Genomic DNA, 57,671 nt, shown 5'->3' with positions numbered 1-57,671 from the left:
GGTCAACTCGCAGAACCGCTGGCCGTCGCTGTCCTTCGACGTCGGCGCGGTGAACGACATTGCCTCGCCGATGTTCTCTGCCGGCTTCTACTACAAGACCTTCATGTGGCCGAAGGCGGCCTGGAAGAGCTTTTACGAGCCGCAGATCCGCTCGGCTGCCGGTCTGGGCGTAGCGCCCGACCAGCCCGACTCCGACCACTATTCCGCCCGCTACGAGCACTGCGACGTGCTGGTGCTGGGCGGCGGTGCTTCTGGTATCGCTGCCGCACTTGCTGCGGCCGAGACGGGCGCACGCGTGATCCTGGCCGACGAGCAGGCTGAATTCGGTGGTGCGCTCCGCTTCGAAGCCGGTGCAGTGATCGACGGTTCCGATGGCTGGAGCTGGGCCCAGGCGACGGTGGCAAAGCTTGCGGCCATGGACAATGTGCGCCTGCTGTCGCGCACGACTGCCTTCGGCTACTACGCGCAGAACTTCGTCGGTCTCGTCGAGCGCGTGACCGACCATGTGGCAACTCCCGACCGCGACGTGCCGCGCGAGCGCCTCTGGCAGGTGCGCGCCAAGCGCGTGGTGCTGGCCTCTGGCGCCATCGAGCGCCACATGGTGTTTGCCGACAACGACCGTCCGGGCGTGATGCTGGCGTCTGCCGCGCGCACCTATCTCAACCACTATGGCGTGGCCGTCGGCAAGAATGTCGGCGTGTACACGGCCAATGACAGCGCCTATGCGGCGGCGATCGATCTCAAGAAGGCCGGCGTGAATATCGCGGCCATCGTCGACCTGCGCGACAACCCGTCGGGCGAACTGGTCGAGCAGGCGCGTGCGCTCGGTATCGAGATCAACCACGGCCGCGCGGTTGTTCGTACGGCCGGCCGCCTGCGCGTGTCGTCCATGACCATCCAGCCGAAGAATGGCGGCGGCGAGCGCACCATTCCGGTAGACGCGCTCTTGATGTCGGCAGGCTGGACGCCTTCGGTGCATCTGTTCTCGCAGTCGCGCGGCAAGGTCGCCTTCGACGACGAGACCAAGCGCTTCCTGCCCGGTACCTATGCACAGGACTGCGTATCGGTCGGCGCCTGCAACGGCACCGACGGTCTCGCGGCCAGCGTCGAGGAAGCCTATGCGGCCGGCGCGAAGGCGGCCAAGGAAGCTGGTGCCAAGGCCGGCAAAGGCGCAAAGCCCAAGGTCGAGGCGAGCGAAAGCTGGTCGCGCGGCATGCTGGGCGCTGGTCCCGGCGCCGGACCGGACACGACCGTCAAGGCTTTTGTCGACTTCCAGAACGACGTGACCGCCAAGGACATTCGCCTCGCCGTGCGCGAAGGCATGCGCTCCATCGAGCACGTCAAGCGCTTCACCACCAACGGCATGGCGACCGACCAGGGCAAGACGTCCAACATGCACGGCCTGGCGATTGCCGCCGAGACGCTGGACAAGCCGATCCCGCAGGTGGGCCTCACCACCTTCCGTGCGCCCTATACCCCGGTAACCTTCGGCTCGATCGTCAACCACGGCCGCGGCGCGCTGTTCGACCCGACTCGCAAGACGTCGATGCACGGCTGGGCCGAGGCGCAGGGCGCTGTGTTCGAGGATGTCGGCCAGTGGAAGCGCGCCTGGTACTTCCCGAGAGCCGGCGAAGACATGCATGCGGCCGTCAACCGAGAATGCGTGACGGTGCGCAAGTCGGCCGGCCTGTTCGATGCCTCCACCCTCGGCAAGATCGAGGTGGTGGGACCGGATGCGGCCAAGTTCATGGAGCTGCTCTACACCAATCCGTGGGAGAAGCTGGAGCCCGGCCGTTGCCGCTATGGCATCATGCTGCGCGAAGACGGTTTTATCTATGACGACGGCGTGGTGGGCCGATTGGCGGCTGACCGCTTCCATGTGACGACGACGACGGGCGGCGCCGCCCGCGTCATGAACCACATGGAAGACTATCTGCAGACCGAGTTCCCGCATCTCAATGTCTGGCTGTCCTCGGTGTCCGAGCAGTGGGCGGTGATTGCCGTCCAGGGCCCGAACTCGCGCAAGATCATCGAGCCGCTGGTCGAGGGCATCGACCTGTCGGACGAAGCGATGCCGCATATGTCGGTGCGCGAAGGCAAGATCTGCGGCGTGCCGACCCGGCTCTTCCGCATGTCCTTCACCGGCGATCGCGGCTTCGAAGTCAACGTCCCGGCCGATTACGGCCAGGCGGTGTGGGAAGCGCTGTGGGCCGAGGGCCAGAAGCATGGCGCCTGCGCCTACGGCACCGAGGCGATGCACATTCTGCGTGCCGAGAAGGGCTACATCATCGTCGGCCAGGACACTGACGGCACCGTCACCTGCAACGACGCCGGGCTCGACTGGGCGGTGGGCAAGAAGAAGACCGACTTCGTCGGCATTCGCGGCATGGCCCGTCCGGACCTGATCGCCCAGGGCCGCAAGCAGCTCGTCGGCCTCAAGACCAAGGACCCCAAGGAGGTGCTGGAGGAGGGCGCGCAGGTCGTCGCCGATCCGAAGCAGCCGATCCCGATGAAGATGATCGGTCACGTCACCTCCAGCTATTGGTCGGAGAACTGCGGTCGCTCGATTGCGATGGGGCTGGTGGCCGGCGGTCGCGACCGCGTGGGCCAGACGCTGTATGTGCCGATGCCCGACCGAGTGATCGAAGTGGAAGTGACCGGCACCGTGTTCTTCGACGAGAAGGGAGAGCGCCTCAATGGCTAAGGCTGCAACCATCACCGTGGCGCGCGCGCCGGCCCAGGCTGGACGCGACTTTTCAGCGAAGGGCGTGAAGCTTGCCGTGCTCGCGCCGGCCGAGCGGATTTCGCTGCGTGCGCCGGAAGCCTCCGTCGCGGCGCTTTCCAAGGCGCTCGGCGTGACGCTGCCGCAGAAGGCGAAGACCTCCGCCAGCAAGGATGGCCGCACCGCGCTGTGGCTCGGCCCGGACGAATGGCTGGTCATTGACGAGAAGGGCAACGACCCGCTGGCCGATTGCGCCGGCGTCAACCAGTTGCATTCGGCAGTCGGCATCTCGCACCGCAACGTCGCCATCTCGGTGACCGGGCCCGCTGCTGCCGCCTGCATCAATGCCGGCTGCCCGCAGGACCTGTCGCTGGCGGGGTTCCCGGTCGGCGCCTGCTCGCGCACCATTTTGGGGAAGTCCGAGATCCTGCTGCTGCGCACGGCCGAGGATGCCTTCCGGGTCGAGTGCTGGCGCTCGTTCTCGGACTACGTCTTCACCTTCCTGGCGCAGGCTGCGACCGACGCGGCCGCATAAACGGCAAAGACATCTGCGAGGCAACACAGCCCGCTCTGCTCTTCGAGGCAGGGCGGGCTTTTTGTTGCGGAACCTTCGATGGAACGGGGGCGTTTGGCTTCGGGATATCGAGGTAGAACCTATGCCCAGATCACCAGTTCAGCATCGGAGCCACGGCACGAAGAAATCACCCGCCGTGCGCTCGCTCGAGCGTGAGCAGCGCATGCGGGCGAGAAAAAGCAAGGAAGAGCAACTCGAAGAAGGTCTCGAGGACACTTTTCCGGCGAGCGATCCGATTTCGGTGACCTCGACCACCATTCCAGGCGGGCCGAAGAAGCGCACGCATTAGACAAGACGGGTTGGCTTTTCGCATCCGAAAAGAAAAACCCCGGCAGACAGAGCTGCGGGGGTTTTCATTTTCAATGCGCTCGAGGCGGCTTACTTGATCGCGTTGAGGTCGACGCCCTTGGTGTCCCGGATGAAGATCATGCCGATGATCAGCGACATCGCCGCGATCGAGATCGGGTACCAGAGGCCGTAGTAGATATCGCCCTTGAAGGCGCTCATCGCGAACACGGTTGCCGGCAGCAGGCCGCCGAACCAGCCGTTGCCGATGTGATAGGGCAGCGACATGCCGGTGTAGCGGATGCGGGTGGGGAACATTTCCACCAGGATCGCCGCGATCGGCCCGTAGACCATCGTGACGTAGAGCACGAGGATGAACAGGATGAGGATCGTCAGCGGCCAGTTCACCGCCGAGGGATCGGCGATCATCTTGAAGGCACCGCTGGCGGCGATGGTATAGACCGGCATTTCGGTAGCACTGCCCGCTTCTTCCGCGGTGATCGCCTTGCTGGCAATGAGGTCGGCCACCGGAACCATCGTCTTTTCGCCGCCGCGGATCGCGGTGGCGTCGAGCTTCAGTTCGGGATTGGCGGCGACGAAGGTATCGAGCTTGACGTCGGGAACCTTCGAGGCCTCGCGCACCAGCGGGTAGCCGGCGTCGTGCAACGCAATGTTGACCCCCTTGGCGAAGGCCGCCTGCTTGGCCTTGGCCTGATCGCCGGCGGCGATCGCATCGAAGGATTCGATCGTCTCGTCGCCGATCTTCACTGATGCCGGAGTGCCGGGCGCGGCAGTAGCCACCACGTCATATGGCACCGAATTGTTGGTGAGGAACGCAGTCGCGATATCGCAGGATGTGGTGAATTTCGCCGTTCCGGTCGGGTTGAACTGGAACCTGCAGTCGCCCGGCGCGGCAGTCACCGTTGCGCGGACGTTCTGCTGGGCGGTGGCCAGCGCTGGATTGGCGGCCCAGGTCAGCGCCTTGAACAGCGGGAAGTAGGTCACGACGGCGAGCGCAAGGCCCAGCATGATGATCGGCTTGCGGCCGATCTTGTCGGACAGCCAGCCGAAGAAAACGAAGAAGACGGTGCCAAGCGCGAGCGCGGTCGCGATCATGATGTTGACCGAATAGGCGTCGACCTTCAGCACGTTCTGCAGGAAGAACAGCGCGTAGAACTGGCCCGCATACCACACCACGGCCTGGCCCGCGGTGAGGCCGAGCAGCGCCAGAAGCGCGATCCTTGCGTTCTTCCACTGGCCGAAGGCTTCCTTCAGCGGCGCCTTGGAACCCTTGCCCTCTTCCTTCATCTTCTTGAAGGCCGGCGACTCGTTCAAGGTCAGTCGAATCCAGACCGAGATGCCAAGCAGCACCACCGAGATCAGGAAGGGCACGCGCCAGCCCCAAGCCTTGAAGGCGTCGGCACCGAGCCAGCTCTGGACGAGCAGAATGAGGATCAGCGACAGGAAGAGGCCGAGCGTGGCCGTGGTCTGGATCCACGAGGTGTAGAAGCCGCGGCGGTCGTTGGGCGCATGTTCGGCCACATAGGTGGCGGCACCGCCATATTCGCCGCCCAGCGCAAGGCCTTGCAGCATGCGCAGCGCGATCAGGATGATCGGGGCGGCGATGCCGATGGACGCCGAGCCGGGCAGTAGGCCGACCAGGAATGTCGATGAACCCATGATGAGGATGGTGATCAGGAAGGTGTATTTGCGGCCGACGAGGTCGCCGATGCGGCCGAACACCAACGCGCCGAAGGGGCGCACCAGGAAGCCGGCGGCAAACGCCAGCAGCACGAAGATGTTGCGCGTGGCTTCCGGATATTCGCTGAAGAACGCCGCGCCGATGAAGGCTGCCAGCGAACCGTAGAGATAGAAGTCATACCATTCGAAGACCGTGCCCAGCGAGGAGGCGAAGATGACCTTCTTTTCCTCCCGGGTCATGCCGCGTGGCGATGTGCCAGCGCTTGCTGCCATTGTCATTTGCTTGTCCTCCCAGACGTTTCACCGCAGCCGCCGCCGGCACGCAAAAGGACTGCGCTCCTATCGGCCCATTTCGGTAGGTTAATTTACGCTTACGTAGGGGGAGGGACCATCAATCCTTTGGTTCTATAACCTTAGTATAAGGCTGGCATCGCGGCCCAGGCCTCAGACGGCCTCGTCGATCAGCCCTGCGGCGAGCTGCGACAGCAGCGTCACCGCTTCGCCATACATCCTCGCCTTTTCCGGATTGGAGGCGTTGCCGTCGAGTGCGCGCCTGTAGACGCCCTGGCAGATGGCGGCGAGGCGGAAGAAGGAGAAGGCGAGGCAGAAGGTCCAGCCCGGAATGCCGGTAAGCCCGCGCCGGCGGCAATAGGCGGCGACATAGGCTTCCTCGCTCGGCAAGCCGAGTGCGGCGCGGTCGATGCCGCCCAGCCCGCGGAAGCCCGAAGCGTGCGGCAGGCGCCATTGCATGCACTGGTAGGCAATGTCGGCGAAGGGATGACCGAGGGTCGAGAGCTCCCAGTCGAGCACGGCCACGACTTTGGGCGTGTCGTGCGCGAAGATCATGTTGTCGAGCCGGTAGTCGCCATGCACCAGCGCATGGACGCCGTCGTCGGCCGGCATGTTCTGCTCCAGCCAGCCGATCAGCCTGTCCATCTCCAAAATGGTTTCGGTTTCTGAAGCCCGATATTGGCTGGTCCAGCGTGCGAGCTGGCGTTCGAAATAGCTGCCGGGCCTTCCGAAATCGGTGAGCCCCACGGCTTCGACATCGATGTCGTGCAAGGCTGCGAGCGTCGTGTTCATCGCATCGTAGATCGCGGCGCGTTCGGCGCTGGAAGTGACGTCAGGGAGTGCCGGGTCCCAGAAGATGCGGCCTTCGACGAACTCCATGACGTAGAACATGCGGCCGATGGGCGAGGCCTCGTCCGACAGATGCAGTACCTTCGGCACCGGCACGGCGCTGCCTGCGAGCGCCCGCATGACGCGATATTCGCGATCCACCTGATGCGCCGACTTGAGCAGCTGGCCCGACGGCTTGGCGCGCAGAACGTAGCGGCCGCTTTGCGCCTTCAGCAGGTAGGTGGGATTGGACTGGCCGGCGCAAAACTTCTCGATTGCCTGGAGGCCGTGAAATCCGGGGACTCCGGCTTCCAGATAAGGCGCAAGCGCCTCGGTATCGAGAAGATTTGGATCGCTCATTCAGTGCCCATCTTGGAGGGATCGACGAACATCAGCGTCAGCCAGCGCGCCGTCAGTGCCGGCTTGACCGAGTTCTCGATCTCGATCGTCACATCATGGGTGATCTGGATCCAGCCGGACGGGCGCACCTTCACATCGGCCAGGAAGAAGCGGGTGCGGATCCGCGAGCCCGTCTTCACCGGCGCTACGAACTTGATGTTCTCGAAGCCGTGGTTGATGCCCATGTCGCCGCCTTCCAGCGGCGGGACGGTTTCGTAAGCCATAGTCGACAGCAGCGACAGCGTCAGGAAGCCGTGCGCGATGGTGCCGCCGAAGGGCGTTTCGGCTGCCGCGCGCTCGGGGTCGCAATGGATGAACTGATGATCGTCGGTCGCATCGCCGAACTGGTCGATCATCTTCTGGGTGACGACGCGCCAGGGCGAAACGCCGACCTCGGTGCCGACGCCGGACTGGAGCTGGTCAATGGTAATCGGTTTCAAGCAAGTCGCCTTTTCAAATCATTCCGTGAAGGGCGGCAAGCCGTGCTGGACCGACTGGCCGCCATCAATGGGGAGGATGGCACCGGTGACATAGGCGCCCGCCCGGCTGCACAGATACAGGGTTGCGCCGGCAATGTCATCGGGCGCGCCGATCCTGCCCAGAGGAATGCGCGCACCCATGCGCTCGGCCTTTTCCTCCGTGCCGACGGCGAACGCCATCATGCGGCTGGGGAAGGGGCCGGGAGCGAACGCATTGACCGTGATGCGCCGGCTCGCGAACTCGATCGCCAGCATCCGGGTGAGGTGGTGCACGGCGGCCTTGGACGCGGCGTAGGAATAGGCGCGGTCGGCGAAGGGCTGGGTGCCCATGATCGAGCCGAGATTGATGACGCGCGCAGGGTCGGCGTCGCTCGCGGCGGCTTCCATGAGTGGCAAGAGTTCGCGCGTGAGATGAAAGATGCCGGTGACGTTGACGTTCATCACTTTGGACCAGGCGGCGTATGGGAAGGTCTCGTAAGCCTCGCCCCAGGAAATGCCGGCATTGTTGATCAGAATGTTCAAGACCCCGGTACGACTCTTCACTTCCTCGGCAAGCGCCAGAAGGCCGTTCTCCGTGCTTACGTCGGCGGCGAAGCCTTCGGCATGGCCGGGCGCGTCGAGCGCATTCAACTCGGCCGCGACGCGCTCGCAATCGGCGCCCTTGCGCGAGGCGATCAGCACGCGCGCGCCTGCCCGCACCAGCGCGGTGGCGGCCATGCGCCCGATGCCGGTGGCCGCACCCGTGACCAGCGCCGTCTTGCCTTCGACCGAAAAGAGTTCCTCCAGATAGGACATGCCGCCTTCCCCCGGTTTGGCGCGCAGGCGCCTCGCGTTGACAACCCGCCGGGTAGAATGTTCAGCTTTCGGGCGCCCGTAAAGGCCCGGCGGGATCACGGTCGGTGTGACGCTGCTCGCTCGGGTTCGGCTCAAGGGGAGGAAACGCGATGTCGGAGATGGCCCTTGGCATGACGGAGCGGCTGAAGCCGATCCATGAGCGCGTGGCGCGCATGGTGCGAGAGGAGATCATGCCGCTCGACGAGGAATTTCTGGCCGAGGTCGGCCGGGGCGACGACCGCTGGGGCTACACGCCGCGCCAGACCGAAATCCTCGAAGGCCTGAAGGCCAAGGCGCGCGAACGCGGCCTGTGGAATTTCTGGCTGACCGACTCGACGCGCGGCTATGGGCTGACGACCGTCGAATATGCCTATCTCGCCGAAGAGATGGGGAAGGCGCATCTGGGCGCCGAGACCTTCAACTGCTCGGCGCCCGACACCGGCAACATGGAGGTGCTGGAGCGCTATGGCAGCGCCGAGCAGAAGCAGCGCTGGCTGCCGCCGCTGCTGGAAGGCAAGATCCGCTCGGCCTATCTGATGACCGAGCCTGACGTCGCCTCGTCGGACGCCACCAACATCGCCATGCGCTGCGAGCGCGACGGCGACGACTTTGTACTGAACGGCGAAAAGTGGTGGGCGTCGGGTGCCGGCGACCCGCGCTGCAAGATCTATATCGTCATGGTCAGGACCGGCGGCGACGATGCGCCCAAGCATCTGCGGCATTCGATGGTGCTGGTGCCGGCCGACACGCCGGGCATCACCAAGCTTCGCGCCATGCGGGTCTATGGCGACGACGACGCACCGCACGGCCACATGCATCTGAGCTTCCAAGACGTACGTGTCCCGGTATCCAACCTGGTCCTCGGCGAGGGCAGGGGATTCGAGATCGCGCAGGGTCGGCTCGGGCCGGGACGCATCCACCACTGCATGCGCGCCATCGGCCAGGCCGAGCGGGCGCTGGAGCTGATGTGCACGCGCTCGCTGTGGCGCGAGGCGTTCGGCCGGAAGCTGGCGGAGCTGGGCGCGAATTTCGACATCATTGCCGAGTGCCGAATGGAGATCGAGATGGCGCGGCTGCTGTGCCTCAAGGCGGCATGGATGATCGACCAGGGCGACGCGCGCGCTGCCGCCCCGTGGATCAGCCAGATCAAGGTCGTTGCCCCGCGCATGGCGCTGAAGGTGACCGACGAGGCAGTGCAGATGTTCGGCGCGCAGGGTATCAGCCAGGACACGCCGCTGGCGCGTGCCTGGACGCATCTGCGGACGCTGCGGCTGGCCGACGGACCCGACGCCGTGCACCGCCGTCAGATCGCGCGGGCGGAACTCAGAAAATACACGCAGGAAAAGCTCTGAGCTTTTGCCTGCGGCCTTTTCGGGCGCACCGCGTTGTAGGGGAAGGCGGACACAGTCAGACAGGGAGTTCTGCCATGACCATTCCTTCGGAAATGAACGCGCTGCTCCTGACCGGCGACGGCTTTACGGACAAGCCCTCGGGCACGGTGCTGGAGGCGATGGAGCCCTATGTCGTGCCGGGGCGCGTCAGTGTTCCGACGCCCAAACCGACCCAGGTTCTGATCAAGGTGGGCCTCGCCTCGATCAATCCGTCCGACGTGATGTTCATCAAGGGGATGTATGGCCAGCCGCGCGTGAAAGGCCAGCCGGCGGGCTTCGAGGGCGTCGGCATGGTGGTAGTGGCCGGCGACGATCCTGCGGCGCAGAGGCTGGCTGGCAAGCGGGTCGCCTTCGCCACCGGCACCAGCAACTGGGGTGCGTGGGCGGAACATGCCGTTGCCGAGGCCGCAGCTTGCATCCCGCTGATCGATGGCGTGCGCGACGAGGATGGAGCGGCGATGATCGTCAATCCGATCACAGCACTTGCCATGTTCGACATCGTGCGCGAGGCGGGCGAAAAGGCGTTTGTCCTAACAGCCGGCGCAAGCCAGCTATCGAAGCTGATCACGGGTGTGGCACACGACGAGGGGTTCAGCCCCATCGCCATCGTGCGCCGCGACGATCAGATCCCGCTACTCAAGAAGGCCGGAGCCGCCCATGTGCTGAATGCCGAGGCGGCGGATTTCGGCAAATCGCTCAAGGAGGTGATGCAGGCCGAGAAGCCGCGCATCTTCCTCGATGCCCTCACCGGGCCGGTGGCAGGTGCGATCTTCGATGCCATGCCCAAGCATGCGCGCTGGATCGTCTATGGCAGGATGGACCCGTCGACCACGCCCATTCCGCAGCCCGGCCAGCTCATCTTCATGTCCAAGCACATCGAAGGTTTTTGGCTGGTGGAATGGATGCGGAGTACGCCGCCCGAACGCAAGTTGCAGGCGGTCATGGAAGCGCAGAAGCGCTTTGCCGATGGCCGCTGGGCAACCGACGTCACCGCCGTCGTGCCGCTTTCGGAGGCGATGAAGCGCGTGCCGGAGGAACTCGCCAAGCCAAACGGCAAGGTGTTCATACGGCCGTAGACCCTCCCTCTCGAGAGGGAGGGAAGGGCGCTACTCCGCCGGCTCCGCGTTGATATAGGCGGCTTCCTGAAGCTCCCGCTTCAGCCGGGCCTCTTCCTCCATCTTCGGCGTGATGAAGCGGCCCAGCAGCAGGTAGGCGACGGGCGTGAGGAACAGCGTCGAGAGCGTTGCCATGCCGAGACCGCCGACGATCACCCAGCCCAGCGCAACGCGCGCTTCAGCACCGGCGCCGGAGGCGAGCACCAGCGGCAGGCCGCCCAGCACCGTACAGATCATGGTCATCATCACCGGGCGCAGGCGAATGTTGGCGGCCTCTTCGATGGCTTCGCGCACGCCCATGCCGCGGTCGCGCAGCTGGTTGGCGAACTCGACGATGAGGATGCCGTTCTTGGCCATGATGCCGACCAGCATGACAAGGCCGATCTGGCTGTAGGCGTTGAGGCTGGTGCCGGTCAGGAGCAGGGCGAACACCGCGCAGGCAAGGCCGAGCGGCACCGTGGCCATGATGATGGCAGCACTGACGAAGCTCTCGAACTGCGCGGCCAGCACCAGCACGATGATGATGAGCGCAAAGCCGAAAACCATCAGCATGGCGCTGTTGCTTTCGTTGAGGGTCGCTGCCTCTGCCAGCGGGATGATGCGGTTGCCGGGCTTCAGCAGCGGCGCTGCGATCTCCTGCGCGCGCTTGAGCGCATCGCCCAGCGCCAAATCGGGGCGCAGGTTGGAGGTGATCGCCACCGAGCGCATCTGCTGCTCGCGCGACAGCGAAGGTGGCACGGCGCGTTCGGTCAGCTTGGCGATGGTCGACATCGGCACGTAGCGGCCGTCGCCGGTGCGCATGAAGATGTTTTCGAGATCGGTGGGGTCGTTGATCGGATTGGTGGTCGACACCAGCTTCACGTCGTAGCTGCGGTCGTCGATGAACACCTTGCCGACCTTGTTGCCGTCCAGCACCGCCTGGATGGCTTGCGCAAGGCCGGTGATGTCGATGCCGAGGTCGGAGGCGCGCTCGCGGTCGATCTCGACCGAAAGCTGCGGCTGGGTGGCATCGTTGCTGAGCCGCGGCTGCTGGAAGCGCGGGTCCTTCTCCATCTCAGCGATGATCTTATTGGCCGTCTCGCCGAGCTGGGAGTAGTTGTTACCGATGATAGCGAACTGCAGGCCGCTGCCGGCGCCGCGAATGCCGAGGCTGTTGGGCGCGACCGGGAAGACGCGCACGCCGGGCACATTGGTCATCAGGCCGGTGATCTGGGTCATGATCTGCTGCTGGCTGCGGTGGCGCTTTTCCCACGGCGCCAGCGACATGACGATGAAGCCGGTGTTGAAGGAGCCGTTTTGGCCGGCGCTGGCGAAGGTGCTTTCGATCTCGCCCGAATCGCGCAGCGGCTGGATCAGTTTTTCGATCTTGCTGATCTGGGCTGTGGTGTAGTCGAGGCTGACGCCCTGCGGCGCCGAAAGGCGCAGCATCACCGTCGAGCGGTCTTCGAGCGGCGTCAGTTCCTGCCTGATCAGGCCGAAGGCGCCGTAAGCTGCGGCGGCAAAGAGCACCGAGACGATGACGACCAGCGCCGGCGCGTTGAGGCAGGCGCGCAGGCAGCGCCGGTAGAGGCCGGAAAGCATGCCGCCCACGCGGCCCATGACGCCGGTGTGCTCATGCTCGCCCGAATGGCCGGCAAGCATGCGCGAGGCGAGCATCGGACACAGTGACAGCGCAACGACGGCCGACAGCGAGACCGAAATCGCAAGCACGAAGCCGAACTCGCGGAACAGGCCGCCGGTCTGGCCGGGCAGGAAGGACAGCGGAATGAACACGGCGGCAAGCGTTGCGGTCGTGGCGATGACGGCAAAGAACACTTCCTGCGTGCCGAGCACTGCAGCCGCGCGCGGGCCCATGCCCTCGTTGCGGCGGCGCACGATGTTCTCCAGCACCACGATGCCGTCGTCCACCACGAGACCCGTTGCCAGCACCAGCGCCAGCAGGGTGAGGATGTTGATGGAGAAGCCCGCGAGATAGATCGCCGCGATGGTGCCGATCAGCGCCACCGGCATTGCCAGGCCCGGGATGAGCGTGGCGCGCCAGTCGAGCAGGAACAGGTAGATGATCAAGAGCACGATCGACACCGACAGGATCAGTGCGATCTCCACCTCATGCACGGCGCCCTTGACGAAGTTGGCGTCGTCGCTGGTGACGCGGATGTTCATGCCGGGCGGCAGCGTCTTCTGGATGGTGGCGGCAGCGGCGCGTACGCCTTCCGAGATGTCGAGCGTGTTGGACTGGGCGGCACGTATGATGCCGAGACCGATGCCGGTCTTGCCATCGGAGCGCAGGGAGGATGCGCCGATGTCCGGACCCATTGTCACGCTCGCAACGTCGCCGAGGCGGGTGTTGCTGCCAATCACGATGCTTTCAAAGGCCTGCGGCGTCGTCACCTGCGCGGTGGTGCGCACGATGATGCTCTGCGCGTTCGTGCTCATGGCGCCCGAGGGCGTGTCGAGCGCGATGGAGGCCAGCGCATTGCGGATGTCGGCGATGGAAAGGCCAACGGTGGCGAGCTTGGTCTGGTCGACGTCGATGCGGAAGATCTTCTGCCGATCGCCATAGGCCTGCACGTCGGCCACGCCCGGCACGGCCGAAAGCACGTCGACGATCTGGTCCTGGACCAGCACAGTCATATCCTCGACGGACATGCTGTCGGAGGTCACGGCCAGGCGCATCACGGCGTCGGAATTGGCGTCGGCCTTGACGATGGTTGGCGGGTCGGCGTCCTCGGGCAGCTGGTTGGTCACGCGGCCGACTGCGTCGCGCATGTCGGAGGCGGCGACGTCGAGATCGACGCCGTCGTTGAATTCGACCGTGACGCGGCTGCGCCCGTAGGAGGAGCTGGAGGAGATCGACTTGACGCCGGTGACGCGGGAGACGGCGCCTTCGAGCGTGGCGGTGAGCTCGCGGTCGATCGTCTCGGCCGCGGCGCCCGTGTAGTTGGTGGTGATGGTGATGACCGGACGGTCGACGTCCGGAAGCTCACGCACTTCGACGCCGAAGAAGGCGGCAAGGCCGGCGACGGCGATCAGCGTGTTGATGACGAAGGCGAGAACGGGACGGCGCACGAAGAGCGCGGTGCTGCCCTTCTCTTCGCCCCCCTTGTTGATGTCGCTCATGCGGCTGCCCTCGCTCACGAGCCGCTGCCGGCAGGCGCGGCTGGTGCCGTGGCGCTGCTGAGAAGAACGTCGCCGCCTTCGCGCACGACGTGGATGCCTTCGGTGACGACGAGGTCGCCTTCTGCAAGCTGGGCATCGACCAGAACGGCTTCCGAGTTGCGCTGGACGATCTGGACGGGCGTGCGCTTGGCCTTGCCGTCGCGGATGGCCCATACGAACGGACCCTCCGTGCCCCACTGGACCGACAGCGGGTCGACCGAGGGATAGGTGTCGCCCGGGAAGCCCATCACGACCTGGAAGGACATGCCGGCGCGCAGCGTGTCGCCCGGATTGTCGATGCGGGCCTGAACCCGCAGCGTGCGGCTCTTTTCATCGAGGCGGTTGTCCACGGCGCTGACCTCGCCCTTGAAACTCTGGCCCGGCCGGGCGACCAGCGCGGCGGTCAGCGGCGCGCCGACCTTGACCGCACCGGCGAAGCGTTCCGATACCCAGAAATCGACGATGATGGACGCGCGGTCGTCTATGGTGGCGACGGTCGTCTGCGTGGTCACGTAGTTGCCGGCCTGGATCGGAAGGATGCCGATGACGCCGGAGATCGGCGCCAGGATGGAGCGGCGCTCGAGCTGCAGTTCGGCGTCGCGCTGGGCGAGCCGGGCATTGTTGAGCGCAACCTCCGTGTCGGCCAGTTGCACGGACGTTGCCGCGTTCGACTGGCGCAGGGTCTTGGTGCGTTCGTATTTGCCTTCGGCGTCCGAAACGGCAAGCTTGGCGCGCTCGACCGCGATCTCTTCGGTCTGCGAATCGAGCTTTGCGATCACCTGGCCGGCTTTCACTAGCGTTCCGGACGCGACCGTCAATTCGGTCATGCGGCCGGCCTCGTAGGGCGTGACGGCAACGGTCGCATTGGCGCGGCCGGTGCCGATCGCCTGCATGCGGTCATTGATCGTCGCGGCCTTGACGGTCGCCGTCACCACGGCGGTCTGCGGAGTGGAGCTGCTGCTGGCGGGCTTGCCGCCCTGGGAAGCTGCGTCTCGCGGCGTCGCCGCATCGGCCCATTCTATGCCCCAGCGGGCGAGGATTTCGGGTGCGCCGGGGAAAAACCGCACCCAGGCTGCTGCTGCCACGGCAAGAAGAACAATGGCAAAAACAATTTGTTTCCAGGCAGCCATAGGCACTCCGGGTCTTTCAAAACGTCAATGTTCGTTTGCCCCGCTTTCCGCGTCCCGAGGAAGCTGAGGCTCATCGTCGGTGTGAGGGCACCGTAAGGGCAGTACAGCGCCTTTATGACGATTTGCCGGCACTCGCGCACCTTAAATATCTGTAACGATTCCCGGCGGGCGAGCTTAACGCTTTGTAAACGAATGATTTTGCTGAGAAGCGCGAGCGGTTAGCGCAATTCTTCCATCTCGCGGATGCGCCGCGCGCTCTCGGCTTCGAGTGCACGGGTCAGCTCGCCGATCAGCGTCTCGGCAACCACGAAAAGGGCCGCGGAGGAGTCCCAGGAGGAGGGAACGGCGGTGCGCCCCGCGATGACATGGCGAGCAAAGCGCGCGATCGGCGACAGCCACTGATCTGTGAACAGGACGATCTCGACCCCGCGCGTATGCGCCTTCTCGGCCAGGCGGATCAGGCTGTCCTGATAGCGGCGGATGTCGAAGATCAGCAGCACGTCGCGCTTGCCCATGTCGATCAGCCGGTCGCGCCAGGTGCTTTCCTGGCCGGTCAGGTGGAAGACGTTGGAGCGCACGATGGTGAGGTGCGCGGCCATGTAATGGGCGATCGGATCGGTGAAGCGGCCGCCGATCAGGAAGATCTTTCCGCGAGGATTGGCGAGACGCGCGACGATTTCGGCGATCTGCTTTTCCGAGACATGGCGAAAGGTCTCATGAATGTTGTTGAGCGTGGCTTCAAGCACCGGCGAGGTCTTGCCGCTGTCGGGCGAGGGGGCGGTGACGGTGCGCGTCAACGGCGACTGCAGCTGGGCGGCCAGCTCATCCTGTAGTGCTGCCTGGAACTCCGGATAGTTGTGGAAGCCGAGGCGCGCCACGAAGCGCAATATGGTCGGCGAGCTGACGCCGGCCTGCTGGGAAAAGTCCGCGACCGTCTTGAGGCCGATCAGGGGATAGTTGGCAACAAGCGTCTGCGCAGCACGCCGCTCGCCGGCGGGCATTGCGTCGATACGTTCCGCAATCAGCTCGGCGATGCTCGATGCCATGGTGCCTCCTCATTTTCCGTCGTGCCGGCGCACAAACTCATTTGACAAAGTTTCGGAATGTGTATGAAATCATCCACAGAGACGCAAAGAAATAAAATTCGTAACATACGATACGGCGTCTTGGAGGGGGATTTCGAGCAATGGGAACTGCTCAACCCGCACTTGAGGAGGCATTAGCGCCCGTCCGCGTCAGCCGGCGGAGCGGAACCAGCCCCTATGTGCTTGTCTGCGACCATGCGTCGAATTTCATACCCGATCGGTTCGGCACGCTTGGCCTCGACTGCTCCGAGCTGACGCGCCACATCGCCTGGGATCCCGGCGCCCTGCCGGTGGCAAGCCGCATGGCCGAGGCACTCGATGCGACGCTGATCGAGTCCTGCGTTTCGCGCCTCGTCATCGACTGCAACCGGCCGCTCGACGCGCCCGACCTGATCTCGCCGGTCAGCGAGACGACCGCGGTGCCTGGCAATGCCGACCTTTCCGAGGCTGCCCGGCAGGAGCGCGTATCCGCTTCCTGGCAGCCGTTCCATGACGCCATCGCCGACGTCGTCGCCCAGAGGCTGGCCGAGGGGCGCGAGACACGGCTGGTTTCCGTCCATTCCTTCACGCCCGTCTACAAGGGTGTGGATCGGCCCTGGCACATCGGCATCATCCATGACGAGGACGACAGCCTCGCCGGGCCGATGATCGCGGCGCTGAATGGGGTGATCGGCCTGGAGGTCGGTGTCAACGAACCCTATTCGCCGGCCGACCGCGTCTACTACACGCTCGAACGGCATGGCCGCGCGCGAGACCTCGCCTGCGCCATGATCGAAATCCGCAACAACGAAATCGCCGACGAGGCCGGCCAGCGCAAATGGGCTGACCTGCTGTCTGCAATTCTGGCCGGCGCGAAACCGGCCGATCGCCGCCAAGCCGGCTCATGAAAACCGCAACCGGAAGGCCTTGAGGGGAAAACGACAGTGCCTGAAGCGTTGAAATCCTACGTTCGATATGTCGATGCGCTCAACCATCGGGTTGGACGCATCGCCATGTATCTGATCTTTCCGATGGCAGGGATCCTGCTCTACGCGACCATCTCGCGCGCAGTATTCGGCATCCCGGTCAACTGGGTTCTGGAAACGTCCCAGTTCATCCTCTCCGCCTACTATCTGCTTGGCGGAGCCTATTCGATGCAGCTCGATTCGCATGTGCGCATGGACTTGTTCTATGGCCGCCTGTCGCCGTGCAACAAGGCGGTGACGGATGCCTTCACCATCCTGTTCGTGCTGTTCTATCTCGGCGTGCTGCTGCTCGGCGGCATTTCCAGCACCAACTACGCCATTGCCTTCGGCCAGAAGAACTACTCGGCCTGGGCGCCGCCTCTATGGCCCATCAAGGTCTTCATGACCGCCGGCATCTTCCTGATGCTGCTGCAGAGCATATCCAGCCTGATCAAGGACATCGCCATCGTTCGCGGAAAGCCGATCGCATGAGCTCGGAATTCATCACACTCTTCATGTTCGGCACCATGATGGTGCTGCTCTTCACCGGTCAGCGCGTGTTCGGTGTCATCGGCTTCGTGGGTGCCGCGGCCGCATTGTGGCTGTGGGGCAACGGCTCGTTCGAAATGCCCTTCAACGCCAGCTTCCAGGTGCTCAACTGGTATCCGCTGATCACGGTGCCGTTCTTCATCTTCATGGGCTACATGCTGTCGGAATCCGGCATCGCCGGCGAGCTCTACCGGCTGTTCCATGTCTGGTTCGGACCAATTCGCGGCGGCCTGGCGCTCGGCACCATCGGCCTGATGGTGCTGATCGCGGCGTTGAACGGCCTATCGGTTGCCGGCATGGCGATCGGTGCCACGATCGCGCTGCCGCAGCTGCTCAAGCACAACTACGACAAGGTCATGGTCACCGGCGTGATTCAGGCCGGCTCCTCGCTCGGCATCCTGATCCCGCCGTCCGTCGTGCTGGTTCTCTACGCCATGATCGCCCGCCAGCCGGTGCTGCAGCTCTGGCTCGCCGGCGTCGGCCCCGGCCTGATGATGGCGGCCATCTTCGCCATCTACATCTACATCCGCTGCCTCATCAATCCGGAGATCGGTCCGGCCTTGCCGGCCGAGGAGCGTGCGAGCATCACCTGGGCGGAGAAGTTCTCTCTGCTGCGCAAGGGCATTATCCCGCTCGCCATCTTCGGCATCATGATGGGCCTGTTCCTGACGGGCACCACCAGCCTGGTGGAAAGCTCCGTGGTGGGCGCTGTGCTCGCCACGCTTGCCGCATGGGTCACGGGTAATCTCGATCGCAATGTGATGGAACTGTGCACGCGCAATACCTTGACCATCAGCTGCATGTTCATGTGGATCATCCTGGCCGCGCTGTGCTTCAGCTCGGTCTATGACGGGCTGGGCGCGGTCAAGGCGGTGAAGACGCTGCTGCTGGACACCTGGGATCTCACCCCGTGGGAAATCCTCATCATGATGCTGGTGTCGTTCCTGATCATGGGAACGTTCCTGGACGACACCGCCATGCTGGTGATCGTGGCGCCGCTCTACATCCCGCTCATCATCAGCCTGGGCTTCAACCCGATCTGGTTCGGCGTGCTCTACACCATCACCTGCCAGATCGCCTACATCACCCCGCCCTTCGGCTACAACCTGTTCCTGATGCGCGCCATGGCGCCGCCCGAGATCACGCTGATCGACATCTATCGCTCCATCGTGCCGTTCTTCTTTCTGATGGTGCTGTCGCTGGTGTTGATCATGCTCTTCCCGCAGATCGCGCTGTGGCTGCCTGAATACTACACGGCGCACTGACCGGACGGGACATGGGAGGGGACACAGACAAGAAGCAGTTAGCAGGAGAGGAAAGGCCGTCGGAGGGTTCGGCGCTCCGGCCAACAGGGTGAACAATCAAGCCGAAAGCACAATGGGAGATTGTGAGATGAACGACCGCATAAAGATCAGCAAACGTGACTTCTTCAAGAAGGCGGGTGCCGTGACGGCCGGCGCGGTGGGCGCGTCAACGCTCGCCATGCCGTATGTGCGGGCGCAGAGCCCGATCAAATGGCGGCTCCAGACCTACGCGGGTCCGGCGCTGGCCGAGCATGTGTGCAAGCCAGCCGTCGACGCCTTCAACAAGGCGGCCAATGGCGAGATGGTCATCGAGATGTACACGGCGGACCAGCTGGTGCCGCAGGGCGAACTGTTCCGCGCCGTGCAGGCGGGCACGCTGGACGCCGCCCAGAGCGACGACGACTCGGCGGCAGCACCCGTCGACGTTGCCGTGTTCGGCGCCTACTTCCCCTTTGCCTCGCGCTACAGCCTCGACATCCCCACGCTCTGGGAATGGTACGGCCTGAAGGAGATCTGGCAGGAGGCCTATAGCGAAGTGAAGGGCGTGACCTGGCTGAGCGCCGGTTCGTGGGATCCCTGCAACTTCGCCACGACCAAGCCGATCCGCTCGGTCGAAGACCTCAAGGGCCTGCGCGTCTACATGTTCCCGACCGGCGGTCGCTTCATGCAGCGCTTCGGCGTGGTTCCGGTCTCGCTGCCTTACGAAGACGTGCAGGTGGCGATCCAGACGGGCGAGCTCGACGGCATCTGCTGGTGCGGCATCACCGAGTGCTACACGGTGGGCTGGGCGGATGTGACCAAGTACTACCTCACCAACAACATCTCGGGCGCATGGGCAGGTTCGTTCTTCGCCAACACCGAGAAGTGGAACGCGGTACCGGATCATCTGAAACAGCTGTTCCAGATGGCGATGGACACCTCTCACTACTACCGCCAGCACTGGTACTGGTGGGGCGAGGCCCACTACCGCACCACGGGCGGCAAGTACGAACTCACCACCATTCCCGGAGCCGAGTGGAAGACGGTCGAAGACGAAGCCCAGAAGTTCTGGGACGACATCGCGACCCAGAGCCCGCGCTGCGCCAAGGTGGTGCAGATCCTCAAGGACTATCGCGAGACCATGGAAAAGGCCGGCCCGCCCTACCGCTACGGCTGAGCGGCGCCAAATCCGCAATGCACTCAGCCCGGCCGCGTCAGGCGGCCGGGCTCACCCGTTGAAACACCGATTGTTGAAACATGCGGCCGCGTTGGCGGCGGAGTAGAAAATGGCCGGAAATCTTTCATTCGATCAATTGAAGAAGGCAGTCGCGGAGAACGAGATCGACACGGTTCTCGCCTGCGCCGTCGATATGCAGGGCCGTCTCATCGGCAAACGTTTCCTGGCTCGATACTTTGTCGATTCCGCGCACGACGAGACCCATGGCTGCAATTACCTCTTGGCCGACGACATCGATATGGAGCCGGTGCCGGGCTACAAGGCGGCGAGCTGGTCGAAGGGCTATGGCGACTTCGTCATGAAGCCGGACCTTGCCACGCTGCGCCATGTGCCGTGGCTGGAAAAGACGGCGCTGGTGCTGTGCGACGTGCTCGACCATCACGACCACGCCGATCTGTCGCATTCGCCGCGCGCCATCCTGCGCCGCCAGGTGAAGCGCCTGCAGGAACGCGGCTATCTCGCCTATTTCGCCTCGGAACTCGAATTCTACCTGTTCAACGAAACCTATGACAGCGCGCGCGCCAAGCACTGGCAGGGCCTGCAGACCGCTTCTCCTTATATCGGTGACTACCTGATCGGCATCACCACCAAGGAAGAGCCCTATATGCGCAAGCTGCGCAACGAAATGGAGGCGGCGGGCATCCCGATCGAGAACTCCAAGGGCGAGTGGGGCCCCGGACAGGAGGAGATCAACGTCCGCTACGCCGAAGCGCTGGAAATGGCCGACCGCCATGTCATCCTGAAGAACGGCGCCAAGGAAATCGCCGAAGGCATGGGCAAGGCCGTCAGCTTCATGTCGAAGTACAATTACGGTCTTGCCGGCAATTCCAGCCACATCCACAACTCGCTGTGGAGTGCTGATGGCTCAACGCCGCTGTTCTTCGACAAGAACGGTGAATACGGCATGACCAAGCTTGGCCACCAGTGGTCCGCCGGCCAGCTGAAATACGCCAGGGAACTCACCTGGTTCTTGGCGCCCTACGTCAACTCCTACAAGCGCTTCCAGGCCGGCACCTTTGCGCCGACCAAGATCATGTGGAGCGAGGACAACCGTACCGCCGGCTTCCGCCTCTGCGGCATGGGCGGCAAGGGTGTGCGCATGGAGTGCCGTATCGGTGGCGCCGATATCAACCCCTATCTGGCTTTCGCGGCCCTGATTGCAGCGGGTCTTGCCGGTATCGACGAGAAGCTGGAGCTGCAGAAGCCCTTCGCGGGCGACGCCTACCAGGCAGCCGAACTGCCCGAAATTCCCAAGACGCTGCGCGGCGCCATCGAGACGCTGGAGAAATCGACCATGCTGCGCGAGGCCTTCGGCGAGGACGTGATCGGCCACTACCTGCACACCGCCCGCTGGGAGCAGCTCGAATACGACCGCCGCATTACCGACTGGGAGCTGCACAGAGGCTTCGAGCGGTACTAATGTCGACGGCGCCGCGAGCGGCGGCGCCCAGGACCACCTGCATTTCGCATGAAGAAGGACTGAAACCATGACCGAGACGGTCAAGCTCAAATCCCCCATCGACGGCTCGATCTATGCCGAGCGTCCGGTTGCCACCGACCAGGCGCTCAACGCCGTGGTCGAGCGCGCACGTGCAGCTCAGGTCGGCTGGGCGCAGACCTCCATTGCCGAGCGCGGCAAGTACATGCTCGCCTTCCTCGAAGCCTTGGTGGCGATGACCGACGAGATCGTGCCGGAGATCGCCTGGCAGATGGGCCGGCCGGTGCGCTATGGCGGCGAGTTCGGCGGCGTCAAGGAACGCACCAACTACATGGTCGAGATCGCCGAGCAGGCATTGAAGCCGGTCATGGCCTCGAACCCCAAGGACGGCTTCCGCCGCTATGTGAAGCGCGATCCGCTGGGCGTGGTCATGGTGATCGCGCCGTGGAACTATCCCTATCTCACAGCGGTCAACACCATCGTGCCGGCGCTGATGGCGGGCTCCGCCGTCATCCTCAAGCACGCGGCGCAGACGCTTGTCGTGGGCGACCGCTTCCAGCAGGCCTTCGACAAGATCGGCCTGCCCAAGGGCGTGTTCCAGAACGTCGTGCTCAACCATGCCCAGACCGAGGCGCTGCTCGGCTCCGGCAAGATCGACCACGTCAACTTCACCGGCTCGGTGGCTGGCGGCAAGGCGATCGAGCGGGCGGCAGCCGGCACCTTCATGACCATGGGCCTCGAACTCGGCGGCAAGGATCCGGCCTATGTGCTGCCGGATGCGAAGCTCGACCACGCCATCGCCAATCTGGTCGACGGTGCCTTCTACAATTCGGGCCAGTGCTGCTGCGGCATAGAGCGCGTCTATGTGCATGAGAAGGTCTATGACGAATTCGTCGAAGGCTTTGTCTCGCTGACCAAGGACTATGTCGTCGGCAACCCGCTCGACCGGTCGACCACCATGGGGCCGATGGCGCAGGCGCGCTTTGCGGACTTCATTCGCGAGCAGAAGGCCGAGGCCCTGCGCAAGGGCGCGAACGCCCACATCAACATGAAGGTCGACCAGGACGCCGCCGGCTCGCCCTATCTCGCGCCCGAGGTGCTGACCAATGTCGATCATCAGATGAGCGTCATGCGCGAGGAAAGCTTTGGGCCCATCGTCGGCATCATGAAGGTGCGTAACGACGAGGAAGCCATCGCTCTGATGAATGACAGTCCATACGGCCTCACCGCCTCGGTCTGGACGAGCGACGTCGAGCACGCCGTCTCGCTGGGCGACCGCGTTGAGACCGGCACCGTGTTCATGAACCGCTGCGACTATCTCGATCCCGCACTGGTGTGGACCGGCGTGAAGGATACCGGCAAGGGCGCTTCCCTTTCGGCCATCGGCTACGAGAACCTGACGCGGCCGAAGTCGTATCATCTGCGCGAACAGATCTAGGGATTACTCGTATGCCAGGTCAGTCAACCGCGACCGCATCTTCGCCAGTCAGCGAACCGGTGGGACTTGGCGGTTGGCTGATCCTACCCACGATCGGGCTGATGGCCGCACCACTTTTCGGGCTTGGCCATCTCAGCCTGCTAATGGTGAAAGAGCCGCTACCGAAATTGCATGCCAATCTCTTGAACGCAGGGCTGCTGGCTTACGCAGTTACTTCGATCGCGCTGCCTGTCGGCTTGTTGATCCTAATGTTCATGAAGAAGCGTAATTTCCCGCGGCTTTATGTGGTCTGGGCGCTCTTCAATATTGTCTTCGTTGTATTGCACTTGCTAGCAGCAACGTTCCTTTTCAGGGCGACGTCCCTCTTGGACGAAATATTGAGCGGCCTTTGGCGCGGCGTCGGACTCTACGGCATCGACATCCCCTACATGCGCAATTCTCGGCGTGTGCGAAATACCTTCATCAGCTAGTGAGAAAAGAAGTGTCCAAACTCGTTTCCAAATGGAACTATCCGACCACCGTCCGCTTCGGGGCGGGGCGCATCTCCGAACTGCCTAACGCGCTGGCCGCGACCGGTATCAAGAAGCCGCTCTTCGTCACCGATCCGGGGCTGGCCAAGCTGCCGGTCGTCGCTTCGACGCTGAAGATCCTCGACGATGCCAAGATTCCCTACGGCGTCTTCTCCGACGTGAAGCCCAACCCGGTGGAATCGAACCTCACCGCTGGCATCGCTGCCTTCAAGGCAGGCAAGCATGACGGCGTCATCGCCTTCGGTGGCGGCTCGGCGCTCGACCTTGGCAAGCTGATCGCCTTTCAGGCCGGCCAGACCCGTCCGGTCTGGGATTTCGAGGACGTTGGCGACTGGTGGACTCGCGCCGATGCGGAGGCCATCGCCCCGATCATCGCCGTGCCGACGACGGCGGGCACCGGCTCCGAAGTCGGCCGCGCCGGCGTTGTCACGCATGAAGAGTCGCACACCAAGAAAGTCATCTTCCATCCGAAGATGCTGCCGGCCATCGTGATTGCCGATCCGGAACTGACCACCGGCATGCCGCCCTTCATCACTGCCGGCACCGGCATGGACGCGTTTGCCCACTGCCTGGAAGCCTATTGCGCGCCCGGCTACCACCCGATGGCCGACGGCATTGCGGTGGAGGGCATGCGGCTGGTGCTCGAGAACCTGCCCAGGGCCTATGCCAACGGCAAGGACCTGACCGCACGTGCCCACATGATGAGCGCGGCCGCCATGGGCGCCACAGCCTTCCAGAAAGGACTCGGCGCGATCCATTCCTTGTCGCATCCGATCGGCGCGCTCTATGACACCCATCACGGCATGACCAATGCCGTGTTCATGCCTTACGTGCTGGCCTTCAACCGCGACGCGATCGAGGACCGCATCGTACGGCTCACCGGCTATCTCGGCATCAAGGGCGGCTTCGACGGATTTGCCAAGTCGGTGCTCAAGCTGCGTAAGGAACTGAAGGTGCCGCACACCCTGCCGGAGCTCATCAAGGGGCTCGACATGGACAAGAAGCGCAAGACGCTGATTGCCGACATGGCGGTGGTCGATCCGACCGCAGGCGGCAATCCGGTGAAGCTCACCAAGAAGGCAGCGTCGTCTCTGCTCGACAATGCCATCGCGGGAGCTCTTTAAGTATTGTCTAAATAAAGGAGGGGAGAGTATGCGGGCTGGCAGTCGAAAAAATCATTAGCCGGAAAATAATCGGAACGATTGCCAGTCCTGCGGAAAAGTAGTTAGATTTTGCTGCTCGGGGGGACTCCGAGGGGCAGGTTTTCACATCACTGTCATCAAATAGAGATAACCGCATCGCAGGCGTCTCAGGGCGTCAGTCAAACGGAGAGAGACATGTTCAAGTTCACGGGGAAGATCCTTTCCCTCACCGGCGCGGCGCTTATGGTGACCACGGCTATCGGCTCGGCGCAGTCGATGGACGACCTGGTCAAGGCTGCGAAGGCAGAGGGCCAGCTTACCACGATCGCTTTGCCGCATGACTGGTGCGGCTACGGCGAAGTGATTGCCAGCTTCAAGGCCAAGTATCCGGAGATCACCGTTAACGAGCTCAACCCGGATGCCGGCTCGGGCGACGAGGTCGAGGCGATCCGCGCCAACAAGGACAATAAGGGCGCCCAGGCTCCCGACGTGATCGACGTCGGCCTCTCCTTCGGCCCGTCGGCCAAGGGCGAAGGCCTGCTGATGCCTTACAAGGTGTCGACCTGGGATTCGATCCCGGACAGCGCCAAGGATGCCGAAGGCTACTGGTACGGCGACTACTACGGCGTGCTGTCCTTCATGGTGAACAAGGACCTGGTCAAGGACAGCCCGAAGGACTGGGCAGACCTGTTGAAGCCGGAGTTTGCCAATTCGGTGGCGCTTGCCGGCGATCCGCGCGCGTCCAACCAGGCGATCCAGTCGGTCCACGCCGCAGGCCTTTCGACCGGCGCCGCAGCCGGCGAGGCTGCCGGCAACGCCGGTCTCGACTTCTTCAAGAAGCTCAACGCTGCCGGCAACTTCGTTCCGGTGATCGGCAAGCCGGCCACGCTGGCACAGGGCCAGACGCCGATCCTCATCAACTGGGATTACAACAACCTGGCGGGCCGCGACACGCTGAACGGCAATCCGCCGACCGAGATCGTCATCCCGGCCACCGGCGTTGTCGCCGGCGTCTACGTGCAGGCGATCAGCGCCTACGCACCGCATCCGAACGCTGCCAAGCTGTGGATGGAGCACCTCTACTCCGACGAGGGTCAGATTGGCTGGCTGAAGGGCTACTGCCACCCGATCCGCTTCAACGACCTTGCCAAGAACGGCAAGATCCCGCAGGAAATGCTCGACAAGATGCCGCCGGCAGAGGCCTATCAGGAAGCTGCTTTCCCGACGCTTGAGCAGCAGGCTGCCTCCAAGGAACTGATCACCAAGCAGTGGGACGCCGTTGTCGGCGCTAGCGTTAAGTAAAAATCGCATCTCCGGGCGGCCCCTCAGGCCGCCCGGACCTTTCCTGATAGAGCGCCCATGACAGACGCGACCCTTTCCGATCCGGCCGCTGCCCGGCAATCCGTTCCGCCGGCGCGGGCGGGTGGCTTGAAGCTGCCTTTACAGTGGCTGGGCGTTGCCCCCTTCTTCATCTTCGCATTGATGTTCCTGATCTTCCCGACCTTCTATCTGGTCGTGGGCGCGTTTCAGAACGATCAGGGTGAATTCACGCTTGCGAATATCGCGTCGCTGTTCCAGCCGTCCATTCTGGCGGCCTATTGGATTTCCATTCGCGTAAGCCTCGCATCGGCCGTGCTCGGCGCACTTGCCGGCCTCGCCATTGCCATAGCCATCGTTCGCGGCGGACTGCCTGGCTGGGTCCGTTCGGCCACGATGACGTTCTCGGGCGTTGCCTCGAATTTTGCCGGCGTACCTTTGGCCTTCGCCTTCCTCGCCACGCTTGGCCGGCTCGGTCTTGTCACCGTGCTGCTCAGGACCTGGTTCGACATCAATATCTACGGGCTCGGCTTCAACATCCTCTCCTTCACGGGACTGACGCTGACCTATCTGTTTTTCCAGATTCCGCTGATGGTGGTCATCATCACGCCGGCCATCGATGGCTTGAAGCGGGAATGGGGCGAAGCCGCCGCCACGCTGGGGGCCACGCAGATGCAGTTCTGGCGGATGGTTGTCATTCCGGTGCTCTGGCCGAGCTTCCTCGGTACCGTCATCCTGCTGTTCGCCAATTCCTTCGGCGCGATCGCTACGGCCTATGCGCTGACGGGTTCGTCGCTGAACATCGTGCCGATCCTGCTTTATGCGCAGATCCGCGGCGACGTGCTGCACAATCCGCATCTGGGCTATGCGCTGGCTTTCGGAATGATCGTCGTGACCGGCCTCGCCAACGTCTTCTACATCTGGTTCCGCGTCCGCAGCGAGAGGTGGCTCAAATGAAGCCTAGCCGTTTCTGGGCGTGGCTCGTCTTCGCGCTGGGCGCCGCCTATTTCCTGATCCCGCTGTCTGCGACGTTTGAGTTTTCGCTGCGCATGCGTCGCGGCGAATATTCCTTCGATGCGTATCGCGTCGTGTTCGGCGACGCGCGCTTCCAGGAGACCTTCGCCTATTCCACGATCATCGCCTGCCTCACGATCGTGATCGGCGTGGTGCTGGTCGTACCGACCGCCTACTGGATCAGGCTGCGCATGCCGCAGATCCGCCCGGTCGTTGAGTTCATCACGCTGTTGCCGCTGATCATTCCGGCCATCGTCATCGTATTCGGCTATATCCGCATGTACGGCTCGAACTCGCCCCTGCCGTTCCTGGCGACCACGCGGGGAACCGACTTCCTGCTGATGGTAGGCTATGCCACGCTGGCGCTGCCCTATATGTACCGCGCGGTCGACACGGGCTTGCGCACCATCGACGTGCGCACGCTGACCGAAGCCGCGCAAGTGCACGGCGCTGGCTGGACGACGATCATCGCACGCATCATCCTGCCCAATGTGCTGATCGCGGTGCTGTCGGGCGCGTTCCTGACCTTTGCGATCGTCATCGGCGAATTCACCATGGCCAGCCTGCTTAACCGCCCGGCCTTCGGTCCGTATCTGCAGAATATCGGCGCCAATCGCGCCTACGAGCCGGCGGCGCTTGCGGTCATTTCCTTTGCAATCACCTGGGGCTGCATGTCGGTGATCCAGGTTCTCGCACGGTTTGCGCCGAAGTCGGCGAACAACCCAAATTGATCTGAAAGACGAAGATGTCCGAAACATTTCTCAGCATCCAGGGTGTCCGTAAGGCTTTCGGTCAGACGACCGTCGTGAAGGACTTCAATCTTGAGGTGGCGCGGGGCGAATTCGTCTCCTTCCTCGGGCCCTCGGGTTGCGGCAAGACGACGATGCTGCGCATGGTGGCCGGCTTCGAGGAGCCAACGGCCGGCCGCATCATGATCGGCGGCAAGGATGTCACCAACCTCAAGCCCAACCAGCGCAACATCGGCATGGTGTTCCAGGCCTATGCGCTGTTTCCGAACCTCACCGTGTCGCAGAACATCGGCTTCGGCCTCAAGGTGGCCGGCGCGTCGAAGGCCGAAATCGCCGACCGTGTGAAGGAGATGCTCGGTATCATCAAGCTGGACGGGTTCGGCGATCGCTATCCCTACCAGTTGTCCGGCGGCCAGCAGCAGCGCGTGGCGCTCGCCCGCGCGCTGGCACCCAAGCCCAAGATCCTGCTGCTTGACGAGCCGCTCTCGGCGCTCGACGCCAAGGTGCGCATCTCGCTGCGCGAGGAAATCCGCGCCATCCAGAAGAAGCTCGACATCACCACCATCTTCGTCACGCACGACCAGGAAGAGGCGCTGTCGATGTCCGATCGCATCGTGGTGATGTATGACGGCAAGGCCGAGCAGGTCGGCACGCCCTTCGAGATCTACAACCGCCCGTCGACCAAGTTCGTTGCCAATTTCGTCGGCACACTGAACGTGCTCGACGGCACGGTGGTGGACCCGGCAACTGCCACGGTCAGGATCAACGACCGCGATATCTCGCTGAAGAAGGGCCAGCTCAACGGGGCAAAGGCAGGCGACGTCCTGTCGCTGGCGCTGCGCCCCGAAGCCATCGTGCTGGGCAAGCAGGACGGGCGCGACGCCAATCTCGGTGGCCACATCTCCGATGTCAGCTTCCTGGGCTCGGTCATCCGCGTTCGCGTCGGCCTCGGCAAGAACGCCGTCTCGCTCGACACGTTCAACTCGCCGGCAAGCCCGCCGCCGGTTGTTGGCGAGCGCACCGAAATCAGCTTCTCCTCGGACGATCTGCTCGTTCTGCACTGACAGCAACCGTGGCGAACCAGAAGGCTCGCCACGTCGCTCATGTCAGCCAATGAGCGCCGGCTCATCTCGGCGCCGCATTTGCGCCGACACAAAGACCGGTACTTCCAACCACCATTTCGGCGGGCGCTCGCCTAATCCTGCCGCAAGCAGCCTTGGGTCCCGTCGCATCCATGCCCGGTCGGTGGACGCACGGCCGCGATGCGGAACTCCCACAGGCGGCCCATGGCCAATTCTTGGCAGTGGGCTTGCAGTCGGGGCCGCAGGCGATGCCAGCGGTGCGGCGCTGCCGGCAAAATCAATGGTAGTCAGTCTGCGCTCGGCGGATGGGCGTTGCCAGTAACTTGCTGTCACATTGCAGAGACCGCACGGCTGCTGCGGTAACTCGATCTCCAGCCCCTCTACAAGCGTGCCCACGCTCGTCTAGACATTCATGTCTACAATCGCTAGTCTCCGGCGCATCGGGAAGAGGGATAGCCTTGCGACGTGGCCCCATCGTTGAGCATGGGACCGGCCACGTCGTCCGGGCGGGAAGTGGAGGATTCCGTTGCAACAGGTCGTGATATCGAAAGCCGCGCCCCGGCTTGAGCGGCCATGGTGCATGCCGATGCCCGCATCATGCTGATCGCCCGCCAGACAGTTTCCAGGAACGCATATCGATGACCCGCCGCTATTCCGCGCTTTCCTTGTTCAAGGAAGGTCTCGCCGGCCAGAAGGGCTGGGAGCCCGCCTGGCGCTCGCCCGAGCCGAAAAAGAGCTATGACGCGATCGTCATCGGCGGCGGCGGCCACGGCCTGGCGACCGCCTATTACCTGGCCAAGAACCACGGCATCACCAATGTGGCCTTGCTCGAAAAGGGCTGGATCGGCGGCGGCAACACCGGCCGCAACACCACAGTGGTGCGCTCCAACTACTATTACCCCGAGAGCGTCGCGATCTACGATCTCGCCCACCGGCTATATGAGGGGCTCTCCAAGGACCTGAACTACAACGTCATGCTTTCGCAGCGCGGCATGGTGTTTCTGGCGCACAGCATCAACGAGATGGAGATCACCGCGCGGACGGTGAACGCCATGCAGGTCAGCGGCATCGACGCGGAAGTGTTCTCCGTGGACGATGTGCGGCGCGTGGCCCCGATGCTGAATTTCTCGCCCGATGCGCGCTTCCCTATCCTCGGCGGCGGCTGGCAGGGCAGGGCCGGCACCGCGCGTCATGACGCCGTGGCCTGGGGCTATGCGCGCGGCGCAAGCCGCCTGGGCGTCGACATCATCCAGAACTGCGAGATCACCGATTTCATCATCGAGGGCGGGCGTTGCCGCGGCGTGCACACCACGCGTGGAACGATCCGCGCCGACCGCATCGGCATGGCGGTGGCCGGCCATTCCTCGGTGCTGGCCGCCAAGGCCGGCTTCCGGCTGCCAGTCAATTCCTATGCCTTGCAGGCCTGCGTGTCCGAGCCGGTCAAGCCGATCCTCGACACGGTCGTGCTTTCGCCGGGCACCGGCGTCTATGTCAGCCAGTCGGACAAGGGCGAGATCGTCATCGGCGGCGCGCTCGACCGCGTTCCCTCCTACGGCCAGCGCGGCAACCTGCCTGTGCTGGAAGGCGTGATCGCGGGCCTGCTGGAAATGTTCCCCAGCTTTGCCCAACTCAAGCTGATGCGGCAGTGGGCGGGCATCGTGGACGTGGTGCCGGATTCCTCCCCAATCATCGGCGAGTCGCCGCTGCCCAACCTGTTCATCAATTGCGGCTGGGGCACCGGTGGCTTCAAGGCCATTCCGGCGGGTGGCACGCTGCTGGCGCATCTCTTGGCGACCGGCAAGCACCACGACATCAGCCGTCCCTTCGACCTCGACCGTTTCGCCTCCGGGCGGCTGCTGGACGAGGCGGCCGGCTCCGGCATCGCGCACTAGGACCCTAAATCATGCAGCTCTTTACCTGCCCCTTCTGCGGTCCGCGCGACGAGACCGAGTTTCACTATGGCGGCGAAGCCGGCAACCTTCGGCCTGACGGCGCCGATGTGACGGCCGATCGCTGGGCCAGCTACCTCTACATGCGCGACAACCCGAAGGGTGCTACGCGCGAAATCTGGGTTCACATGAATTGCGGCGAGTTCTTCGTGATGGAGCGTGACACCGTCAACCACAAGGTCGAGAGCTCGATTGCGCTCGACAGCGCGGAGCACGCCTAATGACCGCCTCGCGTCTTTCTTCCGGCGGCAGCGCCATCGACCGCTCCCGGCCGATCTCCTTCAGCTTCGATGGGCGCACCGTTCAAGGCTTTGAGGGCGACACCATCGCTTCTGCGCTTTTGGCAGGCGACGTCGCGGTCGTCGGCCGCAGCTTCAAATATCACCGGCCGCGCGGCATCTGGGGCGCGGGCGTGGAGGAGCCGAACGCGCTTATCGATGTCGGCGGCAGCGTGCGCGCTACGCCGAACACGCGCGCCACCACCGAGCCGGCGTGCACGGGGCTGGTCGCAAAAAGCGTCAACGCTACGCCGAATGCCGCTGCGGATCGCAACGCCTTCATCGACCGTTTTTCGCGCTTCATCCCGGCTGCCTTCTACTACAAGACCTTCATGTGGCCGGATTGGCACCTGTTCGAGCCGCGCATCCGCGCTGTGGCCGGATTGGGCAAGGTCGATCCGGACTGGAAGTCTCCCGGACCGGCCGACCAGATCAGTCGGCACTGCGACGTGCTGGTGGTGGGCGCCGGCCCTGCCGGTCTTGCCGCAGCAAAGCTTGCTGCCGGCGCGGGCAAATCCGTCATCCTCGTGGACGACCAGTCGCGGCCCGGCGGATCGCTTCTGCATCGCGATGCCGAGATCGACGGCAAGCCGGCGGCTGCCAGGATCGATGAAACGGTTGCGGAACTCAAGGGGGCTGGGCATCTGGTCCTGGCTTCGACCACCGCTTTCGGCATCTATGACCACAATCTGATCGCGCTGAACCAGCGCCATCACGACGGCCGGCCGGATACGCTGTGGCGGGTGAGGCCGCGCCAGATCGTTCTGGCCACCGGCGCTATCGAGCGGCCGCTGCCCTTCGCCAACAACGACCTGCCGGGCATCATGTCGGCGGATGCAGCACTTGCCTATCTGCGCCGCTACGCCGTGCTGGTCGGGCGCCGCATCGTGGTCGCCACCAACAATGACAGCGCCTATGAGGTCGCCGGCGCGCTGGCAAAAGCAGGCGCGGACGTCACTCTGGTCGAGATGCGTGAGGGCGCCCTGCCGGCCGCACCTGCGGGCGTGAAGCTGCTTGCCGGACGAGCGGTTGCGTCCGCGCGCGGCAGCATGCGCGTGGAGGGCGTGGTGCTCGATGACGGCACCTCGCTTGCCGCCGACAGCGTCGTGGTTTCGGGCGGCTGGACGCCGACTGTCCATCTGTTCTGCCAGGCCCGCGGCAAACTCGCCTGGGACGAGACGCGTGCCGCCTTCCTGCCGGGTGATCCGGTGGAGGGAGTTACGGTCGCCGGTGCGCTGAGCGGCGCGGTTTCGCTGTCCGATGTTTTTGCGAGCGCCGCGAAGGCAACGTCGTCCCTCGGCGAGACCAAGGCTGCAGCGGCTCACAGCACCGGCGTGGAAGCGACCGGCGGAGTTCTGGCCGCATGGCCGATCCCTGGCGCCAGGGGTCGCGTCTGGATCGACTACCAGAACGACGTGACTGCAAAGGACGTGGAACTCGCCGCGCGCGAAAACTTCGTCTCGGTCGAGCATCTCAAGCGCTACACCACGCTCGGCATGGCGACCGATCAGGGCAAGACCTCGAACCTTGCCGGTCTGGCTTTGATGGCGAACATCACCGGCCGCACCGTGCCGGAGGTCGGCACCACGACCTATCGCCCGCCCTTTACGCCGGTGCCGCTGGCGAGCTTTGCCGGCGCGCTCGGCGGCGAATTGATGTCGCCCGTGCGCCGTCTGCCGCTGGAGAACGTGCACCGTGCAAATGGAGCCGTGTTCCAGGAATATGGCGGCTGGCTGCGGCCGGCCCATTATGGCGGAGCAGGCGCCGATGCCGACCGGACGATCCAGGACGAGGCGCGGCGCGCGCGCCAGTCGGTGGCGCTGTTCGACGGCTCGACACTGGGCAAGATCGAGGTGATGGGGCCGAAGGCGGCCGAATTCGTCGACTTCATCTACTACAACACCATGTCGACGCTGAAGCCCGGCCGCTGCCGCTACGGCTTCATGCTGTCGGAGAATGGCGTGGTCTTCGACGACGGCATTCTGGTGCGGCTGGACAAAAACCGCTTCGTCGTCTCCTGCTCCACCTCGCATGTGGCTTCGGTGCATGCGCGGCTGGAGGAATGGCGGCAGGATCGCTTCGGCCGCGGCGCGGTCTATATCCACAACGCCACCTCCGAAATGGCGACGCTGACCGTATCGGGCCCGAACTCGAAGAAGCTGCTCGAAGCGCTCGATCTTGGGCTTTCGCTTGACGATGCCGAGCTGCCGCACATGGCGATAGGCGAGGGCAGGTTCGGCCAAGATGCCGTACGCATTGCGCGCGTCAGCTTCACCGGCGACCGCAGCTACGAAGTGTCGATCCGGGCCGACCGGGCCGAGCCGCTCTGGGCGCGCATGCAGGAGGCCGGCAAGGCGCTCGACGCGGTGACCATCGGCCTCGAGGCGCTGATGATCCTGCGCGCCGAAAAGGGTTACATCGTCATCGGCAAGGACACCGACGGCACCACCATGCCGCACGATCTTGGCGTCGAGGGACCGCGCGCCAAGCGCAAGACCGAATATGTCGGTCGCCGCTCGCTGTTCACGGACGTGGCCGTGCAGGACAGCCGCCTGCAGTTCGTCGGTCTTACCGTCGCCGAGGGCGAGCCGCCGCTTCCGACCGGCACCCACGCCATCGCCAAGAGTGGCGGCAAGCTCAGGAGCCAGGGCTTTGTCACCTCGAGCTACCACAGCCCGACGCTCGGACGGCCGATCGCGCTCGCGCTGATCGAGCGCGGCGCCTCGCGGCATGGCGAGACAATCGACCTCCAGCACCTCGGCATGCTTCGGCATGCGACGATCATCGGCCCCTGCGCCTTCGACCCTTCAGGAGAGCGGCTCAATGCGTAATCTTGCGGAAAAATGGGCGGTCGTGCCCGATTGGCAGCAAGCCGCCATCGTCGTGCCCGGCCTTACGATCCGCTCGATGGTGGGCTTGAGCCAATACCTCGTCAGCGGAAATCTGGACGCCTGGAGCAGGGCGTCGGGCGTTCCGGCCAAGGGCGTCGGCGCCTTCGGCAAGGCCGAGGGCGAGCGCTATGCGGCGCAAGTCGCGCGCGACCGGATGCTGGTCGTGTCGGCTAATCCGCTCGACATCCAGCCGGCCTGGCATGGAGAGGGTTTTGGCGTGACCGTCGTCAGCGCCGGGCTGCAGGTCTTCGAGGCGGAAGGAGCAGCCACAGCCGAACTGATCGCGCGGGCGACCACGCTCGACCCGAGCGCCGGCAGTTCATCGGCGGCGCTTTCTTTCGCCGGGGCAAACGCCGTGGTCTACCGGCATGGCGACAAGCTCCGCATTCACGTCGATCGTGGGCTTGCGACCTATCTCTGGACCTGGATGGAAACCGCAGCAAACAATATCGCTGCGGCGGCGAAGGGCTGATCAGCCCTTCGCTTCGCCTTCGCGGGATGTGAAGCGCGCGATGAACTCGTCGAACGCGGCGATGTCTTCCGGCTCCGGCTCCTGACCGCTGAAGGCGAGCAGGTAGGCCGGCACGTGCGAGACCCGGACGTCCAGCGCCTCGTCGAGGTCGAGCGTGTAGTGGCCGATCTGCATGAAATAGAGCACGCGGGCACGGATGAACGCGTTTTCCTCGTTGTAGCCGTAGCGGCGATACATGGCCGTCAGCGCCTCGACGCGCCGTCGGTCGGCCTCGTCGATCACGGCGCGGATCGAGGGGTCGCGGCGCGCCCAGATCCGCACAGCAATGTCCAGCTTGGGGTCGAACAGCCTGCCGTCGACCCAGCACTGGAAGACGTTCAGGATGGCACGGTTGATGTTGGGCGCCGGCCGCATGGCGTGCTCGACCACTGGGTCGGTGTTCTTGCGCAGCCAGTTCTGCAGCAGCTGGTCGTGCAGATCCTGCAGGCTTTCGAAGAACCAGTAGAAGCTCGAACGCGAGACGTTCAGCTTCTTGGCCATGACCTGGATTTTCACCTGGTCGATGCCGTCTTCGATCAGCGCCTGGATGGCAAGATTGAGCCAGTCGCTCTTGGTCGTCCTGACGTCATGAGCGCCTTGCGCGGGCGATCCGTCGGATCGCCCTGACGGCACGATTGTGTCTTCCGATGACTGCACGATCAACCCCCACCGTTGTCTGCTAGCTGTTCCACCCTCCTTATAAGACAGGTGGTTGGCAGAAGATATTTCCTTGAGCGTCAGATCCGAGTTCATGCCGACAAGCACAGCCGGTCGAGCGTGCGCCGGCTCGCGCAACTTTATGCTCAACGACCCTACGTAAACGTACAGACATGTCTAGACAGAAAGCGTTTTGGTTGTATTTTGTTTTCGGAAATTGCCAGCGGCGGTCGAGTGAGGGGGACATGATGCCTGTTGTGGTGGCCGATGACGGCATGCGCCTTGCAGTGCCGCAAGCGCCGATGGTCGCGGACGTTTTCTCCTCTCTCTGCCTCAAGCCTCACGTCACCCGGTAGGGGGAGTTCATGGACCGCGATTTCCGCTCGTCGCCCGATTTCGTCGACACGCATGCGTTCTATTCGGCCCTGCTGGCGCCGGGCGGCCATGTCTATGGCGCTCGCATGCTATGCGGCCATGAGAATGCCGCGCACCTTCATTTCCTTGGCCAGAGCTTCGAAGGGGCCTTTGAGGACGGAGTGTCGAGCCGGCTCTATCGCGTTGCCCGCCAAGGCGGTTCGGCTGAGCGCCTGAATGACCGCGAGACGCGCCAGATCCGCCTTTCGCCGGACGGCCAGACCCTTGCAGTGGCAAGCGCAGGCGACGAGGCCGGCGTGGATCTGATCGAGACCTGGTCCGATGGACGCCTCGTCGCCGTGCAACTTGTGCCCGGCCGCATCGAGCAGATCGACTGGTCGCCGGATGGCACCACGCTGCTGCTCGTGGTTGCGGGCACGGGCGCCGACCTCGCCGGCATCCATGGGGGCTACACCCAGAAATCCGGTGCCGGCGGCCACGCCTGGCTTCCGGAAGTTCGCTCGGATGAAGGCAGCGATCTTTGGCGCACCATCTGGACCTGGGAAGGAGAGGGAGGGCCGAAGCGCCTGACCCAGCCACCGCTCAATGTCTGGGAAGCGAGCTGGTGCGGCAATGGCTTGATTGCGGCCATCGCGAGCGACCATCACAGCGAGGGCGCCTGGTACAAGGCGCATCTGTCGCTGATCGATGCGGCTTCGGGCGCAGCGACCAAGGTCTTTCAGCCGGCCGATCAGCTCGGCTCGGTCAAGGGCGCGCCGGATGGCCGGCATGTCGCCTTCGTTCAGGCGTTCTGCAGCGACCGCGGGCTGGTTTCCGGGCTTCTTTCCATCCTCGATCCGAAAACAGGCACGATTGAAACGCTCGATACGCGCGGGATCGATGCCAGCTCGGTGGAGTGGCGCTCGCCCACGGTGATCCACTTCGCCGGTGAGCGCGGCCACCAGATTGCCACTGGCGACTACGATCTCGAACGTTCCTCAGCGACGGAAAGCTGGTCTTCCAGCGAGCTCACCAACAGTGAATGGGTGCCCACCTCCTACCCAATCGGCGAAAGCGGCGCCCTGTTCGTTGGCGAATCCTATGCGCGGGCACCATTCCTGGCCGAGGTGGTTTCCGGCGTCTTGCGTGAAGTAGCCTCGCTCGCCGCGCCGACCGCCCAAGACGCGATGTCGCGCTGCGGCGCGATCGAGCCATTTGCCTGGACGGCGCCCGATGGAATGGAGATCCAGGGCTGGGTCGTGCGGCCGAAAGATGCGAGCGGCCCCACGCCGCTGCTGGTCGACGTGCATGGCGGGCCGATCTCGGCGCACCGCAACAGCTGGATGGCGCGGAAGCGCTCCGCACCCATCCTGGCCAGCCGTGGCTGGACGATCTTCTTCCCCAATCCGCGCGGCAGCACCGGCCGCGGTGACGCCTTCGCCCGGGCCGTAAAAGGCGACATGGGCGGTGCGGACACGCACGACATCATCGCCGGAGTCGATGCACTGATCGCCAAAGGCTGGGTCGACGCCAAGCGTATTGCGGTTACCGGCACCAGCTATGGCGGCTTCATGTCGGCCTGGCTGCCGTCGCAGACCGACAGATTTGCCGCCGCCATACCGATCTCGCCGGTCGGCAACTGGTACAGCCAGCACCGAACCACCCAGATACCCGAGTTCGACGAGATCATGCTGGATGCATCGCCCTGGGCGGAGGGCGGCGCCTATTTCACGCGCAGCCCTGCCTTCTACAAGCAGAAGACCAAGGTGCCGACACTGGTCATGGCCGGCGGGATCGACAGGAGCACGCCTGTCGGCCAGGCCGAGGAATGCCATTTCGCTGCCGTGCGGTCCGGCGCGCCGAGCTCGCTCGTCATTTATCCCAAGGCCGGGCACAGCGTTCGCAGCTACCCCGAATATCTCGACAGCGCCGCCCGCATTCTCTGGTGGCTCGGAAAATATGTGCGGCCAGCCGAGTAGGCGGCCGCGACCAGGAGGAACGGTAATGAATTCCACGGCAAAGCACGGCGAAGCCGGCAAGCGGATCGTCGTCATCGGCGGCGGCATCATCGGCTGCAGCACCGCACTTCACCTTCTGAAGTCGGGCGCGGGCCAGGTGACGATCGTCGAGGCGCGTGAGCCGGCGGCCGCGACCACCGGCGCTGGCGCGGGCTTCGTGTCGCACTGGTCGGCTGGCATGATTCCGCTCGGCGAGGAGGGTCTGCGCCTGCAGCAATACGGGCTCGACTTCTACAAGGAGCTGTCCGAACTCGGTGAAGAGATAGGCTATCGCCGCAACGGCACCCTGATCATGGCGCTGACCGAAAAGGGTCGCGAGACCTTCGTGCGGCCTGTTCTGGATTCGCCCTACGCGCCGGCGGAAATGCAGGACCTCAATGCCGCGCAGATCGGCGAGAAGATGCAGGGCCTGATCGACCCGACGCAGGTTCACTCCGGCGCCTACAATCCGCATGGCATCCAGCTCGACACCAAGATGGCAACCGGCGTTCTGGTGAAGGAGATCGTCAAGCTGGGCGGTGTGTTCCGCAATGGAACCAAGGTCACCGGCATTCAGGACCTCGGCAGCAAGGTGAAGATCGGGACGGACAAGGGCGAGATCGAGGCCGATGGCGTCGTCATCGCCGCCGGTGCCTGGAGCAACGAACTGCTGCGCGACCTCGGCTGGCATCTGCCTTTGCTGCGGGTTCTGGCGACCCGCGTCGTGACCGACGGTCGCGGTCTTCCCTCGACGATCCCGACCGTCCAATGCCGCGAGCTGGGCCTGTGGCTGCGCGAAACCTTCGGCGCGGTCATGTGGGGCACGGGCGGCCACTATCATTCGTACCACAAACTTGGCGATGACTGGATCGAGCCGGGCCAGCCGCACAAGGCCGACCTCATGCAGGCGATGAATGACGGCGACCTTGCCCGGCTGCAGGAGGTGTTCCCGCCGCTTCGCGGCTCGAAGATGGCGAGCTGGGCGCAGGGCGTCCCCTGCTATACGCCCGACCGCGGCTTGCTGATCGGCCACGTTCCGGGCACGACGAATGTCGTGGTGGCGGGCGGCGACAATGAGAGCGGCGTCAGCCATGGCCCCGGCCTCGGCAGGCTCGCAGCCGAATTGATGCTCGGCCAGGCTCCTTTCTTCGATCCGGCCCGTTTCCGCCTCGAGCGGTTCGAGCGTGGCGCCTATTCCACGGATGCGGAAGTCGAAGCGGCTCTGCCGTCCTGGACCAGCGAGCAGTCGAAAACCATGTTCGCAAACACGCGGGCGTGACCTCGCTGCCATGCGGATTGTTCTGGAGAAGGGCGTGAACGTCTGATGTCGGCCCAACATGAGCCAGTTCCCGGTCAGCCGGCGAGCCCGCCGTCTGCTTCGCGGCAGGCCGGGCCGGCACCGGCCCCAGCCAGCGTTGCCCGGGCGAAGAATTCGTTGGCCTATCTGATCGCGCGCCGCGTGGCGCTCGGCATTGCCCTGCTGTTTGCGGCGTCGATGCTGATCTTCGGCGGCATCGAGGCTTTGCCGGGCGATTTCGCCACCACCTATCTCGGGCAGGAGGCCACGCCGCAGGCCGTGGCCAACATACGCGAGGAACTCGGCCTCGACCGGCCGATGACCGAACGCTATCTGAGCTGGCTGGGCGGCATCCTGCATGGCGACTTCGGCACCTCATGGTCGAACCACAACTCGGTGGGCGAGCAGATATGGAAGCGGCTCAGCAATTCGCTCCTGCTTGCGGGCGTCTCGGCGCTGATCTCGATCCCGCTCGCCATCGCCCTCGGCATGATCGCGGTGCTGTATCGCAACCGCATTCCCGACAAGGTCATCAGCATCCTGTCGCTTGCCGCGATATCCTTGCCGGAGTTCTTCATCGGCTATCTGCTGATCCAGTTCTTCACGGTCCAGCTCGGCATCAGCGAATTTCCGGCCACCGTCTATGACGGCATGAGCCTCAGCGAACGGCTTTCGGCCATCGTCTTGCCGGTGGTCACGCTGGTGACCGTCGTGCTGGCGCATATGATGCGCATGACGCGCTCAGCCATCCTGAACGTCATGTCCTCCGCCTATGTGGAGACCGCCGAGCTCAAGGGGCTTTCGGCGCTGCGCATCATTGCCGAACATGCCGCGCCGAACGCGGTTGCGCCCGTCGTCACCGTCATCGCGCTCAATCTTGCGGCGCTGGTTGTGGGCGTCGTCGTGGTGGAAGTCGTCTTCGTCTATCCGGGCATCGGCCAGTACATGGTGGACGCCGTGACGGTGCGCGACATGCCGGTGGTGCAGGGCTGCGGCTTGCTGTTTGCCGCCATCTACATCGTCCTGAACATGGTCGCCGACATCGTGTCGATCCTGGCCAATCCGCGCCTGAGGCATCCGCGATGAGACTGAGATCGATGCCTATAAGCGCGCGGTTCGGTCTCGCCGGCATATTGCTGATAGCTCTGTGCGCCATCTTCGCACCGCTGATTGCGCCCTACAGCGAGAGCGCCGTCGTAGGCGAGGTCTGGGCGCCGATGGGCGGCGACTTCATCCTTGGCACCGACAATCTCGGCCGCGATCTGCTCTCCCGCCTGATCTATGGCGCGCGTGCCACGCTTTTCGTGGCGCTGGCGGCAACGCTGCTGTCGTTCTCGATCGGCATGATCCTGAGCTTCACGGCCGTCGTGTCGGGCGGAATCGTCGATCAGGTCCTGTCGCGCCTCAACGATCTTCTGATGTCGATCCCGGCGCTGATCCTGGCGCTGATCGTGCTCGCCGTGCTGCCGCAGAACATCTGGGTCCTGATCGTCGTCATGGCGGCAATCGACTCGACGCGCGTCTACCGCATCGGCCGCGCCGTCGCGCTCGACGTCAGCGTCATGGACTATGTAGAGGCGGCGTGGCTGCGGGGCGAAGGCAAGCTCTGGATCATCTTCCGCGAAATCCTGCCCAACACGCTGGCGCCGCTGCTGGGCGAGTTCGGCTTGCGCTTTGCCTTCTCGATCCTTTTCCTGTCGACGCTTTCTTTCCTCGGCCTCGGCATCCAACCGCCCGTCGCCGACTGGGGCGGCATGGTCAAGGACAACAAGGAAGGCATCATCTTCGGCGTTTCGGCAGCACTTGCGCCGGGCGCGGCGATCGCGTTCCTGGTCATCTGCGTGAACCTGGTGGTCGACTGGCTGATCAACGCCACCGCCAGCCTGAAGGGGGCGCGCGGCGATGCCTGAGATGCTCTCTGTCAGGAACCTTCGCGTCGAAGTCACCGCGCACCAGCCCGACGGCTCGTCGTCCAGGCTGGTGCTGGTCGACGACGTTTCCTTCGACGTGAGCAAGGGCAAGGTGCTCGGGCTGATCGGCGAATCCGGAGCCGGCAAATCCACCATCGGCCTGACCGCGCTAGCCTATGGGCGGGGCGGCGTGCGCATCACCGGCGGACAGGTTCTGCTCGACGGTGAGGACATTTCTAAGCTCGACACGCGCGGCATTCGCTCGGTGCGCGGCGCGCGCGTCGCCTACGTGGCGCAGTCAGCCGCCGCCGCGTTCAATCCCGCGCACAAGCTCGGACGGCAGGTCATCGAAGCCGCGTTCCGCCATGGCATCATGACGCGGGAAGAGGCCAGGAAGCGCGCTGTCTATCTGTTCGGGGTGCTGGGCCTTCCCGACCCCGAGAACTTTGGCCAACGCTACCCGCATCAGGTTTCCGGCGGCCAGCTTCAGCGCGCCATGACCGCGATGGCGCTGTGCGCAAATCCCGAGCTCATCGTCTTCGACGAGCCGACGACCGCGCTCGACGTGACCACGCAGATCGAGGTCCTTGCCGCGATCAAGCACGCGATCGCCGAGACGAATACGGCGGCGCTCTACATCACCCACGACCTCGCCGTGGTCGCCCAGATCTCCGACGACATCATGGTGCTGCGCCACGGCAAGATGGTCGAGTACGGCCCGACGCGGCAGATCATTGAAGCGCCGCGCGAGGAGTATACGCGCGCGCTGGTCAGCATCCGGCAGTCAAGCCGCGAGACCGCCCGGCAGGACGGTGAGGTACTGCTGAACGTCGAAGGGCTGTCGGCAGGCTATTCGGGAGTGGATGTCCTGCACGACATCTCGCTGTCGCTGCCCAAGGGCCAGACATTTGCGGTGGTCGGCGAATCCGGTTCCGGCAAGTCGACGCTGGCGCGCGTCATCACCGGCCTCCTGCCGCCGAGGATGGGCACGATCTCCTTCAAGGGGGCAGCGCTGCCGCCGGCGCGCAAGGACCGCTCCCGCGAGCAGTTGCGCCGTATCCAGATGATCTACCAGATGGCCGATACGGCGATAAACCCGCGGCAGAAGATCCGCGACATTATCGGCCGGCCGCTGACGCTCTATTTCGGCGCGCGCGGTCAGGCCAAGACCGACCGCGTCAAGGAACTCCTCGATCAGATCGAGATGGGGCCGCAGTTTCTCGACCGCTATCCCGCCGAGCTTTCTGGCGGACAGAAGCAGCGCGTCGCCATTGCCCGCGCGCTGGCGGCCAAGCCCGAACTGATCCTGTGCGACGAGCCGACTTCCGCGCTCGATCCGCTGGTGGCGGAGGGCATTTTGAAGCTCCTTCTGCGCCTGCAGGAGGAAACGGCGGTCTCCTACCTGTTCATCACGCATGACATCGCCATCGTGCGCGCTATCGCAGATCGCGTCGCGGTCATGCATCGCGGGCGCGTCGTGCGTGAGGGAGTGAAGTCGGCGGTCCTTTCGCCGCCCTTCGACGGCTACACCGATCTGCTGCTGCGATCGGTACCCGAGATGGAGATCGGCTGGCTGGAGCGCGTTCTGGAAGGACGGCGCGGCAATCAGCGGCAGTCTGCCGCGCCCGTGCAGATGGAGAGATCATGAACGAGACGATCGTCAGCGAACGCGCGCGGAAACTCTATGCCGATGCGCTGGTGTGGGACACCCATTCGGGCTTCATGCCCGATCCGATAGCCGACCTGAACAACCTCCGGATCTGGTGCGACGCCGGGGTCAACTATCTATCGATCGATGTCGGCTTCGACCTGATGCCATGGCAGGATACGGTGAAAACGCTCGCCGCTTTCCGCCATTGGATCAATGCCCATCCGGACCACTACACGCTGGTGACGAGCGCCGACGAGGCACTGCAGGCCAAGGCCGAGGGCAAGCTCGGCATCACCTTCGACATCGAGGGCATGAACGCGCTCGATGGCCGTATCGAGATGGTGGAGTTCTATCATCAACTCGGCGTGCGCCAGATCCTGTTCGCCTATAACCGGAACAATCTCGTCGGCGGCGGCTGCCATGACGACGACCAGGGCCTGACCGCCTTCGGCCGGCAGGTGATCGACGAGATGAACCGGCTTGGCATGTTCGTCGACGTGACCCATTGCGGCCATCGCACCAGCATGGAGGTCATGGAATATTCGAACCGGCCGGTGATCTTCTCGCACTCCAATCCCAAGGCATTGTGCGGCCACGGCCGCAACATCAGCGACGACCAGATCAGGGCCTGCGCGAAGACTGGCGGCGTCGTCGGGATCGTCGGCATCAACTTCTTCCTCGGCGACGAGGATGCCAGTTCCGAGACGCTCGCCAACCATGTCGACTATCTGCTGGATGTTGCAGGACCCGAGCATGTCGGCATCGGGCTCGACTATGCCTTCCCCGTGGAAGTGGCGGGCATCGACGAGATCCTCGCGGCCAATCCGCAGTTCTGGCCGAAGAGCGAGGGATATGGCGCTGGGCCGAGCGTCTATGCCCGGCCGGCCCAACTGCTCGAAATGACGGAGATACTGCTCCGGCGTGGTCACAAGGACGACACCGTGCGTGGCGTCCTAGGCGGCAACTTCCTGCGCCTCGCAAGAGAGGTCTGGAAATAGCCGCCTTGCGGCCGGGCGTGGGGCAGGCCCGGCCGCTCACGGCGTCAATGCAAGTGCAGCCTGGCTCGAAACGAGCCAGCGATTGATAGAGGGACAAGGAAAGCAGATGAGGAAGAAACTGTTAGGCATGGATCTCGCGGCCAACCGGCGCGAATTCCTCAAGGGAACTGTCGGCGCGGGCATCCTTCTGGCCGGGCTCGGCGCCGCGCGGGCGCAGACGGAGCAGAGCGGCACGCCGGTGAAGGGCGGCCACCTCAAGCTCGGGCTCGATGGCGGCTCGACCACCGACACGCTTGATCCGGCGGGCTATATCAGCTCCTTCGCCTTCTGTGTGGCGCGGAGCTTCGGCGACTATCTGGTTGAGAGCGATCCGGTGACCGGCAAGCCGGTGCCATCCATCGCCGAGAGCTGGGAGTCGTCCGACAACGCCAAGACCTGGACCTTCAAGATCCGCAACGACGTCGAATTCCACAACGGCAAGAAGCTGACCATCGAGGACGTCGTCAAAACGCTGCAGCGGCACAGCGATGAGAAGTCGCGTTCGGGCGCCCTTGGGTTCCTGAAGTCCATCACCTCGATCGAAGGCCAGGGCAACGAGCTGGTCGTCAAGCTCAACGAGAGCAATGTCGACCTGCCGCTCATCTTCACCGCCTACAATCTCGTGATCCAGCCGAACGGCGGCTACGACAATCCGTCCGAAGGCGTCGGCACCGGGCCTTACAAGCTGGTCAATTTCGAGCCGGGCGTGCGTGCCCTGTTCGAAAAGAACAAGAACGACTGGCGCGAGCGCGGCTATGTCGACAGCTTCGAGATCATCGTCATGAACGATGCGACCGCCCGAACCGCCGCGATCTCGGCCGGCAAGGTCCATTTCGTCAACAGCATCGGCGCAAAGACCGTGCCGCTGCTCAAGCGCGTGGCGGGTCTGCAGATCCTCGATACGCCCAGCCGCGGCCACTACACCATGCCGATGCAGGTGGATAAGGCGCCGTTCGACAATGCCGACCTGCGCCTTGCACTCAAATATGCCATCGACCGCGAAGCCATCCTGAAAACCGCGCTCGGCGGCCACGGCACGATCGGCAACGATTTTCCGATCAACGCTACCTATCCGTACTTCCCGGCCGATATCGAGCAGCGGGCCTACGATCCGGACAAGGCTGCCTTCCACTTCAAGAAGTCTGGCCACGACGGTCCGATCGTCCTGCGCACCGCAGACGGCATCTTCTCGGGTGCGGTTGACACGGCGCTGCTGTTCCAGGAAAGCGCGAAGAAGGCCGGCATTCAGGTCGACGTCAAGCGCGAGCCGGCTGATGGCTACTGGACGAATGTGTGGCGCGCCGCACCATTCTGCCTGTCCTTCTACGGCAGCCGCCTGACGCAGGACCTGATGTACTCGACCGAGCATCTTTCGGATTCGGCGGCCAACGAGACCAACTTCAACCGGCCGGATTTCGACAAGATCGTCAAGGAGGCCCGTTCCGAGGCGGACGAGGCCAAGCGTGCGGAACTCTATCACGCGGCAGCGGTGATGGTGCGCGACGAGGGCGGTTCGATCATCCCCGTGTTCAACAACTACCTCAACGCCGCAGGCAAGCAGCTCAAGGGCTACATCCACGACGTGGGTAACGACCTTTCGAACGGCTACATCGCCTCGCGCGTCTGGCTGGAAGCCTGAGGCCTCGTGCAGGCCAGAACTCGATAGCCGGCGGTTTCGCCGGCTATTTTTTTAGCGCTCCACGCTTTGCGCGCGCACGGGCTCTTCCAATCTCAGGGCCGCGTCGGGGGTCGGCGTTTTTGGCCCGGGTCCTTGCAGGGCGCGCAGCGCGTTGAGGATCACCGCGATGTCGATCACTTCCTGCAGCAAAGCGCCGGCCACCGGCGTGATGTAGCCGAAGGCCGCAAAGATCATCGCGATCGCCGAAAGCGCGAGCCCCACCACGATGCTCTGGATCGCGATCCTGCGCGTGCGCAGCGAAATGGTGAAGGCGTCGACGACGCGGTCGACGCGATCGACGAGGATGACCACATCGGCAGCCTCAGACGAAGCGGTCGCGCCGCGCGCGCCCATGGCGACGCCCACGCCTGCCGCAGCAAGTGCCGGCGCGTCGTTGATGCCGTCGCCGATCATCATCGTCGGCTGCCGGGCCTGCTCGGCTTCCACCGCCGCCACCTTCTCGGCCGGCGTCCTGTCGGACAAGGCGTCGTCCAGCTTCAGCGTGGCTGCAACCACGTTCGCGGCCTTGGCGTCGTCGCCGGTCACCATGATGATGCGCGAAATGCCCGCTGCCCGAAGGTGTTTTAGAGCAGCTGGGGCATCCTTGCGGATCGCGTCGGCCATCAGGATGAAGGCGGAAAAGCGCCCGTCGATGGAAACGTAGATCGCCAGCGCCGAGCGATCGTTGGCCGAGGCCACTGCCGCGTTTGCCCAGCTGGGCACGGGGGTATCGCCGAGCACGAGCGTGCGGGAGCCGGCGCGGATGTGCCTTCCCTCAACGACGCCTTCGATGCCGGAGCCGCGGAATTCGCGAACATTGGTGGGATGCGATAGCGCCAGCCCCTTGCTGCGGACAAGTTCGATCAGCGTTTCGCCCAGCACGTGGTGCGAGGCCTGCTCCAGCGAAGCGAGCAGCCGTAGCGCCTCGTCGGGTTCGATATCCGATGCGGTCTCGAAGGTCGTGAGCCGCGCTCCACCTTCGGTCAGCGTGCCGGTCTTGTCGAAGATCGCGGTGCGTACTTGCGCGAGGGCTTCCAGCGCCGCACTGCCCTTCATGAGGACGCCTTCGCGCGCCGCGCGCGACACGCCGCTGATGAAGGCCACAGGCGCCGCGAGTATGAGCGGGCAGGGGGTGGCGACAACCAGGACCGCCAGCGCCCGGATCTTGTCGCCCGACAGCCACCAGGCCGCGCCGGCGACGATAAGCGTGAAGGGCAGGAGGAAGAGCGCGAAACGGTCCGCGATGCGGATGAACGGAGACTTGGCCGTCTGGGCGGCCTCGACCATCCTGATGATGCCGGCATAGGTGCTCTGGCTCGCGGCCGCGGACGCGCGAAAGCGAAACGCCTCGCCGGCATTGACCGTGCCGCTACGCAGCAGGTCGCCGCTGCCGCGCGTGACCGGCAAGGGCTCGCCGGTGACCGCGGATTCGTCGATAGAGGCGTGGGCCTCGATGAGGTAGCCGTCCACCGGCAGCAGCTCGCCGGCACGCACAAGCAGCTCGTCGCCGATCGCGACATCATCGACACCGATGTCGACCAGCTCTTCGCCGATCCATTTGTGCGCGACGCGGGGCGTCCGGTCCCGCAGCGATTTCAGGTCGCGTTCGGCCTTGCCGCGGGCGTAGTCCTCGAGGACGTTGCCGCCGGTATACATGATCGCAACGACCACGCCTGCCAGAGGCTGTCCCATGGCGACGGCCGCCACCATGGACACCAACGCGATGGCATCGACGCCAACGCGGCCTATCAGGAAATCGCGGATGATGGAGACCGCAAGCGCCACGATAATGGGCACCGTGGCCACGCTCCAGATCAGATTGGCCTCGGCCTGCCAGTGCATCAGCGGCGCCAGCAGTCCCGCGATCAGCCCGACGACAGCGATCGTCAGGAAGGCGAGGTGAAAGTTGCGTTCATTCATCGGCAAAAAACCACTCTGTTGCGGGGCCTCACCTCATGGCCTCGCCTTCGTCCTCAATCGGTTTGGCGAAGCGGTGCCGCTTGTGTACTGTGACCAAGGCGTGCGCCTGTCGGGCGATGGTCATTTCCTCATTGGTGGGGATGACACGGACCTCGACGGCGCTGTCTGGGCTGCTGATCAGCTCGCCGCCGTCTGCACTCTTGTCGAGCTTCACGCCCAGCCATTGCAGCCGGTGGCAGATGGCCTCGCGGATGCTTGTGGCGTGCTCGCCGACGCCGGCTGTGAACACCAGGGATTCCAGCCCTTCCATGGTGGTTGCCATCGCCGCGATGTCCTGGGCGATCCGGAAAGTGAAGAGGTCGAGCGCCTCGGCAGCATGCGGGTTGTCGCTGGCCAGCAACATGCGGACATCACCGGATATGCCGGAGACGCCCAGCAGGCCGGAGCGATAGTAGAGAAGCTGCTCGACATCGCCGGCCGACAGGCCGAGCGCCTGCTGGAGGTAGAGGATGATGCCGGGGTCGATAGCGCCCGACCGCGTCGCCATCATCAGCCCGTCGAGGGCGGTGAAGCCCATGGTGGTGTCGATGCTTTTGCCGTTCTGCATGGCACAAAGGCTGCATCCAGCGCCGAGATGCGCGGCAACCGTCTTCTTCGCGGCAAGTTCGGGTGAGATTTCGGCCAGGCGCGTGGCGATGAACTCGTAGGACAGGCCGTGGAACCCATAGCGGCGTATGCCCATCTCCTCATATTCGCGCGGTATGGCATAGCGGTTGGCCGGCGGCTTCAACGTGCTGTGGAACGCGGTGTCGAAGCAGCCGATCTGCGGTATATCCGGCCGCAGCGACAGGAAGGCCTTCACCGGCCGCAGGCTCGCCGGCTGGTGCAGCGGCGCGATGGGCGTCAGCGCTTCGAGTTCCTTGAGAATGTCGTCCGTCAGGCGGGTAGGTTTTACGAAGCGGCTGCCGCCGTGAACGATGCGATGGCCGACGGCCTCCACCGGCTTGCCGCCGAGGATCGGCTCCAGCACCATGATGAGTTCGCGCAGCAGCACCTCGGTCGGTGGCGCGACGGTGGCCAGCGATTTGTCGACCAGCAGCCTGCCCGTGGCATCCTTGACCGAAAAGCGGGGCGTGCCCGAGAGGCTTTCGAACACACCCCTCACGCGCTGTTCCATCGTGCCGTCGGGTTCGACGTCGAACAGGCCGAATTTCAGGCTGGAGGAGCCGGCGTTCAAGGTCAGAATGGCCATCTCGCCGGTTCCCGGATTGCGGGCGGGATACGCCTCAGCCATGGGGCCAGACCCAGTTGCGCACCTCGGGCATGTCCTGTCCCTCCCTGCCGACATACTGCCGGTGCTCTGCCAGCTTTTCTTCGAAGCGCCGCTTGGCGTCCTCAGCCTTGCCGCTCTGCCGGCTCATGCGGTTGATCGCCTCGATGGCAAGGTGATAGCGGTCGAGATCGTTCATCACCGCCATGTCGAAGGGCGTCGTCGTGGTGCCTTCCTCCTTGTATCCGCGCACATGGATATTCGGGTGGTTCCTGCGCCGATAGGTCAGTCGATGGATGAGGAACGGGTAGCCGTGATAGGCGAAGATGACCGGCCGGTCCTTCGTAAACAGCGCGTCGAACTCGTCATCCGTCAGGCCATGCGGGTGCTCGATCTGCGGCTGCAGGGCCATCAGGTCCACCACATTGACCACGCGGATACGTAGGTCGGGCAGCTCGCTGCGCAGCAGGTCGACGGCGGCGAGAGTCTCCAGCGTCGGCACGTCGCCGGCGCAGGCCATCACCACGTCCGGCTCTGCCTCGTCGCTTTCGGTCCCGGCCCATTTCCAGATGCCCACACCGGCTTCGCAATGGGCGATGGCCGCATCCATGTCGAGCCATTGCAGCTGCGGCTGCTTGCCGGCAACGATCACGTTGATGCGGTTGTAGGTCCGCAGGCAGTGGTCGGTGACCCAGAGCAGGGTGTTGGCATCCGGCGGCAGGTAGACGCGCACCACATCCGCCTTCTTGTTCGTGACAAGGTCGACGAAGCCCGGGTCCTGGTGGCTGAAGCCGTTATGATCCTGCCGCCAGACATGCGAGGTCAGCAGGTAGTTGAGCGAGGCGATCGGCTTGCGCCAGGCGAGCTTGCGCGAGACGTGCAGCCACTTCGCATGCTGGTTGAACATGGCGTCCACGATGTGGATGAACGCCTCGTAGCACGAGAAGAAGCCGTGCCGGCCGGTGAGCAGATAGCCTTCCAGCCAGCCCTGGCAAAGGTTCTCGCTCAGCACCTCCATGACGCGCCCTTCATGGGCGAGATGTTCGTCATAGGGCTCGATCTCCTCCATCCAGACCCGGTCGGTGACGTCAAAGACGGCGTCCAGGCGGTTGGAGGCGGTCTCGTCGGGACCCATCAGCCTGAAATTGCGGGCGACGGCATTGAGGCTCATCACCTGTTCGAGCAGACGGCCCATGACGCGGGTGGCTTCGGCTTGCGAGCGGCCCGGCCTGTCGATCTTGACCGCCAGCTTGCGGAAGTCGGGCATCTCCAGATCCTGCTTGAGCAGACCGCCATTGGCATGCGGATTGGCGCCCATGCGCCGCTCGCCCTCGGGCGGCAGCGCCTTCAACTCGTCGATCAGGCGCCCGCTCCTGTCGAACAGCTTTTCCGGCTCATAGCTGCGCATCCATCTCTCCAGGAGGCGCAGGTGTTCGGGGTTGTTGCGCGGGTCGGTGATCGGCACCTGGTGCGAGCGCCAGAAGCCTTCGACCTTCTTGCCGTCGACTTCCTTCGGGCAGGTCCAGCCCTTGGGGCTCCGGAAAACGATCATTGGCCAACGGGGCGCGCGCGATGCCTTGCCCGGCCCGCGGGCATCACGCTGGATTTCCTTGATGCGGGTAAGCACGACGTCCAGCGTCGTGGCCATTTCCAGATGCATCTCCTTCGGATCTTCGCCCTCGACGAAGAAAGGTTCGTAGCCGTAGCCCCACATCAGGCTCTCGAGCTCGTCCTTCGGCATGCGGGCGAGGATCGTGGGGTTGGCGATCTTGTAGCCGTTGAGATGCAGGATCGGCAGCACCGCGCCGTCATGGACCGGGTTCAGGAACTTGTTCGAATGCCAGGAAGCCGCCAGCGTGCCGGTTTCGGCTTCGCCATCGCCGATCACGCAGGCGACGATCAGGCCGGGATTGTCGAAGGCCGCGCCATAGGCATGAACCAGCGCGTAGCCCAGTTCTCCGCCTTCATGGATGGAGCCCGGCGTCTCGGGGGCGACGTGGCTGGGAATGCCGCCGGGAAATGAAAATTGACGGAACAGCTTGCGCATGCCGTCCACGTCGCGGCCGATCTCCGGGTAGATTTCGCTGTAGGTGCCCTCAAGATAGGTGTTTGCGACCATGCCGGGGCCGCCATGACCGGGCCCGCAAACATAGATCATGTCGAGATCGCGGGCGCGTACGGTCCGGTTGAGGTGGGCGTAGATGAAATTGAGGCCGGGCGTGGTGCCCCAGTGTCCGAGCAGGCGCGGCTTGATGTGCTCCGGTCTCAGCGGCTCCCGCAGCAACGGGTTGTCGAGCAGGTAGATTTGGCCGACCGAAAGGTAGTTGGCCGCCTGCCAGTAGCGTTGAATGAGCTCGAGTTCTTTCGCATCGAGCGCGCCACGCCGGACGGTCGGAGCAAGCTGTCCCATGCCAGTGTCCTCCACTTTGATCGAAGGGTTCCGCGGACAGAGTGCTAGAATAGGACAGCAGACGCTTTGCGCCACATCAAATGCGGTTTTCTTTTTCCATGCAATCCGAGGGTTTCAGCCCGTTCGGCGGACCGGCAGCGCCGTGGCCCCGCTGCATCACTTTCCGGAGCGTGAGAAAATCTTCATTCGGGCAGTAGACATCGGACCGCTAATCGCCCAATCTCGCCTCCGGGAACACAACAAGCGCCGCAACGACGGCGCCGCATGAACTGAATGGGCATGACCAAAGGTTGGAAATTGTACGACCCGCGACTGGCGTGGATGCTGGTTGCGCCGGTGCTATTGCTGCTGCTTCTGTTCCTGCTGCTACCGATTGCCGTGATGGGGGTCTACACCTTCTTCACCTTCGTTACGGCAGGCGTCGAGACGAGTGCGCTGACATTCGCCAACTGGAAGGAATTCCTCACCGACAGCTACTATCACGGCTTCCTGCTGAAGACCGTTCGCGTCGGCGCCATGACCGCGATCATCTGCGCGGTTCTGGGTTACTTCCCGGCCTATTTCATCTGGGCCACGACCTTCCGGCACAAATGGCTGCTGCTTCTGCTGCTCATCGTGCCGTTCTGGATCAGCTTCACTATCCGCACATTCTCGTGGATCCATATCCTCGGCGAGCAGGGGATCATCAACGTCACGCTGATCAAGCTCGGCCTGATCGACCAGCCGTTGCAGATGCTCTACACCGAGGGCGCGGTGGTCATGGGGCTGCTGCATTTCCTGCTGCCCTACATGATCCTTAACGTCTATGTGAGCCTTGAGAGCATAGACCGTACGCTGATTTCCGCCGCCCGATCCATGGGCTGCACCAGCGCGCAGGCGTTCCGCGAGGTCACGCTGCCGCTCTCGCTGCCCGGCCTCGGCGCGGGCCTGCTGCTCTGCTTCGTGCTGGCGGCCGGCAGCTATGTGACGCCGCAGCTGCTCGGCTCTGGCCGCGATGCGCTGTTCGGCAACCTGATCTACGACACCATCATGGGCCAGCTTAACTGGCCGATGGGCGCCACGCTTTCCATCGTACTGTTCGTCGTGCTCGGCTGTTTTGCCGCTGCCTATACCCGCTACATGGGCATGTCCCAGATCGTGAAGGGGCTCGGAGGATGATCGCGGGGCAACACGGGGACAAGGAAGGACGATGGGCCTGGCGGCTGACCGGCCTCATCACGCTTTGCGTCTATATTTTCATGTTCGCGCCGATTGTCGCCACGGTCGTGTTGTCCTTCAACGCATCGATGTTCGGCGGCTTTCCGCTCACCGGCTTCAGCCTGCAATGGTACGCCAAGCTCCTGTCCAACGAGCAGGTGCTTACCGCGTTCAGGACCTCGATGTGGATCGCATTCGTCACGGCGGCGGTCACGACGCTGCTGGGCATCATCACGGCCTATGCGCTGGTTCGCTTCGAGTTTCCCGGTAAGGGGACTTTCGGCACGCTGGTCATCCTGCCGGCGCTGGTGCCTGAAACGATCCTCGGCGTCGGATTGCTGGTGCTGATCAAGGCGGTCGATCAGCCGCGCAGCATGGCGCTTCTGTTGTTGGGCCATATCCTCCTGGCGCTGCCCTATGTGGTGCTGATCACCCAGGCGCGCATGGTCGGTATCCGCCGCACCTACGAGGAGGCGGCGCTGTCGCTGGGGGCCTCGCGCCTGTCGTCGTTCCGCGAGATCACGCTGCCGCTGCTCATCCCGGCGGTCGTCGCCAGCGCGCTTCTGGCCTTCACCATCTCTTTCGACAACACCTCGGCGAGCCTGTTCTGGCGGCCGGCCGGCGTCGAGACGATGCCGACCCAAATCCTGTCGATGCTCAAGATTTCGATAAGCCCGGAGATCAATGCCCTCGGCACGGTCATGATCCTCGTGACCGTCGGCATTCCGCTGGTCGGCGGGCTCATCCTGCAAAGCCTTACCCGGTTGAGAAAACGCGTCGATGCAAAGGGGAACGCATAATGAAAATTTCGACCACGAAGAGACTTGAACGACTGAACGAGCGATATGGGAACGGCGACATCAGCCGCCGCTCCTTTCTGACCCTGACGGCGGCGGCCGCCGCCGCGGCAGGGCTTTCCACGCCCTGGATCGGCCGGGCGCTGGCTGCCGCCACGGAAGTGCGCTTCGATGGCTGGGGCGGCGTGGTGCAGGAAGCGATCGATAAATACGCATTCCAGGCATACACGCAGAAGACCGGCATCAAGGTTGTGCAGGGCACCTTCGGCGACGAGGACGAGATCATCACCAAGATCAAGACCTCGAAGCCGGGAGACTTCCAGGTCATCCATTCGTCGGGCGTGAACTACTACATCAAGTACGTGAATGCCGGAGTGAACTCGGAGATCAACGAGGCCAACATTCCCAATCTGGCGAATGTTCTGGTGCCGATGATCGAGCCCTACCGCAAGATCACGCCTAAGATCTCGGCCATACCGTATGACTACGGCACAACCGGCATCGCCTACAACAACAAGGTGATCTCGGACGAAGAGGCCAAGGAAAAGGGCGTCGGCCTCCTGTTCGACAAGAAGTATGCCGGCAAGGTGGGCGGCTATTCCGATATGACCACGCGCGTGTGGTATGCCGCGCTGCAGTCGGGACAGGACCCGAACAATATCCAGGACATGGACGCCGTCTGGGCGAAGGTGCGCGAGAACCGGGACCTCGCCAAGAAGTTCTGGAGCTCCGGCGCCGAGCTGATGGACCTGCTTTCCAAGGGCGAGATCGTGGTGACCGACGCCTGGTCCGGCCGCGTCGCCGCGCTGCAGCAGCAGGGCCATCCGATCGGCTATATCGACCCGAAGGGCTCCTATGCGTGGATGGAGGATATGCTGGTCCTCAAGGGCTCGCCCATGCCCGAGTGCGAGGAACTGATCAACTTCATGCTCGAGCCCGCCACCTCGATCGCGGTAGCCGAGGGCCAGAACTATCCGCCGTCGCTCGACCCGAACAAGGTCAAGCTCGGCGACAAGATCGCGACGCTGCCCGCCTTCGACCCGACCGGCTCGATGAAGGCGCTGACCTTCGCCGACCCGGTCTACTGGGCAACCAACGAAGACGCTTGGAACAAGCAGTGGGACAGGATTTCGAAAGGTGCATGAGAGCCTGGAAACCTCAGCCCAGACACCCCGGCCGGAAGCGGCCGGGGGACTGCCGGCCGGCGCGGGCGAGCATGCCGCTCGCGACGGTGGGCAACTGGAAAAGCCGGCGGTCGAGTTCCGCAACATCGACATCGCCTATGGCAAGTTCGTCGCGGTGCGCGATTTCTCGCTGGCCATCCGCAAGGGCAGTTTCGTCACCCTGCTAGGCCCCTCCGGCTGCGGCAAGACCACGATCCTGCGCTCGATTGCAGGTCTGGTCGATATTTCTGGCGGCCAGATTTCGATCGGCGGCAGGCGCGTCGATGACGTGCCGATCTACAAGCGCAATATCGGCCTGGTCTTCCAGAGCTACGCGCTTTTCCCGCACAAGAATGTCTTCGACAACGTCGCCTTCGGCTTGAAGTATCGCAATGTGCCGAAGGCCGAGATCGCGCGCAGGGTGAGCAAGGCGCTGGAGATGGTGCGGCTGCCGGGCAGCGAGAAGAAGCTGCCGTCGCAACTCTCCGGCGGTCAGCAGCAGCGCATCGCGCTGGCGCGCGCCATCGTGTTCGAGCCGGAAGTTCTGCTTCTGGACGAGCCGCTTTCGGCGCTCGACGCCAATATGCGCGAGGAGATGCGCGTCGAGATCAAGAAGATCCAGAAGGAGACGGGCATTACGGCGATCTTCGTGACCCACGATCAGGAAGAGGCACTCTCCATGTCCGACCAAATCGTCGTCATGAATGCCGGCACGATGGAGCAGATCGGCACGCCGGAACAGGTCTATGAGACGCCGGCAACCGCCTTCGTGGCCGACTTCCTCGGCAAGGCGAACATGCTGCCGGGCGTCGTCTCGTCGATCGATGGGCACAAGGTAACCATCGCGCTCTCCGCCGGGCAGATGGTGACGGCCGTTTCGCCGAAGGTGCTGACGCCCGGGGCTCGCGTCTCCGTGGTGGTGCGTCCGCAAAAGCTGTCAGTCGGTGCCTCGGTCTCGGCAAACAAGCTCGCGGCGCGGGTCGTGTCGACGTCCTATCTCGGGGGCAGCGCCATCTATGAGATCGACATCGGTGAGCGGACGATCATCCGCGCCAACACGCCGATAGAAGGCAAGGTCGCGCGCGAAGGCGACGCCATCCAGGTCGGTTTCGACCCGGCAGGCTGCGTGCTGCTGGACGAGAAGGGACTGCGCATCGCGTGAGATGCGCGACGTCCGGGCGCGCATCGAAGTGCGCCCGGATCGCTTCGGGCAAAGTCAGTAGACGGCGCCCTTGCTTTCGCTGTTCGAAGGCTGCTTTTCGGCGTCGGCAAAGCTGGCGCGAAGATTGTTGGTCGCCGCAACCAGAAGCCCCACATCGCTGCCGACGGCAACGAAATTTGCCCCCAATTCGACATAGCGACGTGCAAGCGCCTGGTCGGAGGTCAGGATGCCGGCGGCCTTGCCATGCGAGCGGATGCGGAGGAGGGCGGCTTCCACCGCCTGCTGCACTTCTGGCGCACCGGGCTTGCCCAAATATCCCATGTCGGCGGCAAGATCGGCAGGGCCGATGAAGACGCCATCCACGCCCTCGGTCGATGCAATCTCATCGAGCGCGGCAAGGCCGGCCCGGCTCTCGATCTGCAGAAGCAGGCAGATCTCGTCATTGGCGGTCTGGAGATAGTCCGGGATGCGGTTGAAGGCGGAGGCGCGCGCCAAGGTCGCACCCACGCCGCGCATGCCGTGCGGCGGATAGCGGGTCGCCCGCACCAAGGCGCGCGCCTGCTCGCCGCTTTCGACCATCGGCACCAGCAGCGACTGCGCGCCGATGTCGAGGATCTGCTTGATGAGCCAGGCCTCGCCGATCGGCGGCCGCACCACAGCATGGCTGCTTGACGCCGCCAGCGCCTGCAGTTGCGACAGCAGCAGCGGGACGTCGTTGGGCGCGTGCTCGGCGTCGAGAAGCAGCCAGTCGAAACCGGCTCCGGCGCAGATTTCGGCGGTGTAGGGGCTGGCGAGCGCGAGCCACATGCCGATCTGCGTCCGGCCGTCCCGAAGCGCCTGTTTGAAGCTGTTGCGAGGAGCCGGCATTCAGGACCTCATTCGAAGAAGCAACTGATCGTCCCGTAAGGCCCGAAATCGGCGACGATCGTGTCGCCGTGTCGGGCTTCGACGGGACGGATGAATGAGCCGGCGAGCACGATCTGGCCGGCCTCGATGCTTTCGCCGTAGGCGGCGAGGCGGTTCGCCAGCCACGCGATGCCGCGCGCCGGATGATTGAGCACCCCGGCACCAAGGCCGGTTTCCTCTACCTCGGCATTGCGGGAGACGATCGCGCCCATCCAGCGCATGTTGACCTCCTGCGGGCGCATGGCGCGGCCGCCGATGACGATGCCGGCATTGGCCGCGTTGTCGGAGATGGTGTCGACGATGGTGCGGGCCTTCTTGGTCTCCGGATCGACGCGCAGAATGCGCGTGTCGAGGATTTCGAGGGCGGGCGTGACATAGTCCGTCGCGTTGAGCACGTCGAAGACGGTGACGTTCGGCCGTTTGAGCGGGGCCTTCATGACGAAGGCGATCTCGGCCTCGATGCGCGGCTGGATGAAGCGACCCTTCGGGATCGTGGCGCCGTCCTCGAACATCATGTCGTCGAAGAGGACGCCTGAATCAGGGATATCGATGTTGAGCGCATATTGCATGGCCTTGGAGGTGAGGCCGATCTTCCAGCCGATCACCTTGCGGCCGTCGGCGATCTTCTGCTTCACCCAGGCGGACTGTACGGCATAGGCATCGTCCATGCTCATTTCGGGATGCTTTAGGGAAAGCAGGCCCGTCTGGACGCGGCTTCTCTCCGCATCGTCCAGTGCCTTCACGGCAGCGGCTATCTCGGTGCTTGTCAGCATGGCTCAGATCACCTCGTCAGCAATCGGGTTGCGCAGAAGGCCGATGCCTTCGGCTTCCACTTCCACGACATCGCCGGGCTTCAGCCAGATCGGTGGATCGAAGCGCGCGCCCGCTCCGGTCGGCGTGCCGGTCACGATGACATCGCCCGGCACCAGCGTCGTGAAGGTGGAGACGTAGTTGATGATCTTGCGGAAGGAAAAGATCATGCGGCTTGTGCGATCCTGCTGGCGCACCTCGCCATTGACGCGCGTTTCGAGCCGGATGTCGGCAATTTGCGCCTCGTCGGTGAAGGGCACGAGCCACGGTCCGATCGAGCCGCTGCGGTCAAAATTCTTGCCTTGCGTGACGTTGAACTTGGCGTGACGCACCCAGTCGCGCAGCGTTCCCTCGTTGCAGAGCGACAGCGCGGCTATGTGGTCGAGCGCGGAGGCCTCGGGAATGCGGCGCCCGCCCTTGCCGATGACGATGACGATCTCGCCCTCATAGTCGAGCTGCGGGCTTTCCGGTGGCCGCACCAGAGCCTGCCCGTGGCCGACGAAGGAACGCGGAAAGCGGATGAACAGCGAGGGGTTGGAAGGGGCGGCCTGGCCGTCCTTGTACTCCTCGTTGCGATCGGGGAAGTTCACGCCAACGCAGATGATCTTTTCCGGCGCGGGAACCGGAATCTCGTAGCGGATGTCGGCAAGGTCGATATCCGGGACAAGACCGGCCGCCTCGTCGGCGAGGCGCTGAAGCGCGCCCGCCTCGATCACCTCGCGCAGCGTCGGCCATTGCTTGCCGTGCCGGGCCGAGAGGTCGACGACCCCGCAATCAGTGACCAGGCCGTATTTTTGCACCTCGGCGTGAGAGAAGGTGGCGAATTTTGCGCGTTCCATATCTGTCTTTCCGGCCGTCGATGCTTACGGCGCCACGATGGGCTGGGCCTTGAGGATGGATTCCCGCGCCTCGACGCCGGCAAAAGTGCTGCCTTCCTCGAACCAGGACCGCGGAGCCGGTGCGCCCCACAGGGTCTGGCGCTGCGGGTCCTTGAGGTCCCACTTGATCGGCTCGAGATCCGGATCGACCGTCTGGTAGTCGGAGCAGTAGATCTCGATGCGATGGCCGTCGGGGTCGCGGACATAGAGGAAGAAGGCATTCGAGATGCCG

General features: G+C 64.1%; 47 protein-coding genes (2 of these 47 only partly in view). 32 read left to right on the top strand and 15 right to left on the bottom strand.

Going from position 1 to position 57,671, the window contains the following annotated elements:
- The 3 genes from M2281_RS20880 to M2281_RS29145 form a co-directional block, all read left to right on the top strand.
- Positions 1 to 2,704 carry the 3' portion of a sarcosine oxidase subunit alpha gene (locus tag M2281_RS20880; protein WP_280823108.1) on the top strand. The gene continues 290 nt to the left of window position 1, outside the view, so 2,704 of the gene's 2,994 nt are visible here — the last part of the coding sequence; its start codon lies off the left edge, out of view; the stop codon is at positions 2,702 to 2,704.
- Positions 2,697 to 3,257 carry a sarcosine oxidase subunit gamma gene (locus tag M2281_RS20875; protein ID WP_280823107.1) on the top strand — a complete coding sequence of 187 codons (561 nt, stop codon included), beginning with the start codon at positions 2,697 to 2,699 and terminating at the stop codon, positions 3,255 to 3,257. Before M2281_RS20880 ends, M2281_RS20875 begins: the two co-directional genes overlap by 8 nt.
- 202 nt (positions 3,258 to 3,459) lie before the next feature.
- On the top strand, positions 3,460 to 3,585 hold the full coding sequence (locus tag M2281_RS29145; RefSeq protein WP_342394270.1) for a hypothetical protein: 126 nt from the start codon (positions 3,460 to 3,462) through the stop codon (positions 3,583 to 3,585).
- Positions 3,586 to 3,674: 89 nt separating this feature from the next.
- Here the strand turns inward: M2281_RS29145 and M2281_RS20865 are convergent, their stop codons facing one another.
- The 4 genes from M2281_RS20865 to M2281_RS20850 all read right to left on the bottom strand — a co-directional run bounded on the left by M2281_RS20865 (position 3,675) and on the right by M2281_RS20850 (position 8,074).
- Positions 3,675 to 5,561, bottom strand: a complete 1,887-nt coding sequence (locus M2281_RS20865; protein ID WP_280823105.1) for an MFS transporter — start codon at positions 5,559 to 5,561, stop codon at positions 3,675 to 3,677.
- 165 nt (positions 5,562 to 5,726) lie between these two features.
- Positions 5,727 to 6,761: a phosphotransferase family protein gene (locus tag M2281_RS20860; RefSeq protein ID WP_280823104.1), complete on the bottom strand. Its 1,035-nt coding sequence runs from the start codon at positions 6,759 to 6,761 to the stop codon at positions 5,727 to 5,729.
- Positions 6,758 to 7,240, bottom strand: coding sequence for a MaoC family dehydratase (locus M2281_RS20855; RefSeq protein WP_280823103.1), 483 nt, complete (start codon positions 7,238 to 7,240; stop codon positions 6,758 to 6,760). Before M2281_RS20855 ends, M2281_RS20860 begins: the two co-directional genes overlap by 4 nt.
- 18 nt (positions 7,241 to 7,258) lie before the next feature.
- A complete protein-coding gene (locus M2281_RS20850; RefSeq protein WP_280823102.1) occupies positions 7,259 to 8,074 on the bottom strand; it encodes an SDR family oxidoreductase in 816 nt (271 codons plus the stop codon).
- 149 nt (positions 8,075 to 8,223) lie between these two features.
- Here M2281_RS20850 and M2281_RS20845 point away from each other — a divergent pair, with 149 nt between their 5' ends.
- Together M2281_RS20845 and M2281_RS20840 are read left to right on the top strand one after the other, a co-directional pair.
- The gene (locus M2281_RS20845) at positions 8,224 to 9,465 is read left to right on the top strand and encodes an acyl-CoA dehydrogenase family protein (protein WP_280823101.1); all 1,242 of its coding nucleotides are present in this window, start codon (positions 8,224 to 8,226) and stop codon (positions 9,463 to 9,465) included.
- A 74-nt stretch (positions 9,466 to 9,539) separates the two neighbouring features.
- Entirely contained in the window at positions 9,540 to 10,580 is a 1,041-nt protein-coding gene (locus M2281_RS20840; RefSeq protein ID WP_280823100.1) for an alcohol dehydrogenase catalytic domain-containing protein, read from the top strand.
- A 30-nt stretch (positions 10,581 to 10,610) separates the two neighbouring features.
- On the opposite strand, the gene M2281_RS20835 is transcribed toward M2281_RS20840, so the two are convergent.
- The 3 genes from M2281_RS20835 to M2281_RS20825 form a co-directional block, all read right to left on the bottom strand.
- A complete protein-coding gene (locus M2281_RS20835) occupies positions 10,611 to 13,739 on the bottom strand; it encodes an efflux RND transporter permease subunit (protein WP_280823099.1) in 3,129 nt (1,042 codons plus the stop codon).
- A gap of 14 nt (positions 13,740 to 13,753) precedes the next feature.
- Positions 13,754 to 14,908 carry an efflux RND transporter periplasmic adaptor subunit gene (locus M2281_RS20830; protein WP_280823098.1) on the bottom strand — a complete coding sequence of 385 codons (1,155 nt, stop codon included), beginning with the start codon at positions 14,906 to 14,908 and terminating at the stop codon, positions 13,754 to 13,756.
- A gap of 218 nt (positions 14,909 to 15,126) precedes the next feature.
- Positions 15,127 to 15,954 carry a MurR/RpiR family transcriptional regulator gene (locus tag M2281_RS20825; RefSeq protein ID WP_280823097.1) on the bottom strand — a complete coding sequence of 276 codons (828 nt, stop codon included), beginning with the start codon at positions 15,952 to 15,954 and terminating at the stop codon, positions 15,127 to 15,129.
- Between the two features lie 140 nt (positions 15,955 to 16,094).
- Between M2281_RS20825 and M2281_RS20820 the strand changes: the two genes are divergently transcribed.
- From M2281_RS20820 to M2281_RS20745, 16 genes are all read left to right on the top strand, one after another.
- Positions 16,095 to 16,880 carry an N-formylglutamate amidohydrolase gene (locus tag M2281_RS20820; RefSeq protein ID WP_280823096.1) on the top strand — a complete coding sequence of 262 codons (786 nt, stop codon included), beginning with the start codon at positions 16,095 to 16,097 and terminating at the stop codon, positions 16,878 to 16,880.
- 36 nt (positions 16,881 to 16,916) lie between these two features.
- Positions 16,917 to 17,429 carry a TRAP transporter small permease subunit gene (locus tag M2281_RS20815; protein ID WP_280823095.1) on the top strand — a complete coding sequence of 171 codons (513 nt, stop codon included), beginning with the start codon at positions 16,917 to 16,919 and terminating at the stop codon, positions 17,427 to 17,429.
- Positions 17,426 to 18,751 carry a TRAP transporter large permease gene (locus M2281_RS20810; RefSeq protein WP_280823094.1) on the top strand — a complete coding sequence of 442 codons (1,326 nt, stop codon included), beginning with the start codon at positions 17,426 to 17,428 and terminating at the stop codon, positions 18,749 to 18,751. The genes M2281_RS20815 and M2281_RS20810 overlap by 4 nt, the downstream gene beginning before the upstream one ends.
- Before the next feature lie 127 nt (positions 18,752 to 18,878).
- On the top strand, positions 18,879 to 19,946 hold the full coding sequence (locus tag M2281_RS20805; protein WP_280823093.1) for a TRAP transporter substrate-binding protein: 1,068 nt from the start codon (positions 18,879 to 18,881) through the stop codon (positions 19,944 to 19,946).
- 109 nt (positions 19,947 to 20,055) lie between these two features.
- Positions 20,056 to 21,426: a glutamine synthetase family protein gene (locus M2281_RS20800; RefSeq protein WP_280823092.1), complete on the top strand. Its 1,371-nt coding sequence runs from the start codon at positions 20,056 to 20,058 to the stop codon at positions 21,424 to 21,426.
- Between the two features lie 67 nt (positions 21,427 to 21,493).
- A complete protein-coding gene (locus tag M2281_RS20795) occupies positions 21,494 to 22,882 on the top strand; it encodes an aldehyde dehydrogenase family protein (RefSeq protein WP_280823091.1) in 1,389 nt (462 codons plus the stop codon).
- Between the two features lie 11 nt (positions 22,883 to 22,893).
- The gene (locus tag M2281_RS20790) at positions 22,894 to 23,352 is read left to right on the top strand and encodes a DUF2569 family protein (protein WP_280823090.1); all 459 of its coding nucleotides are present in this window, start codon (positions 22,894 to 22,896) and stop codon (positions 23,350 to 23,352) included.
- 11 nt (positions 23,353 to 23,363) lie between these two features.
- Positions 23,364 to 24,536 (top strand): iron-containing alcohol dehydrogenase, encoded by a 1,173-nt coding sequence (locus M2281_RS20785; RefSeq protein WP_280823089.1) that lies wholly within the window; start codon positions 23,364 to 23,366, stop codon positions 24,534 to 24,536.
- A 213-nt stretch (positions 24,537 to 24,749) separates the two neighbouring features.
- Positions 24,750 to 25,856: an ABC transporter substrate-binding protein gene (locus M2281_RS20780; protein ID WP_280823088.1), complete on the top strand. Its 1,107-nt coding sequence runs from the start codon at positions 24,750 to 24,752 to the stop codon at positions 25,854 to 25,856.
- 57 nt (positions 25,857 to 25,913) lie between these two features.
- Entirely contained in the window at positions 25,914 to 26,828 is a 915-nt protein-coding gene (locus M2281_RS20775) for an ABC transporter permease (RefSeq protein ID WP_425537769.1), read from the top strand.
- Positions 26,825 to 27,616 (top strand): ABC transporter permease, encoded by a 792-nt coding sequence (locus M2281_RS20770; protein ID WP_280823087.1) that lies wholly within the window; start codon positions 26,825 to 26,827, stop codon positions 27,614 to 27,616. Before M2281_RS20775 ends, M2281_RS20770 begins: the two co-directional genes overlap by 4 nt.
- 14 nt (positions 27,617 to 27,630) lie before the next feature.
- The gene (locus tag M2281_RS20765; RefSeq protein ID WP_280823086.1) at positions 27,631 to 28,698 is read left to right on the top strand and encodes an ABC transporter ATP-binding protein; all 1,068 of its coding nucleotides are present in this window, start codon (positions 27,631 to 27,633) and stop codon (positions 28,696 to 28,698) included.
- A gap of 656 nt (positions 28,699 to 29,354) precedes the next feature.
- Complete coding sequence (locus M2281_RS20760; protein ID WP_280823085.1) at positions 29,355 to 30,608, top strand: sarcosine oxidase subunit beta family protein; 1,254 nt, start codon at positions 29,355 to 29,357, stop codon at positions 30,606 to 30,608.
- An 11-nt stretch (positions 30,609 to 30,619) separates the two neighbouring features.
- Complete coding sequence (locus M2281_RS20755; protein ID WP_280823084.1) at positions 30,620 to 30,886, top strand: sarcosine oxidase subunit delta; 267 nt, start codon at positions 30,620 to 30,622, stop codon at positions 30,884 to 30,886.
- The gene (locus M2281_RS20750) at positions 30,886 to 33,774 is read left to right on the top strand and encodes a sarcosine oxidase subunit alpha family protein (protein WP_280823083.1); all 2,889 of its coding nucleotides are present in this window, start codon (positions 30,886 to 30,888) and stop codon (positions 33,772 to 33,774) included. Before M2281_RS20755 ends, M2281_RS20750 begins: the two co-directional genes overlap by 1 nt.
- Positions 33,767 to 34,306 carry a sarcosine oxidase subunit gamma family protein gene (locus tag M2281_RS20745; protein ID WP_280823082.1) on the top strand — a complete coding sequence of 180 codons (540 nt, stop codon included), beginning with the start codon at positions 33,767 to 33,769 and terminating at the stop codon, positions 34,304 to 34,306. The genes M2281_RS20750 and M2281_RS20745 overlap by 8 nt, the downstream gene beginning before the upstream one ends.
- Here the strand turns inward: M2281_RS20745 and M2281_RS20740 are convergent, their stop codons facing one another.
- Positions 34,307 to 35,002, bottom strand: a complete 696-nt coding sequence (locus M2281_RS20740; protein ID WP_280823081.1) for a TetR/AcrR family transcriptional regulator — start codon at positions 35,000 to 35,002, stop codon at positions 34,307 to 34,309.
- Positions 35,003 to 35,367: 365 nt separating this feature from the next.
- Here M2281_RS20740 and M2281_RS20735 point away from each other — a divergent pair, with 365 nt between their 5' ends.
- From M2281_RS20735 to M2281_RS20705, 7 genes are all read left to right on the top strand, one after another.
- A complete protein-coding gene (locus M2281_RS20735) occupies positions 35,368 to 37,335 on the top strand; it encodes a prolyl oligopeptidase family serine peptidase (RefSeq protein WP_280823080.1) in 1,968 nt (655 codons plus the stop codon).
- Between the two features lie 25 nt (positions 37,336 to 37,360).
- A complete protein-coding gene (locus tag M2281_RS20730; RefSeq protein WP_280823079.1) occupies positions 37,361 to 38,632 on the top strand; it encodes an NAD(P)/FAD-dependent oxidoreductase in 1,272 nt (423 codons plus the stop codon).
- Between the two features lie 45 nt (positions 38,633 to 38,677).
- Positions 38,678 to 39,736: an ABC transporter permease gene (locus M2281_RS20725; RefSeq protein WP_280823078.1), complete on the top strand. Its 1,059-nt coding sequence runs from the start codon at positions 38,678 to 38,680 to the stop codon at positions 39,734 to 39,736.
- Entirely contained in the window at positions 39,733 to 40,560 is an 828-nt protein-coding gene (locus M2281_RS20720) for an ABC transporter permease (RefSeq protein ID WP_280823077.1), read from the top strand. The genes M2281_RS20725 and M2281_RS20720 overlap by 4 nt, the downstream gene beginning before the upstream one ends.
- Positions 40,553 to 42,208 (top strand): ABC transporter ATP-binding protein, encoded by a 1,656-nt coding sequence (locus M2281_RS20715; RefSeq protein WP_280823076.1) that lies wholly within the window; start codon positions 40,553 to 40,555, stop codon positions 42,206 to 42,208. Before M2281_RS20720 ends, M2281_RS20715 begins: the two co-directional genes overlap by 8 nt.
- Entirely contained in the window at positions 42,205 to 43,209 is a 1,005-nt protein-coding gene (locus tag M2281_RS20710) for a dipeptidase (protein ID WP_280823075.1), read from the top strand. The genes M2281_RS20715 and M2281_RS20710 overlap by 4 nt, the downstream gene beginning before the upstream one ends.
- A 106-nt stretch (positions 43,210 to 43,315) precedes the next feature.
- Positions 43,316 to 44,887: an ABC transporter substrate-binding protein gene (locus tag M2281_RS20705; RefSeq protein WP_280823074.1), complete on the top strand. Its 1,572-nt coding sequence runs from the start codon at positions 43,316 to 43,318 to the stop codon at positions 44,885 to 44,887.
- A 51-nt stretch (positions 44,888 to 44,938) separates the two neighbouring features.
- Here M2281_RS20705 and M2281_RS20700 read toward each other — a convergent pair whose 3' ends face one another.
- Genes M2281_RS20700 through M2281_RS20690 form a run of 3 tightly spaced genes read right to left on the bottom strand, consistent with a single transcriptional unit; the run spans position 44,939 to position 50,526 of the window.
- Positions 44,939 to 46,846: a heavy metal translocating P-type ATPase gene (locus M2281_RS20700; protein ID WP_280823073.1), complete on the bottom strand. Its 1,908-nt coding sequence runs from the start codon at positions 46,844 to 46,846 to the stop codon at positions 44,939 to 44,941.
- A gap of 28 nt (positions 46,847 to 46,874) precedes the next feature.
- Entirely contained in the window at positions 46,875 to 48,140 is a 1,266-nt protein-coding gene (locus M2281_RS20695) for an acetate/propionate family kinase (protein WP_280823072.1), read from the bottom strand.
- On the bottom strand, positions 48,133 to 50,526 hold the full coding sequence (locus M2281_RS20690; protein ID WP_280823071.1) for a phosphoketolase family protein: 2,394 nt from the start codon (positions 50,524 to 50,526) through the stop codon (positions 48,133 to 48,135). The genes M2281_RS20695 and M2281_RS20690 overlap by 8 nt, the downstream gene beginning before the upstream one ends.
- A gap of 279 nt (positions 50,527 to 50,805) precedes the next feature.
- Between M2281_RS20690 and M2281_RS20685 the strand changes: the two genes are divergently transcribed.
- From M2281_RS20685 to M2281_RS20670, 4 genes are read left to right on the top strand one after another with little or no spacing between them, the layout of a single operon-like run.
- Positions 50,806 to 51,684, top strand: a complete 879-nt coding sequence (locus M2281_RS20685) for an ABC transporter permease (protein WP_280823070.1) — start codon at positions 50,806 to 50,808, stop codon at positions 51,682 to 51,684.
- Complete coding sequence (locus M2281_RS20680; RefSeq protein WP_280823069.1) at positions 51,681 to 52,523, top strand: ABC transporter permease; 843 nt, start codon at positions 51,681 to 51,683, stop codon at positions 52,521 to 52,523. The genes M2281_RS20685 and M2281_RS20680 overlap by 4 nt, the downstream gene beginning before the upstream one ends.
- Positions 52,523 to 53,665 carry an extracellular solute-binding protein gene (locus tag M2281_RS20675; RefSeq protein WP_280823068.1) on the top strand — a complete coding sequence of 381 codons (1,143 nt, stop codon included), beginning with the start codon at positions 52,523 to 52,525 and terminating at the stop codon, positions 53,663 to 53,665. Before M2281_RS20680 ends, M2281_RS20675 begins: the two co-directional genes overlap by 1 nt.
- Entirely contained in the window at positions 53,658 to 54,845 is a 1,188-nt protein-coding gene (locus tag M2281_RS20670; protein WP_280823067.1) for an ABC transporter ATP-binding protein, read from the top strand. The genes M2281_RS20675 and M2281_RS20670 overlap by 8 nt, the downstream gene beginning before the upstream one ends.
- Positions 54,846 to 54,899: 54 nt before the next feature.
- Here the strand turns inward: M2281_RS20670 and hpaI are convergent, their stop codons facing one another.
- The 4 genes in view from hpaI to hpaD are tightly spaced (at most 24 nt apart) and all read right to left on the bottom strand, a layout consistent with a single transcriptional unit that may run on beyond the window.
- Positions 54,900 to 55,712 (bottom strand): 4-hydroxy-2-oxoheptanedioate aldolase, encoded by an 813-nt coding sequence (hpaI, locus tag M2281_RS20665; protein ID WP_280823066.1) that lies wholly within the window; start codon positions 55,710 to 55,712, stop codon positions 54,900 to 54,902.
- 8 nt (positions 55,713 to 55,720) lie between these two features.
- Positions 55,721 to 56,524, bottom strand: a complete 804-nt coding sequence (hpaH, locus tag M2281_RS20660) for a 2-oxo-hept-4-ene-1,7-dioate hydratase (RefSeq protein ID WP_280823065.1) — start codon at positions 56,522 to 56,524, stop codon at positions 55,721 to 55,723.
- A 3-nt stretch (positions 56,525 to 56,527) separates the two neighbouring features.
- Complete coding sequence (locus M2281_RS20655) at positions 56,528 to 57,400, bottom strand: fumarylacetoacetate hydrolase family protein (protein ID WP_280823064.1); 873 nt, start codon at positions 57,398 to 57,400, stop codon at positions 56,528 to 56,530.
- Between the two features lie 24 nt (positions 57,401 to 57,424).
- On the bottom strand, positions 57,425 to 57,671 hold the 3' portion of the coding sequence (gene hpaD / locus M2281_RS20650) for a 3,4-dihydroxyphenylacetate 2,3-dioxygenase (protein WP_280823063.1). Its footprint extends 734 nt past the window's final position; the window shows 247 of its 981 coding nt (coding positions 735-981); the start codon falls outside the window, past its right edge; it ends in the stop codon at positions 57,425 to 57,427.

It is taken from the genome of Pseudaminobacter soli (ex Li et al. 2025) (assembly GCF_029892515.1).
Classification (GTDB): domain Bacteria; phylum Pseudomonadota; class Alphaproteobacteria; order Rhizobiales; family Rhizobiaceae; genus Pseudaminobacter; species Pseudaminobacter soli_A.
This window is presented reverse-complemented; position numbering and strand designations above follow the sequence as displayed.

Bases quoted from the DNA above. Each gene is read 5' to 3' on its own strand.
- M2281_RS20875 (WP_280823107.1), top strand. From the start codon at position 2,697: ATGGCTAAGGCTGCAACCATCACCGTGGCGCGCGCGCCGGCCCAGGCT.
- M2281_RS29145 (WP_342394270.1), top strand. From the start codon at position 3,460: ATGCGGGCGAGAAAAAGCAAGGAAGAGCAACTCGAAGAAGGTCTCGAG.
- M2281_RS20865 (WP_280823105.1), bottom strand. From the start codon at position 5,561: ATGACAATGGCAGCAAGCGCTGGCACATCGCCACGCGGCATGACCCGG.
- M2281_RS20860 (WP_280823104.1), bottom strand. From the start codon at position 6,761: ATGAGCGATCCAAATCTTCTCGATACCGAGGCGCTTGCGCCTTATCTG.
- M2281_RS20850 (WP_280823102.1), bottom strand. From the start codon at position 8,074: ATGTCCTATCTGGAGGAACTCTTTTCGGTCGAAGGCAAGACGGCGCTG.
- M2281_RS20845 (WP_280823101.1), top strand. From the start codon at position 8,224: ATGTCGGAGATGGCCCTTGGCATGACGGAGCGGCTGAAGCCGATCCAT.
- M2281_RS20840 (WP_280823100.1), top strand. From the start codon at position 9,540: ATGACCATTCCTTCGGAAATGAACGCGCTGCTCCTGACCGGCGACGGC.
- M2281_RS20835 (WP_280823099.1), bottom strand. From the start codon at position 13,739: ATGAGCGACATCAACAAGGGGGGCGAAGAGAAGGGCAGCACCGCGCTC.
- M2281_RS20830 (WP_280823098.1), bottom strand. From the start codon at position 14,908: ATGGCTGCCTGGAAACAAATTGTTTTTGCCATTGTTCTTCTTGCCGTG.
- M2281_RS20825 (WP_280823097.1), bottom strand. From the start codon at position 15,954: ATGGCATCGAGCATCGCCGAGCTGATTGCGGAACGTATCGACGCAATG.
- M2281_RS20820 (WP_280823096.1), top strand. From the start codon at position 16,095: ATGGGAACTGCTCAACCCGCACTTGAGGAGGCATTAGCGCCCGTCCGC.
- M2281_RS20810 (WP_280823094.1), top strand. From the start codon at position 17,426: ATGAGCTCGGAATTCATCACACTCTTCATGTTCGGCACCATGATGGTG.
- M2281_RS20805 (WP_280823093.1), top strand. From the start codon at position 18,879: ATGAACGACCGCATAAAGATCAGCAAACGTGACTTCTTCAAGAAGGCG.
- M2281_RS20800 (WP_280823092.1), top strand. From the start codon at position 20,056: ATGGCCGGAAATCTTTCATTCGATCAATTGAAGAAGGCAGTCGCGGAG.
- M2281_RS20795 (WP_280823091.1), top strand. From the start codon at position 21,494: ATGACCGAGACGGTCAAGCTCAAATCCCCCATCGACGGCTCGATCTAT.
- M2281_RS20790 (WP_280823090.1), top strand. From the start codon at position 22,894: ATGCCAGGTCAGTCAACCGCGACCGCATCTTCGCCAGTCAGCGAACCG.
- M2281_RS20780 (WP_280823088.1), top strand. From the start codon at position 24,750: ATGTTCAAGTTCACGGGGAAGATCCTTTCCCTCACCGGCGCGGCGCTT.
- M2281_RS20775 (WP_425537769.1), top strand. From the start codon at position 25,914: ATGACAGACGCGACCCTTTCCGATCCGGCCGCTGCCCGGCAATCCGTT.
- M2281_RS20770 (WP_280823087.1), top strand. From the start codon at position 26,825: ATGAAGCCTAGCCGTTTCTGGGCGTGGCTCGTCTTCGCGCTGGGCGCC.
- M2281_RS20765 (WP_280823086.1), top strand. From the start codon at position 27,631: ATGTCCGAAACATTTCTCAGCATCCAGGGTGTCCGTAAGGCTTTCGGT.
- M2281_RS20760 (WP_280823085.1), top strand. From the start codon at position 29,355: ATGACCCGCCGCTATTCCGCGCTTTCCTTGTTCAAGGAAGGTCTCGCC.
- M2281_RS20755 (WP_280823084.1), top strand. From the start codon at position 30,620: ATGCAGCTCTTTACCTGCCCCTTCTGCGGTCCGCGCGACGAGACCGAG.
- M2281_RS20750 (WP_280823083.1), top strand. From the start codon at position 30,886: ATGACCGCCTCGCGTCTTTCTTCCGGCGGCAGCGCCATCGACCGCTCC.
- M2281_RS20745 (WP_280823082.1), top strand. From the start codon at position 33,767: ATGCGTAATCTTGCGGAAAAATGGGCGGTCGTGCCCGATTGGCAGCAA.
- M2281_RS20735 (WP_280823080.1), top strand. From the start codon at position 35,368: ATGGACCGCGATTTCCGCTCGTCGCCCGATTTCGTCGACACGCATGCG.
- M2281_RS20730 (WP_280823079.1), top strand. From the start codon at position 37,361: ATGAATTCCACGGCAAAGCACGGCGAAGCCGGCAAGCGGATCGTCGTC.
- M2281_RS20725 (WP_280823078.1), top strand. From the start codon at position 38,678: ATGTCGGCCCAACATGAGCCAGTTCCCGGTCAGCCGGCGAGCCCGCCG.
- M2281_RS20720 (WP_280823077.1), top strand. From the start codon at position 39,733: ATGAGACTGAGATCGATGCCTATAAGCGCGCGGTTCGGTCTCGCCGGC.
- M2281_RS20715 (WP_280823076.1), top strand. From the start codon at position 40,553: ATGCCTGAGATGCTCTCTGTCAGGAACCTTCGCGTCGAAGTCACCGCG.
- M2281_RS20710 (WP_280823075.1), top strand. From the start codon at position 42,205: ATGAACGAGACGATCGTCAGCGAACGCGCGCGGAAACTCTATGCCGAT.
- M2281_RS20705 (WP_280823074.1), top strand. From the start codon at position 43,316: ATGAGGAAGAAACTGTTAGGCATGGATCTCGCGGCCAACCGGCGCGAA.
- M2281_RS20700 (WP_280823073.1), bottom strand. From the start codon at position 46,846: ATGAATGAACGCAACTTTCACCTCGCCTTCCTGACGATCGCTGTCGTC.
- M2281_RS20695 (WP_280823072.1), bottom strand. From the start codon at position 48,140: ATGGCTGAGGCGTATCCCGCCCGCAATCCGGGAACCGGCGAGATGGCC.
- M2281_RS20690 (WP_280823071.1), bottom strand. From the start codon at position 50,526: ATGGGACAGCTTGCTCCGACCGTCCGGCGTGGCGCGCTCGATGCGAAA.
- M2281_RS20685 (WP_280823070.1), top strand. From the start codon at position 50,806: ATGACCAAAGGTTGGAAATTGTACGACCCGCGACTGGCGTGGATGCTG.
- M2281_RS20680 (WP_280823069.1), top strand. From the start codon at position 51,681: ATGATCGCGGGGCAACACGGGGACAAGGAAGGACGATGGGCCTGGCGG.
- M2281_RS20675 (WP_280823068.1), top strand. From the start codon at position 52,523: ATGAAAATTTCGACCACGAAGAGACTTGAACGACTGAACGAGCGATAT.
- hpaI (WP_280823066.1), bottom strand. From the start codon at position 55,712: ATGCCGGCTCCTCGCAACAGCTTCAAACAGGCGCTTCGGGACGGCCGG.
- hpaH (WP_280823065.1), bottom strand. From the start codon at position 56,524: ATGCTGACAAGCACCGAGATAGCCGCTGCCGTGAAGGCACTGGACGAT.
- M2281_RS20655 (WP_280823064.1), bottom strand. From the start codon at position 57,400: ATGGAACGCGCAAAATTCGCCACCTTCTCTCACGCCGAGGTGCAAAAA.